Origin of the sequence: Colwellia sp. PAMC 21821 (assembly GCF_002077175.1) — a bacterium.
Lineage (GTDB): Bacteria > Pseudomonadota > Gammaproteobacteria > Enterobacterales > Alteromonadaceae > Cognaticolwellia.
The window spans coordinates 461,372-519,042 of the sequence record NZ_CP014943.1; the positions used below are offsets into that span (position 1 = coordinate 461,372).

Below are 57,671 nucleotides of genomic sequence, written 5' to 3' on the forward strand. Positions count from 1 at the left end.
TACACCATTTAATTCCATGGCCATTGGTACTGCAGGATACACGGCGATGCTTTGCGTTATGGCATTAGAAAAACACGGTATTACCCCAGAAAGTGGTAATATTTTAGTCACGGGTGCAACCGGTGGTGTTGGCAGTTTTGCCATTAGAATTTTGGCTGAATTAGGCTATACCATTACCGCGTCAACGGGCAGTGAACAACAAGCTGCTTATTTAAAGAAATTAGGTGCAAAAGAGATAATTGACCGTGCAGAATTATCAGCCCCAGGTAAACCTCTGATGAAAGAACGTTGGGCTGCGGCTATTGATTCTGTTGGTAGTACAACCCTTGCCAATGTTTGCGCTAGTATTAATTACGGCGGTTGTGTTGCCGCTTGTGGTTTAGCACAAGGAATGGATTTTCCATCAACGGTAGCACCTTTCATTTTAAGAGGCGTTTCGTTAATAGGTATTGATAGTGTTATGCGCTCTCAACAAGATAGGTTAGACGCATGGAGTCGACTTGAACAGACGCAATTAGCTGAGAAAATGTCACAAATCGCGACCACGGTTAGCCTACATGATGCTATAGCCGTTGCTGATAAGTTACTTAATGGTGAGGTTACCGGACGCGTTGTTGTTGATGTAAACGCTTAAATAGGTAATTACTTAAATAGGTAAAGACTTAAATAGCTAAACGCTAGGTATGGAGTTCCAATACTTCTGTATCTAGCGTTTTAACAAAAGCTGTGAGTCATCAATGTTACAACTCGCTGTTGTCTATTTTTAGACATGAAGAATAAACAGGTAATGAATCACTTGGGTTAATTACATATTGATGGTTCTGATAAGAAAGTATGCCGGCCAAATTTCACGTACTTGCCGCTCCCAATTTGGGTCCACTTTGCCATTAGGTAATTGCAACAACCAAAATTTAGCCCACTTTTGTACATTTTTACCCGACTTACTCAGCTTGAGTGGTGAAAATCGACGCTTATATTCATTACCTTTATATTCAAAAACCGCATTGCTCCTGGCTCTTTTATGCAAGCAATCTAATTCTGCCGTAATTATTTCAACCTCCGACAGCGGTAAATAACCTTGGTTTTTTAAGCAAGCTAGTATCGCTGCTTTTTTGATACTCACCTGCATATATTCATCTATATATGGGGTGTACACCATACCCGTTAAACCATAAATAGAAGCAAGTTCACGATCAGCCAAAGCTTTAAGTGGCTCTAACTCTTGGTTAATGTCAGTGAGATCACTCATAACATGAGGCGTTTTAACTAATTTTTTTGGCAATTATATTTCTCCTTTACCCTACATTCCATGAGCTTGCACTAACGCGGTGGATCAATATTATTAGCAATACTGGTATTTAAACGAAACCAACCCGCAATAGCATAACGATCGCGTAAAGCGGGTAATACTTCATGAGGGAACTCTTCGCTTAAAAAAACGACTATGGTGCCAAAGTTTGGTGTTACCGTTATTTTACCATTATCAATAATGCTTGATTGTGCTGATTTTGGAGGATAAATAATTAATTCTCCGCCATCCTCTGCAGACCAATTAGGATTAAGGTAAACCACCACAGATAACACACGGTTATCTTCACCTTTAAAAGCGTCTTTATGCTTCTTATAAAAATCGCCCTTGGCATAATGGGAAAAGTGACTTTCAAAAGAAAATAAGCCTAGAAACAGGCGCTTGTTTAGATAATTTTGCAGTAAGCCAGCCCAGTTTATCCACGCACCACCTGCCTCGGTATTCCCTGTTATCCAACAAATTTCATCGGTGCGAATAAAGTCATTAATAACATGATCTTTTGCTCGACCAATACCAGCGCGCTTAAAATTATCTTCAGGCAACTGAGTAATATGTTGTAACAATAGCGAAGTCAAATTTTCAGGTAAAGCGTAAGGGCAAATACTGAAACCCTTATCGACAATATCACTCGCGATTAATTCAAAAAGTGATTCAAATAATGTTGGGTCATCACCGAGAGGAATAGCTTGAGCTATATTCAACGAGAGAATGTCTTAGAGAGGAAAACTAACATGGTGGTGTTAATCTAATAAAATGAAATATGCTTCATAATAGCATTATGTGCCAACATAAGCGTGGGCTTTCGTTGGCAAAAGTTCATAAAACTATTTACAGAGTTAATTTACCTAAAACCGCTGATCCCAAAGATAGCCTTACCCCATGTTAAGGTTCGGTTAAGTGGTTAATTATTTTTTTATCTAGACTCTCCTGCCACGTTTCAGGCATTTGATTTAAAACTTGCCCCAACAACTTCTTTGCAACCATTCTTTCTGACCCTAGTTCAGATGAGGTTGAGGATATTTTTGCCCATAAGTAGCTTTTGGCTAACAGTTGTTCTTGATTATCTTTTGCATTAGTAAACGCCTGCCAATACAATAACGCTGTTGGCATATAAGCCTGTTGATATTTACCTAATGCCGCTATTTCATACCAACGCAGTGCCAGGATTTCATTTACATCCATGCCGATACCTTGATCATAGAACTGCGCTAATAGATAAGCTGAACTAGGCGATTTTTCATTAGCAACACGGTGTAACCAATTAAAAGCTAGTTGATAATCTTGCGGGAAATATTGCCCGTAGAAATACCATTTACCAAGTTTAATCTGTGCACTTAATGCCCCATTTTTAGCAGCTTCAAGGCAAAGTTGCCGCCCAGCAATTAAATCAACTTTTACACCATCACCACTAAGCAATAACTCACCCGCCTGGCATGCTCCATCAGCTATGCCATGCTCGAACGCCTTTACGAACCAATGATAAGCGAGCTTTTTGTTTTGCTCAACGCCCTCACCTTGCATAAAGCACTGCCCCAATGCTTGCATAGCACCTGGCATATTATTCTTTGCAGCTTTTTGATACCACTGACAGGCTATTGATCGGCTTGGCTGAATGCCCCAACCTAAATCATAAAATAACGCGACATTAAATTGCGCAAGACCATTTTCTAAAGAATCTTGCTCTTTAAAGGCTACTAATGCGGCTTCATATTGTTGCTTTGCGAGTAATGCCTGAGCATTGCGCAATGGGCCAGCCCAATCATCAGTGTCGTTAGCAAAAACAGGCAGGTTGAAGAATATTAGTAACATGAAATAAATAAGGCCGATAGTTAATCGACCTTGAATCTTGTGATATTTAAATTGTTTGTTCATGTTTAACAACGCCATTAACTGCGCGAAGGAAAAATCCCTTGTAAGGCTATTAGCCAAGTAAGTGAAAGGTAAGGTCCACGAATACTAAAAGCCTGACTACTACCGTTATTATTCACTACGGTACCTGACGTGGAATTTACATCGACACTTAAATTAAAAGCAATCGAATCCGCACTCATATCGACATTAGGAGCACCACTATTATAAATATTTTCACGATTAGGGCTATTGGCTAAAACAGCGTCAGTGGGAATATTGGTGCTGCTTCTGGCGGACAAAGCACGTAATGCTATCGTTGTAGCACTGGTGTCAACAACATTAGCCGTTGTTGTCGTTGCCGTATGATTATGAACCGGCATTTGTAAAACATTTAAGGTATGAGTTTCTGCACCGCCTCTTTGTCCTAAACGATAATCATTAAGTCCTGGTCCACGTCCCTGACCGATAGGCGAACGCCCACGCAAATCAGGTAAGCCGAAAGTTGTTCTACCATCGCCACCATAAGTTGTGCCTAGTAGTGAAAATAACGCCGTATTACTAGAAATCGCCAGTAATTGTCCTTCAGCTTTTGCCCAACTTCGAATGGCAAAATTGCCACCAAAAGCGCACATTCCGCCAAGAAAAGGTTGAGAAGAACAGGCTGATGCTTTCATTGGTATGGAGATAGCAGTGAATGTAAGTCCTAAAATACAACTTAACTTTATTAGTTTTAATGTTTTCATTTTCATTTTCCTTAAAGGGTAAATAATAAATTAACGACTAATTTTTTGCTCTACGTTTCACTTGCAATAGTAACATCGCTATAAAAAACAGTATGAAGGTACTAGGCTCTGGAACTGGTGAAGGGGGCTGGGGCGTATTAGTTAAATTATCAGCACTAACAACACTAATAAAGGCACTAGTACGAGCATTAAAAATAGACGTGTTATCAAAAGCACCACCATCCATTTTTAATAACGCAGAAAAACTATTGGAAGCACCCGCTAATAACGTAATATCAAAAAGGAATGTGCCACTATCAGATAAGGTAGCGCCACTGCTAGTCAAAGCAGTACCATTTTTTTGATCACCAAAAGCCGTATCTGAAGTTAAATCTGAAAAAAACAATTCATCGAGTAAACTATTAAATAGGTTAATTTCAGCATCAACAAAAGCATCGCTGCCATCTGCGTCAGAAAAATTTGAAAACGCTAATTCAAAAAATATTTGGTAGCTGTCAGTTGCCGAACTATTGCTCAATGAAAAACCTATATCGAAGATAAAGTCAGGAACTTCACTAGTGACGCCAGCCGTAGTGGACGCAATAGCACTAACGCCTACGCCATCACCATAATCAGTGAGTGTTCCACCTAAAGGATTGACGCCCGTAGGGGTAATATTAGCAATAGTGGTGAGAGACGTACCGCCACCGATAACAAGTGACATATCAGCATTTTGAGTGGCGTTGCCGGTTGTAAAAGTTGAATTCACCGTATCAAATTCAACATTACCTGTAATATTAAGATCTGAAGTAATTAAGCTGGCTGTAGCCGTCGGTGTAATAAAAACTAAAGCACATAGAATGGAACAAATTCTTATAATTTTACGCATCCGTGTAATCCTTTTAATAAGTTGTTAGTAGCAGGTATGCAAGCTTTAAGCCCATTCATAAATTGTACATAAAAGCAGCAACTTACTATTCTTAGTAAAATGTAATAAATAGAAAGTGTAAAATTTTATGACATATTTAAAAGGTATTTATCGGAGGGGTTTTTAATTCTTTCATACTGTTTTTATCAGTAAACTTTGCTAAAAAGTAGTGTTATTGAAGGTGTAAACATTACTTAAAATTAGGAGGATATATTATCAGTGACGCTAACTAGCTACTGAGCAGGAAGTGATAACTCTTATCGATAATTTTCATTGATACCAATTAGCTTGTTCGATAGCTTGATATTGGTGATAAACTGATAATTTCTTTGAAATCTATAATTTACGGGAAGAGAGAATGTGATTAAGACTGTAATTGAGTTTTGAATTGCTTATTTAAGAAGTTATATTTGCTGAATTGGTCAATACTGGAATTTTAGTAAGATACACTCCCTGTATCTTACTACTCTTAACTGGCGCTTAGATTAATATATTTATGAAGTACGTGAGTTGTATTCAAAAAACTAAGCGATTTTTTTCACTTGTTCTTGGTTATCAAGGTATTCATCTAACGAGCCTTGAAAATCAATTAACTTTTTATCTTTAATATCAATAATACGTGTTGCTAAGCTTGAAACAAACTCGCGGTCATGGCTAACAAAAATTAATGTACCTTCAAAGTCTTTTAACGCGTTATTAAGTGCATCAATCGCTTCGATGTCCATGTGGTTGGTTGGCTCATCCATGATCAAGACATTGATATCAGCCATCATTAACATGCCAAATAACAAGCGGTTCTTTTCACCACCTGAACAGTTACGCGCTTTTTTGTTCGCATCGTCATCAGTAAATAACATACGGCCTAGCATACCACGAACACTTAAATCGTTATGACAAGGTCGACGCCATTGTGACATCCACTCCATTAACGTTAAGTCATTGTCAAAAAATGAACCACTGTCTTGTGGACAATAACCCACTGAAGCATTTTCAGACCACTTAACAACACCTTCTAGGTGATCTAACTCGCTCATTAAACAACGTAACAAGGTAGTTTTACCCACGCCGTTTTCGCCAATTATTGCTAACTTGGCACCGGCTTCTAATAATAAGTCGCCTTTTTCAAACAATATTTTACCATCAAAGCCGTGACTTAAATTTTCAAGTTCTAAGGCTTGACGGTGCATTTTCTTACCTGGAGCAAAAGCAATTTTAGGCGTTATGCGACTCGATGATTTAACATCATCAAGTTTAATTTTATCCATTTTCTTTGCACGAGAACTCGCTTGTTTTGCTTTTGATGCATTAGCACCAAAACGGTTAACAAAGTCTTGTAGCTCGGCAATTTCTGCTACTTTTTTATCGTTACCGGCTAATAACTGCTCACGTAGTAAACCAGATTGTGCTAAGTAAAACTCGTAGTTACCTGGGTAAACACGTAGTTCACCGTAATCAATATCCGCCATATGTGTGCAAACAGAATTAAGGAAATGTCTATCATGCGAAATGATGATCATAGTACATTTACGTTTGTTCAACTCACCTTCTAACCAGCTAATGGTATGAATATCCAAGTTGTTGGTAGGCTCATCGAGTAGTAAAATATCTGGGTTTGCGAACAAGGCTTGTGCAAGTAAAACACGTAGTTTCCAACCCGGTGCTACTTGCTGCATTGAACCGTAATGAAACGACTCATCAATACCTGCTTCAAGCAATATTTCGCCAGCACGACTTTCTGCGGTGTAACCGTCCATTTCTGCAAATTCGCTTTCTAAGTCACCAACACGCATACCATCGGCTTCACTCATTTCAGCTTGTGCGTAAATAGCATCTCTTTCTTGCTTAACTTTCCATAGCGGCATATCACCCATGATCACAGTATCAATAACATTGTGTGCTTCAAAAGCAAACTGGTCTTGGCCCAAAGTACTGACTTTGTTGCCTGTACTTACCGATACATTGCCTGAGCTTGGCACTAAATCACCACTCAGTATTTTCATAAATGTAGACTTGCCACAGCCATTTGCGCCGATCAAACCGTAGCGGTGACCGTTGCCAAATTTAGCCGAAATGTTTTCAAATAACGGCTCTGCGCCAAATTGCATGGTAATGTTCGATGTAGTGATCAAAGAGGTATTCCTATTTTCCGTTAACTAAACTCACAAGTGCTAACGGATAGCTTTAAAGTGATAGTTAATGCTGTGATTGTTGTAACCAAGCCAGATGTATTGATATACAACTGCCTAGCCACCGTAATAAAGCCGCGCATTATACAGTAATAATGCTCTGACCCCCACCGAAACTTTGCTTTTAATTGATTATTTTATAAACAGTGCATTATTGTATGATTTAATGCTGGTGAGGCTTGTGTACTTAAATTAAAATTTGCCTTAAAAACATCCTGTAAGTTCAGTTCAACAGAAAGGTCTACTTATAATTTACTATCTTATTTTATTACATTTTCAAACAGCTACTCACTCCTAAGCTAGTCTATCGCTATAATTCAGCAACAATAACGCGCAATATGTCTTGTATCGCCTATAATTAAAGATTATAAGTGAATGATAAAAAGCACCTCGCCCTTTCTACAATTATTAAGGAACTCCTTTGAAAGTATTAAAATCACTACTTTTCATTATGGGATTATTTGTTATAACTCAAGCTAAAGCGGGCTTTATTACCACCAATGAACTTGCTCTAGATGCTATATTTTCACAATCGAGTTTTGGAAGTAGACCAATAGATATTCGTATAGGGGCATCAACAGAATTAATTTTCCCTGACCTTCTAGATATATCAAGTGACAGAGAGGTTTTTAAGCTATTTAATCTTCATGTAGGTGCATTTAATGTGGTAAATTTTTATTTTATAGACTCTATTAGCGCATGCGGAATAATAAACGTTAATATCGTCGGCTGTGGTGAGTTTCCAGGGAATGACTTTGTTGTAGAATCGTCGTTCGCCGCAGGTCGTTTTGGTGGTGAATTATTAGCTCACGAACTTGGCCATAACTTAGGATTACCTCACAAATCTGGTCAATTTCTAATGAATGGCTTGCTAAATAACAATACCACGTTGACCACAGATGAGGTTGCAAGAATACATAACAGTTTTTTAGTGCAAAATAATGGACAGACGAGCGATATAGAGTATTGGATTGATATTAATCCGGTGTTAATTGTTGCAATCGCTAGTACACCTGTTCCAGAGCCAAGCACATTAGTTTTATTACTGCTTTCTGTGGGATTTTTAGTTAGAAAAAACAGTCTTAAATCATATCAACAATTAAAATCTACCCTCAATTAGCGTAGTTTCTTTAGTTCATGGAGCTATCATGCTACCTAGTAAATCAGTTTTATTAATCTTTTTACTTGTTTTAATATTTATAAGTCCTGCAAATAGCCATGATCCAAAGTCACTCGATAATTGGCAGATTTTTTGTCCGAATAGCCAGCTGTGTTTTGATCGTCCTTTAAGTTTAAAAGCAGCTGATGTACAAATTATAGATTCAATCGCAGGTCAATTAGAGAACAAAAATTTACTGTTAAGTTATGACTTAGGCTTGTATGCTTCAACATTTCGCGAGCTAATGTCTGCGACTGCTGAGCCAATTATAGTTGACGGCCATCAAGGGCGAATATTAATACAGCAAAACAAAATGGCACTAACCATTCCTAATATTTCAGGTAATACGAGCTTTTCGATGTTAATCGAGTTTAAAAGTACAGTTAAGTTAGATCAGGGTAAACGGATTTTTAAATCGATTAAATTTACACTTACACAGTAACTATTGCGTCATGTTTAAGCCGCTATGCTTTAGGTATTCGTATAATATCTGAATGAAGCATGTGCAAAAGTTATCATTGCCTCAGACTTACTTTACGAAGTTAATAAAACTAAATAATTAATAAGTTGAATCGATAAAGTATGAGTTAAAAACCCATTACACTTTTAGCACAACGACTTCATTAAGCAGTTGAACAAAAGTATTAATTTCAACGGGAGGACTACACACATAGCCTTGATAATAACCACAGTTTAGTGATGCTAAGTAGTTCACTTGCTCACGCGTTTCAACACCTTCCGCCACTACACTTATTTTTAGCGTTTGAGCCATATTAACAATGGTTTCAATAAAGATTGCGCCCTCTTGGGTATCGTAATCATCCAAAAATGCCTTGTCTATTTTGAGTACATCGATAGGAAAGGTTTTTAAATAGGATAACGAAGAATAACCGGTACCAAAATCGTCGAGTGATATTTTAACACCTAGTGCTTTAATGGCCGAAAATGTTTTATGTACCGCTTTGCTGTCATTTAAAAATACAGATTCAGTAATCTCTAAAAAAACTTTGTTGGCGCTTACTTTATAGGTGTCTATTAAAGACTCGAGATGAGAAACAAATCCTCGTTGAAGAATTTGTTGAGCTGCAACATTAATCGACATTCTAAGCTGATAGTTATTATCTTCCCAAATTCTCAGTTGTTTAATCGCTGTTTCCAGTACCCAATCACCAAGCTCAATAATAAAGCCATTCTGTTCAGCAATAGGGATAAAAACATTAGGTGGAATAAAGACGTCGTTAGAATCTTTCCAGCGAATAAGTGCTTCAGCGCCAGTTATAATACCTGTTTTCACATCATTTTGTGGCTGGTAATAAAGCTCGTACTGATCGTTTTTCAGCGCTTCACGCATGGCATTTGTCAGCTCTATATATTCCTGAGTTTTGACATTAAGGCTTTCAGTAAAAAAGTGATACCCTCGCCGACCGCGTGCTTTCGTTTCATACATGGCAATATCGGCATTCTTCATTAATGTCACAAGATCACCACCATCTTTAGGGTAAACCGTGATCCCGATACTACTGGTAATTTGGATGGTAAAGGTATTAATTAACCATGCTTTCATGAGTTGAGTTTGGATACGGTCGATGATTTCATATAACTCAATATCGTCTTTATAATGCGTTAATACAATAACAAACTCATCACCACCGATACGTGCTACAACGTCATTAACACGTAGAATTTTTTGTATTGCTTGAGCAATACTTTTTAATAATTCATCGCCAACATCATGCCCTAAAGAGTCATTAACTGACTTAAAGTGATCTAGATCTAAAAATAATAGTGCAAATTCTTTTTGCTCTCTGTTACTCACCTCTATAATTTGTTCCACTCTTTCCTGCAAGTAATTTCGGTTGGCAAGTCCACTAAGTGAATCTGTTCTAGCTAAGTTATAAAGTTCCTTTTTTTCCTGGTCTAGTCGACTAAATGTTTGCACCATAGAAGCACGTATATATTCGATTTCCCGAATGCTAAACGGCTTGGGAATATTTGAATGATCGTACGCATATTGGCGTAAAGCTGCTAGCGGCAAAGCGACTAGTCGTCCAATAACCAACCAAATTATAGCCACAAAAATAATGGGGATAAGGATAAAAAACAGAATAAAATCGCGCTTCGCTTGCGTAAAGTTATGTTTGATATATTCATTATCAAAATAGAAAACCAGTGCGTAATTTTTAATTAACTTCCCCTGGTAATAGTAAATATTGCCCTGTAATGCACTTTTGTCATTCAGAAACACAAAATCACTTTTATGCGGAGCAAAATACAAGTCGCTTGCTGTTGGTATTTTTGAGTACTTATGTTCGGTTGTCATCACTAGTTCGTCATCTTTAAAGATCGCAATAGCACTCAAATATTTATTATTAGCTGCTCTTCTATCAAGCAATGGTCTAGCAGAAGAAATGGGCTCTTTTTTTATTTGCTTTGATAAAACATAGGACAGTTCAGAAAGGTCGTTTTTTATACTTGTTACAATAATTTTTGCGGTAATATCACGCTGAGAAAAGTAATAATATGCAAATATAATATACATACCGGTAAGTAAGAAAAAGATTAAACCAAAGGCGACTTTTTTAATCGTTAAATTCATATGAGCTCTTTAGTTGAAAAATCTGACTCTTGCATACGCAGCTTTAATGCATCTTCAAGTTCTTTATTAATCCATTCAATGTCGTGCAGCTCGGTTACAAAATCTTCATAGGTCAAGTCAGTAAAATAGGGTTTTATGGTTTCATAAAACTCTTTAGGATCCGAGTGTAATGAGGCAATGGCTTCATCAACCAGCTTTTTAAGGGCAATAAATTGTGCTTTGTGTGCAATAAACTCTTCTGTACGGGTAAAAAGCGCGTCTATTACAAGTAAATCAAGACCGTTCTTCGTTGATATAATCTCTTTAAAACCGTTATGCTTTAATTTAGAGTCGTAAGGCATATAGGTAACAATTAATATCTGCTTATTAGGTTCATTATTTGTCAGCGAGGAAATAGCACTTTGGTCTCTATCAATATAGTTAACCCTTTTCTCGTCGATGTTAAATTTGTAAATAAAGTCATTCAACACCGTGAAGTTTATAGAATCCATCTCTAAGTAAGCATCAATTTCATTGGTACTATTCTGCAACTCAGAAATTGAATGATTACTCATGACCATATCGCCACCATTTGAACGGTCAAATAACATGATGGGCACTACGTTTGGCAACTGAGATTTTAAAATTGAGAGTTCGTACTGAGTGCCACAAAAGGCATCAGAATTACCAGCTTTAAAGAGGTACATATTTTCACTTAAGGAGACAACATTAATAAGCTTAATATCGATTAGAGCAAGTGAACCTTTTTCTTTCGCATAGAATAGTGGAGTGTAGCCTAGCCAGTTAGTTGCCGATATTCTCAAGGTATGATCATGAGACTGTGGCTGACAAGAACACAGCAAAAACACGATAAAAATCAGTAAGAAAATTCTCATATACATTCCCATTTTCCTTGTAATTATAGTATAAATTAACGGATAAAAAAACACCGTTGTAGACGGTTACTATAAGGCACTTCACGGGTAAACTGTGTAATCCAAATTGCTAAGTAACATAGCGCTTCATAAATAGTCTAGCGAAATAGTTAAACAAAAAAGTGCTTTGCTTCAGGATACTTTTCTAAATACTTAACAATATACGAACACTTTGCAACGGCTTGTTTGTTATCTTTTTTTATCTGTTGAAGCACAGCTTCAAGAAGTGTTTTAGCTAATCCTTTGCCAGCAAGTGCTTCAGGAACGATAGTATGCGTTAAATGCATATGTCCATTTTGATCATCGTAAGTGATATAAGCAATGTGTCTTTCGATGTGATATTCATATTTAGATGCTGCTTCATTATGTATAAGTAGATACGACATATGTTTCCTTTTAGATCAATTTGATTAAATTTATTTCTACTGAAAATAGCACGAAATTTCAACCTGTACATGTCATAATTCACAAGAAGTGTCATATAGCTGACATTGGTTATTTTCCTCAGTATTTATACTGGGTAATATCAAATATATTTATCTAAAATTATTCGTCGGTGATTGTAACCTTATGTTAATCGTCATCGGCTTTATCTAGTAAAACTCAGTTTAAAATTTATCTGCAGAAAATGTGCAGGAGGTCAGTGTGAATTATAAAGATTATTATAAAATTATGGCCGTCGATAAAACCGCTACCCAAGATGAAATTAAAACATCTTATCGGAAATTAGCGCGAAAATTTCATCCCGACGTCAGTAAAATAAAAGATGCCGAAACTCGCTTTAAAGACATAAACGAAGCCTATGAAGTGCTACGTGATAAAGAAAAGCGCGCAGCCTATGATCAACTTGGTAGCAATTGGAAAGCAGGTCAATCAGGCTTTACACCACCACCAAGTTGGCAAGATCAATACCAACAAGGCAACGGTAACTTTAATGCGGGTGCTGGCGGTCAAGGCGACTTTAGTGATTTTTTCGAATCATTATTTGGCGGCGGCTTCGGTGGTGGTCAACATGCAGGACAAGGTCGTCGGTCTATGCAAGGACAAGACAGTAACGCAAAAATATTGATTGATTTGCAAGATGCTTATACCGGTGCAACCCGCAATTTCACACTACAAGACCAAGTGATTGATCAACAAGGAAGAACGCAAAATAAAGACCGAACATTAAAGGTGAGTATCCCAAAAGGTATTAAACCAGGTCAAAAAATACGTTTGAAAAAGCAAGGGCAAGCGGGTGTTGGGGGCGCACCAAATGGCGATTTGTATTTAGAAGTAGGTTTCAACCCGAATGCTTTATATATTGTTGAAGGTGCTGATATAACAACAGAGCTTAGTATTAGTCCATGGCAAGCAGCTTTAGGTGAAAAAGTAAAAGTACCAACACCTACAGGACATATTGATTTAAGTTTGCCTAAGTTAATCAGTAGCGGCAGTAAAATGCGCTTAAAAGGCCGAGGACTGCCTTGTAAAGTTGCCGGAGACTTTTTTGTAAAACTAAAAATTGTTTTTCCAAAAAGTTTGTCAACCGAAGAAGAAGCGCTTTATCAATCTTTAAAAGCCCTCTCGGATAATGAGAACAGCAATGTAGATGCTAGTGCAAAGAAAAAAGAAGATGCTTAATTAAGTTTATAACAAGGTGCCATACTGAGTTTTCAGTGTGGCACTATTTCATTGGGCCATTGAATCATTTGGCCCTGAACTGCACTAATACATTTTGTCATAGTTATTCGGTACAACCGGAAATAGTGATATCTGGTCGTTCGCCTTGATCTGCTCGGGTATAAATAAGCTTACAGACGCCAACACTTTCAATTTCACTGGTGGTCAAACCCTCAGTATCATTGGCAAGGGTAAATATTATCGCGGGATCTGTTCCGGTAAGTTTAAAGTCGTCTTCAGTAAAATTAAGTACCAACTTTAAGTTCTCTTGGGTTGCATAGGGATAGCCATATCTTATTCTAATACCTGATGACAGCGTTTCATCAAAGGAATTCCCTACCCCTTCAATAATCGCTTTAGTGTAAGTAAAAGTAGATGCTGTTTCTAACGATGACTTAAGTCCATTCATTACAGCTTGTCGCGCATCACCTTGCAAATTTATAAATTTGGGTAAAACCGTGGCGGCTAAAATACCCAAAATAATAATAACAATAACTAATTCTATTAACGTGAAACCCGACTGTTTCTTCATATGGTGAATTTACTCAAATGCAATATTTTAGCTTAATTTAACATTCTTATATTTTGAATAAAAGTGGGTACCTAGCGCTAAATAATACATTTAGCTTGTCTTTGTAACAAAAGCGTTACAGAGTTTATATTTAAGCAGACTCTCGACTACGATTTAACCAAGGGTGCATTAGCGAGTGTTTGCGTGTATTTTGCCGCTTCTTCTAAAGCTTCTAAATCTTTAACGATCAGTTGATTGCGTTTTTTATCAATGGTACCTGCTTTTTTCCAGTGCTGTAGTTGTTTATTAATCACTTGTCTTACTGAGCCGGTCATTCGTGCCAATGTTTCATCGTTTAAACCATTCACTAAATGATGCTGATGTTCTTCGGCTTTTGCACCGGTATAAAACTTAATTTTATTGATGTGCTCTAAAATAATACGGCTTAAACGTGTGGTGACATCGTGCAAAACTAAATCACTTGCCTGTTGCTCTTTTTCACGCATTTTTTTTGCCAAATAAGGCATAAACTGTTGATTAAATTCTGGATAGGTCCATAACCAGTGTCGCATGGTGGACAGTTTAACCGACAGCAATTTAACTGTAGTTAAAGGAGAAACAATCACGTCATGGGGTTGATCATCTAATAACACCATTAAATCAAAACAATCCCCGGCATAAAGCATATCTAAAGTCGCTTCTCTGCCCGTTTCTGGATTACTTTGTTTAATTTCTATGCTGCCATCAAGTACGACAAAAAAACGTTGAGTAAGTAGGTTTGAATTAAAGTAGTCACCTTTGCGCCATTCATCAAGCTGGAATTCTTGTTGAAAATCCTCAATTAATTTTGCCGGTAAATCTGCAAAAATATTCGCTTGTTTTACTAACACCGGACTGGCTTTTTGTGGCAAATGCGTAACATTTTTATTCATAAGTAAAAATTTAAACTGTAGTGGAGCGTGTGATTTTATTCTACTCCGTTGTCGCTATATAGCAAAAGCTAATCTTGGCTTTTATTTAGCTGGTGCCAACCAGTCACAACTAATAATCTATTGATTTATTTATCTAAAATATATTATCTAATATAAAAAATAGAAAGTTGTCACAACTGTCATATTTGTGACAGAAGCATTTACCCACCTTCCGTATTATAGCCCCACTAACCAAACAGCTTGCGTTAAACCATTAATACAAGTTTGTTTATACGGTCAAATTGCTTACTGGAATATAGCCATAAAGCATCAGACCTTTTTATGAAGTTTTAAAAGAATAGGTGATTATTATGTCTAAGACTATTGGTATTGATTTAGGTACAACAAACTCATGTGTAGCAGTGATGGAAGGCGGCGTTGCAAAAATTATTGAAAATGCGGAAGGTAGCCGTACCACGCCATCAATTGTTGCTTATGCCAACAATGAAACATTAGCGGGTCAACCAGCAAAAAGACAAGCGGTGACAAACTCTAAAAATACATTATTTGCGATTAAACGTTTAATTGGTCGTAAATTTGAAGATAAAGAAGTGCAAAAAGATATTAAACTTGCACCTTATAAAATCGTTAAATCAAGTAACGGTGACGCTTGGGTTGAAGTGAATGGCAAAGCTTTATCGCCACAAGAAGTATCAGCACAAGTGTTACGTAAACTAAAAAAAGATGCTGAAGCTTATTTAGGTGAAACAGTAACAGACGCGGTTATTACCGTACCTGCCTACTTTAATGATTCACAGCGCCAAGCAACAAAAGATGCAGGTAAAATTGCCGGGCTTAATGTCAAACGTATTATTAACGAGCCAACAGCGGCAGCATTAGCTTATGGTGTTGACAAAAATAGTAAAGCTGACCAAAAAGTGGCTGTATACGATTTAGGTGGCGGTACATTCGATGTGTCTATTATCGAAATAGCCAATGTTGACGGTGAAAAGCAATTTGAAGTATTAGCAACCAATGGTGATACCTTTTTAGGTGGTGAAGATTTTGATTTACGCTTAATAAATTACCTTGCTGATGAATTCAAAAAAGAAAGTGGTATTGATATCAAACAAGATCCTTTAGCCCTACAGCGTATTAAAGAAGCGGCTGAAAAAGCGAAAATAGAGTTGTCATCAGCATTACAAACCGACGTGAATTTACCTTATGTTACCGCTGACGCTAATGGCCCTAAACATTTAAAGATACAAGTTACTCGCGCCAAATTAGAGTCACTAGTTGATGACTTGGTAAAAAGCACCATCGCCCCATGTGAGCAAGCATTAAAAGATGCGGGTTTAAGCAAAAGCGATATTAACGAAGTTATTTTGGTTGGTGGTCAATCACGTATGCCAAAAGTGCAAGAAGCCGTTAAAGCTTTTTTTGGCAAAGAACCACGTAAAGATGTAAACCCAGATGAAGCGGTTGCCATGGGTGCAGCGATTCAAGCGGGTGTGTTGTCAGGAACAGTGGGTGATGTGCTATTACTTGATGTAACGCCATTATCACTGGGTATTGAAACCTTAGGCGGTGTAATGACCAAGCTTATTGATAAAAATACCACCATACCAACACGTGCTTCTGAAACGTTCTCAACAGCTGAAGATAATCAAGCTGCGGTTAATGTACATGTGCTACAAGGCCAGCGTGAAATGGCAACAGATAATAAATCGTTAGGTCAATTTAGCTTAACAGATATTAACCCTGGCCCACGCGGTTCAGTACAAGTTGAAGTCACCTTTGATATTGACGCTGATGGTATTTTAAATGTTACCGCCAAAGACAAAGCAACTGGTAAGGAGCAAAGCATTAAAATTACCGCATCAAGTGGCTTAACGGAAGATGAAGTTAATCGTATGGTGAACGATGCAGAAATGCACGCAACTGAAGATAAGAAAAAGCGTGAACTCGTTGAGCAACGTAACCAAGCGGATCAATTAATTCATACCGTACAAACTTCGATGAACACGTTAAGTGAAGATCAACAAGGCGAGCTTAACACCTTAATCGAGCAACTGAAAATGGCGGTTAATGGTGATGACAAAGGCGCAATTGAAATGCGACAAAAAGCATTACAAGAGGCTTACACTAACATGATGCAAGCTCAACAAGCGCAGTCACAGCAAGCAGAGCAACCTCAAGGAAATGCTGCCAATGATGAAGCTAGCAAGGAAGATGTTATTGATGCTGAGTTTGAAGATGTCAGTAATGGTTAAAAGCTTGAAGCTATAAGTTAATAGCTATCAGTTAAGAGCTGAAGACAAACCCCTAATATTTAATATTAGGGGTTTTTTATGGCATATAAAATCTCAGTAAATTCCATACAATTATAATTTTTTATTTTTGACTCGTTATGAGCTTTTAAAGATCCACAAGTAATACCTTAACGAGTAGTAATTAAGACCTGAAATCAAGCAATATCAATGATTAAGCTTGCAAAGCATAAAATAGTAGAAAATAATGGCCTATACTGTTTTTCAAAAAGTTGCTTATGTTGAATATATTTGAAGTTAAAAATTATTGTCATGCAAAATTAATGGTCGAGAGTTGGCCAATTAGCCATTCGAATACTTGGTGCATCCTAGGCACTAATGACTCAGGAAGACAAGAACTTGCTCAATTGCTATCGCGAGAAATAACGCCAATATCTGTAGACACAATGCACTTACCTGCGCCAAATGACATCGCTATTATTTCCTTTGAAGCACAACAAAAAGTATATGAGTACGAGTTAAAAATCGATAATAGCGACTTCATAGATCAGCAGGATCTTGGCACGTTAGTGAAAGAGTTTTTACCTCAAGATAAATTAAACGACCCGCTTATTAAACTCGTAGGATTAGCTGATTTATTAAACTCTGGTTACCGACAATTAAGCTCAGGTGAAAGCCGTAAACTACTGATACTTTCAGCACTTCTGCATGAAAAGAAAATGATTATTTGTGAAGACCCCTTTGACAGTTTAGATCAAGAAAGTAGCCAAACCTTATCGACACTTTTTAAACGTATTATTAAAGATAGCAATATCACGCTTATCCTTCTATTGGGTAACCGTATCGACATCCCAGATTGGTGTGAGCAATTAGCAGTAATTAAACAGGGAGATTTTAACGTTATTGGCACTCAACATTGTGCTAAAACACAAGCCAAACTCGATGATTTTTTTAAAGACGATGATGAACCTATTACGTTACCGGAACAGTTTTATGCGACTAAGTTAAATGCACCTGATTATTTGGTAAAATTAGTTAATGGCACTGTGCGTTATCAAAGTAAAACCGTTTTTCAGGGGCTGAATTTCAGTGTAAAGCCCCAGCAACATACCTTAATAACCGGCCGAAATGGGAGTGGTAAATCAACGTTATTACATTTAATAACGGGCGAGTGCACGCAATGCTACAGCAACGACTTAACATTATTTGGTCATAAACGAGGTAGTGGCGAAACTATTTGGCAATTAAAAAAAGATATGGGCATAGTTACGCCTGAATTGCATCGCCAATATCGCGTAAACTCAGATTTACTTACGGTAGTACTTTCAGGTTTTTTTGATTCTATCGGTCTGTATCAACAACCTGAAACATATCACATAACATACGCTCAGCAATGGTTAAAAAAGGTGGGGTTAATTCATAAAGAAAAAACATTATTTAACGATTTAAGTTTTGGTGAACAAAGGTTAGCACTTATCGTAAGAGCCTTAATTAAGGCACCATTGTTATTGATCCTTGATGAAATAACACAAGGTTTAGATGAGTTTAACCGTCATCGCATATTAAAAATCATTAAAATGATCATGAAAGAGAGTAATTCCACCATACTGTTTGTAACCCACAGAAAAGACGAACTGCTTGACGACTTTACTCAGCACATTAAACTCTGATCACCCCTTTATAAATAGAGGTTGTTAATACTTTCTACAACATTTGTAATTATTAAAGCACAGGAACCTAATATTTATTATTAGGTCCTCTATTTTTCTCTATTTTTTTGCCAATAAAAACAATCCACTTAGTCAAGTTATAAAGCATATAGACTCCGAACAGTTAACAATCCCTTTTATTCCCGAAAATTATGAGGCACTATGCCTTGGTATCAAGTGTAATATTTTGTAACTAACCTGTCGTTAATTGTAAAAATAAATATAGAAATAAACATAAAAAACTTAACTAAATGGTTATAAGTTACTAATAAATTAACGGTGGTCATGGTTTCCGTTTACAAAAAAACTATTAAAAAGAAGGAACATTCTTTGAAACTTAATAAAAAATTAATACTTACTCTTCTGAGTAGCTTTAGCTTTATGGCAAGTGCTGATGTACTTAATGGTAATTTCGAAGCTTGGTCAAATGCAAGTGCCGACAACTGGACTACTGTAGACACTGGCATCAACGTTAGCCAAAACACCAATACAATAAAAACTGGCACAAGCTCTGCCGCTATTACTGTTAATACCGCAACACAAGGCTCAACCGATTTTTTACAAAATATAGCCGTAACGGCGGGCCAAAATTATGATTTTTCGGTTTGGGTTTATCATACCGAAGGAGGTGTTAAAGCTAGACTTTTCGCTGACGGTTATCGAGGTTATTCAGATCCTAATTTAGTTAATCAATGGCAACAAGTTAGTTATACATATTCAGCAACCACCACAAAAGAAATAGCTGTTGGCTTGCGCTTTTATGACACCACTGGCTTCGACGGCTCTGAAACCGTTTATGTTGATGACTTTGAACCCACTACAAGTGCAGGCACTGGTGGTGGTACTGGCTGCTCAGACAATGAAATTACCTTCAGCTTAACCACAGATCAATATGGTTATGAAACCAGTTGGTCGATAAAAAATAGCAGTAACATAGAGCAAGCTATTGGCAGTAACTTAAGTAACTCAACCAGTTATAGCGAAAACATTTGTTTAACCGATGGCGATTATACTTTTACTATAAACGACAGCTATGGCGATGGTATTTGCTGTACTTATGGTAACGGTTCGTACGATATCTCGCTTGCAGGAACTTCACTTGTTTCAGGCGGTACGTTTACTCAAACAGAAAGTAAAACCTTCACCCTTGGTACTGCAGGTGGCGGCTCTGGCGGTAATCCAGGGACTTATTATCAAAGTATTACAACACAAACTGGCTATAGCCTTAAAACCGCTTTACACAATTTAATTAAAAACCACACCGCTCAAGGCTATGGCGCAATTTGGACCTTCTACGCTAACCATTCATTAGATACCTATTATGATAACGACGGTACAATTTTAGATATTTATGCTGAAAAACCTTTCGGTAGTGATAGCTATTCTTATACCAAAGTAACTAATCAATGTGGCTCTTATCGCGGTGAAGGTGATTGTTACAACCGTGAACATTCATTTCCAAAAAGCTGGTTTGGCGGCACAATAGAACCGATGAATTCTGATATTCATCATATTTTTGCTACCGATGGTTATGTTAACTCTAAGCGCAGCGGCTTCCCTTACGGTGAAGTAGCGAGTGCCACGTTTACTTCTACCAACAATAGTAAACTCGGCTCAGCCACTTCAGCATTAGGTTATAACGGTACCGTATTTGAACCTATTAATGAATTTAAAGGTGATTTAGCCCGCGCTCAACTTTATATGGCAACGCGCTATCAAAACGTTATCTCATCTTGGCAAACCAATAGCACTTATGGCAATGCGATATTAGATGGCAGTAGTAATAAAGTGTTCGAAACATGGCAGCTAAATATGTTATTACGCTGGCACGCTAACGACCCGGTTAGTCAAAAAGAAATTGACCGAAACGAAGCGGCTTATTCACATCAAGGTAACCGTAATCCATTTGTTGACCACCCTGAATACGTGGAAAAAATTTGGAGCGTAAACTAATAGTAAGTATACAAATGAAGTGGTGCTAGAAGCGCCATTTCATTTTTATTTACCTAACACAACTGCTCTCAAGCAAGATAAAATCCTCCCTAAGTGTTATATACAGCTTTTATAATTCCTTTAAAGTAATTAAACACTATCGCTAAAGGGCTTTTTAAATGCATAAATACATCATTGTTTTGCTCGCCTTTCTCACCTTATCTTGTGTTACGCAACAGGCTATTATTGAATCTGAAAACTTTTACCAAGGTACAAAAAAAATACATTTATTTGATAATAAAGGAGAAAAGTATTTTATCGGTACAGTCACTTTCTCAAATAATGCAGAGAAAATTCATTATAAAATTGACGTTGAACATCAAATATTTAAAGATTATTTTTTATCAATGAAAGAAATGAAATGCTTAGAAGGTCCCGAATTATGGTGCCATTTAGCTTACCCATATAGTAGCCCTCGAAATATCACCACAACAGATTTTAGTTGGCTTTCACATGACTTATTATTTATGTACAAAAAAGCCTCCCAATTTGGTGCCAACTTTTATCAAGGTATTTATTATCGTTTTGAGCTCAAGTCAGATAAATTAAGTGGTACAGCTATGGCAGTTGATCTAAACCTTTTGGCAGCGCCACCAAAAAACACAACATTACCACCCGTAACTGCGCACGATATTGATGAACTAGAGCCAACCAATCGATGGCTGCCGGTAATCGAAATTCAATAAAAATTTAAATAGTTCATTGTTAAGTTGTTGAGTACTTATGCAGTTTAGTAAAATTTAAAATAACACTCATCTTAAATACAACCTAACTACATAGCAGCGAAATTTAAATATATCATCCGTTGTCATATTTAAACGGCAAATTTTTAGCGAGTAGATACTAAATTACCTATTTATCCCCCAACCTGCACCAATACCTGCGGGGTCAGGTTCGTTGAAACATACCTGCGGGGTCAGGTTCGTTGAAATGTCTGGAATATATGAACATTAGTTTTAGTTATCAAAGCACTGAACGTCCGCAATGAGCTTTAACCGGCCTCACAAGTAAGCAGATAATCATGACTGTTCTGCCCCTAAAAACTATCACTCCTTCACATAATTTTAATGACTTAAAGCTCACCGTTGCTTATAAATACTTAAATCTTATAAGGTGGCAAACTTTAATATAATTGGTTGGCTGCTCTAAATATAAGTGGGCGGCAATGATGATAGATATTTTCCATTTAAATAAATTCATGAATATTTAATCATCAATTTCGCTATATTTTTCACTAGCCCCTCCCCCAAAAAATCCCCTACTATTGTTTATAAGAGCTTTTTTTTAGAGCCTCTCTTAATGAATAAAAATAACAACATTAGCTTCATTCCACACCAAAATAATTATTAGACCCCTAACCTTTAATGACCTTTTTAAAATTTAATTCATGGCGTTTAATACTCGTCTATAACGTATATAGAACACCAATAAGCATGATTTTAGGCACCTTCCGCTAAGTTCAGCTTTTAAAGCTGAGTTGATAATCCCATAAAAAACCATTAGAATAGAAACTAATTGAACGTTCAATTAATAAAAAAGAAGTCGTAATATGCCTAAAGTTGGAATGAAACCTCTGCGTAAACAACAGCTAATTGATGCAACATTAGAGTCGATTGGTCAACACGGATTACAAAGTACAACCATTATAACCATCAGTAAAATTGCGGGATTATCTTCTGGAATTATTAGTCATTATTTTGGTGGTAAACAAGGCCTAATAGAAGCAACCATTAAGCATCTTTTAGAGCAATTAAAGTTAGCATTACTTGAACGTGTATCGCCAAAAAAACTTAATGCACCCGAACGACTCAACATGATCATAGAGGCTAATTTCACCTCATTTCAGCGCTCTACCCCTACCATAAAAACGTGGCTTAGTTTCTGGGCAGAGTCAATGCATGATCCAAAGCTAAAAAGATTACAAAATATCAATAGTAGGCGTTTATATAGCAACCTGCTTTTTTCATATCGTCAATTATTAGCAGAAGATGTTGCCATAGTAGCGTCTCAAAAAACCGCAGCGATGATTGATGGCTTATGGCTACGCTGTGCCTTAAGTTCTTCGCCTGAAGAAGAATTCATCAAAGCTGAGCAATTATGTAAAAGCTTTATAGACGAACAAATTAACCAATACGGAGATGTTACTTGTCATTAATACGTTATAAAAATTATGTCGATGGTACTTATATAGATAATGCCAGTGGTGAAACATTTGATGTGATTAACCCCGCTACGGGAAAAGTTATCTATCAAGTTGAAGTTGCCGATGAACAAGTCCAAGAAAAAGCCATAGCCAGCGCGAAGCTTGGTTTTGATACATGGTCAGCAATGAGTGCTACCGAACGTAGCCGAATTTTACTTAAAGCTGTTGCGTTATTACATGAACGTAATGACGAGTTAGCCAAAATTGAAGTACTTGATACCGGCAAGCCATGGCAAGAAGCTTCAGTAGTTGATGTATTATCAGGCGCTGATTCAATCGAATTTTTTGCCGGGCTAGCGCCTGGTATTGAAGGTAATCAACAAGCCGTAGATGGCGACTTTTACTATACACGCCGTGAGCCCTTAGGTATTTGCGCAGGTATAGGTGCTTGGAACTATCCATTACAAATTGCTTGTTGGAAAGCAGCGCCAGCATTAGCTTGCGGTAATGTGATGATTTTTAAACCTTCTGAAGAAACACCGCTTGGCGCATTAAAATTAGCAGAAATATTTACCGAAGCAGGGTTACCTAACGGCGTATTTAACGTTGTTCAAGGCGCGGGTGAAGTCGGTGCTTGGTTAACTCATCATCCAGAAATTGCAAAAGTTTCATTTACTGGCGAAGTGGGCACCGGTAAAAAAGTCATGGCCGCTGCTGCCAGTTCACTTAAAGATGTCACCATGGAACTTGGCGGTAAGTCACCCCTGATTATTTTTGATGATGCGGATATCGATAATGCCGTTTCTGCCGCCATGTTAGGTAATTTTTATACCCAAGGCGAAGTTTGTACAAACGGTACACGCGTATTCGTACAAAAATCACTATACCCAGCCTTTATTGAGAAACTGCTCGATCGCACTAAAAATAATATTGTTGCGGGCGATCCTATGGATCCTAACACTAACTTTGGTGCACTAATTTCAGCTAAACATATGGCATTAGTACAAAGCTATATCGATATTGGCATTAAAGAAGGCGCAACACTTCTTCATGGTGGTAAAGCGTTACAACTAGAAAGTTCGCCAAACGGTTATTTTGTTGCGCCTACTATTTTTGGTGACTGTACTGACCAAATGACCATTTGCCGTGAAGAAATTTTCGGTCCGGTAATGAGCGTATTAACATTTACCGATGAAGATGAAGTGATCAGCCGAGCCAATGCAACAGAATTTGGTTTAGCCGCCGGTGTATTTACCCAAGATATTACCCGAGCACACCGTGTAGTTCATCAAATGCAAGCCGGTATTTGTTGGATAAATAGCTATGGTGCATCACCAGCCCAAATGCCTGTTGGTGGTTATAAACAGTCAGGTATTGGTAGAGAAAACGGTCTTGCTACCCTAAATCATTACACTCAAATAAAAGCAGTTTATGTAGGGCTACAGCCTCTCGATAGTCCTTTTTAACGAACAGAGTAACTCAATTTTTGTTCGTTAATTAGGCTTTAAAAAGTCTTCATACTCTAAATTAATTTAAAGGTTTTAAATGAAAAGTGAAAAATTTGATTACATTATTGTCGGTGCTGGTTCTGCGGGTTGCGTCTTAGCAAATCGTCTTAGTGAAGACAGTAATAACAACGTGTTACTGATTGAAACAGGCGGCAGCGATAAAAGTATTTTTATTCAAATGCCAACGGCATTGTCTATTCCGATGAATTCAAAAAAATACGCTTGGCAATTTGAAAGCCAACCAGAGCCGTTTCTTGATAATCGACGTATGCACTGCCCTAGAGGTAAAGTATTAGGCGGTTCATCTTCAATTAACGGCATGGTTTATGTACGTGGACATGCAAAAGATTTTGATGAATGGCAGCAACATGGCGCCCAAGAGTGGGATTACGATCACTGTTTACCCTATTTTAAAAAGTCTGAAGACTGGGCATTTAGTGCCAATGAGTATCGCGCAAAAGACGGACCTTTAGGCGTAAACAACGGCAATGAAATGAAAAATCCGCTTTACAAAGCATTTATCAATGCGGGAGTTGAAGCCGGTTACTTTGAAACGCAAGATTATAATGCGGCTCAACAAGAAGGTTTTGGCCCAATGCACATGACCGTTAAAAACGGTGTGCGCGCCTCTACAGCAAATGCTTATTTACGACCAGCAATGTCGCGCAATAACTTAACGGTTATTACGCATGCGTTGGTACATAAAGTTATACTTGAAGGTAAAAAAGCCGTTGGTGTTAAGTACGAGCATAAAGGCAAAATAATTGATGTTGGGGCAAATAAAGAAGTTATTTTATCCGCCGGCTCTATAGGCTCACCACATATATTACAGTTATCAGGTATCGGCCCTAAAGCTGTGCTTGAAGCCGCAAATATTGAAGTAAAACACGATTTACCTGGTGTAGGTGAAAACTTGCAAGATCATCTAGAGTTTTATTTTCAATTTAAGTGCAAGCAGCCAATTACACTCAATGGCAAGTTAGATTGGTGGAGTAAATTGCTAATAGGCACTCGCTGGATATTAAGCAAAAAAGGTTTAGGTTCAACCAACCATTTTGAATCTTGTGGTTTTATTCGCTCAAAAGCCAGTGTTGAATGGCCAGATCTTCAATATCACTTTTTACCGGCAGCAATGCGATATGACGGTAAAGAAGCTTTTGCAGGTCACGGATTTCAAGTACATGTTGGCCATAATAAACCTAAGAGTCGTGGGCAGATCAAAGCTATTTCAAACGATCCTAAAGCGCATCCAGAAATTCAATTTAATTACCTTGAACACGAAGAAGACCGTGAAGGGTTTCGTGCCTGTGTTCGTCTAACGCGTGAAATTATTAACCAGCAAGCTCTTGATGCATTTCGTGGGGAAGAAATTCAGCCGGGCATTCAAGTACAAACAGATGAAGAAATTGACACTTTCGTACGTCAATCTGTTGAAAGTGCTTACCACCCTTCTTGCTCATGTAAAATGGGTACAGATGCAATGTCAGTGGTAGACCCTCAAACACGAGTACATGGCATTGAAGGACTAAGAGTGGTTGATTCGTCAATATTCCCAACAATTCCTAATGGTAATCTCAATTCACCCACCATTATGGTTGCTGAACGCGCCGCCGATATTATTCGCGGACGAACGCTATTAGCGCCAGTTAATGCAGAAGTTACGCTAGCGACAAACTGGCAAGAGCAACAGCGTTCAAATGTGCCAAAACGCACAACACAATAATGTTTAATCGTGAGTGTTCTTGTAAACAGTAATTATCATCGTCATGGTTCTACCTCGGTATATGCCATGGCGACGACAATTAATGTTTTAAGCCGAGTACCAAGTTGATTTATTGCCCGCTTATTTTTAAGGGTAAAAATGAAAAAATACAGCGTTATAACGTTTATCAGTAGCATAATTACTGACTAAATTTATAGTCTGAACTTATCCATTTTTCTCATAAAAAAGTAGCATACACAATTCATCAAATTGGCTAACAAGCTGAAACTGAACACTCGGTCTGTAAGAAAAAATAGGAGTTAATTTATCTTTAAATTGATTGAAAACGTAATAAGGAAACTATCATGACCGCATGGTTATCTGCAGGAATGTTATTTACTTTTAGCGCAATCGCATTTGTACTATATCGATGGGGCAATATTCGCTGTGTTGGTGTAACACCCGTTAAAACGTTTACCTTTATTGCTATATTGTTTACTTCGGGGCTTGATGTCGGACTTATTATGTTCCCATTAACTGAGTTTGCAAGTTACGCCGATTTAGCAACTAGCCCTGAGTACGGTTTTACTAACCCCTTAGCTATAGAGTTTGGTTTTTGGGCCTTCCTTATTTGGAGCTTTTACTTTCTCACCTGCTTTTACTTTTGTGTTATTGAGCCACGTGTACGATTCTTTGAAATTCCGCTGGTTAGGTTCATTAATAACGTTGTTATTATAGGCACCTGTGCATTTACGGCTTATTTATTACTGTCTAACTTACCTTGGTATATGCCAGACCTTGGCGATGGTGAGTCTATTATTGGTAGTTTCTACTTAATTGTATTATTAGTCATTGCCTTTGCCGTGTATTCAAGTACCAACATACGTTATGTACGCATTTTAAGCCTAGCAACCACTTGGCTTTTTATCGCGTTAATTGCGGTCATGTGGGGCGGTGCATTTTTTGGTGAAAACTCAAGCATCGGCCAATTTGCCAATACCTTTTCAATGTTAGGTGGCTACTTCGGTAACATTCACGAGTTTGTTCTACCAATGAATGCTTATCATGAATTCTATCTTTACTGGTGGTTTGCATGGAGCATTATGATTGGCCAATTTACTTCACGTTTTGTCAGTGGTTTACGTACTTACCAAGTACTATTGGCTATGTTGGTATTTCCGTCTATTCCGATCGCAATATGGTTCAGCGTTTTGTATTACTACAGCATGAACGGTATAGAAACGGCTGGTTTCTATAATATTGCCATGGCATTTGTTGGCATTACATTTGTGGTTAACTCTCTCGACTCACTGATCCGTTTATACACCGACAATTTGAATATAGGGGTAACCCGTATAGGTAAAGTTAAATATTTCTTAGGCAATATTATTGCCTTAAGTTTACTTACCTTGTTATTCAAATTAGATTTCTTAGCAATCCAATGGGTTGGCGCATTAGTTATCGGGCTATTCTTCTCTTGCTTTGGTTATATTCTGCTCAGAAAATTTAAAGAAGTAGCCGCAATAGAAAGCTCACCAAAAGAAAATAAAATCGACTTTACCAAACTAGAACGAGTGACCTAATTAAATGAGTATACAATTAATGAAAAGCAGTCTTATTGCCCTAGCAACAAGTTTTCTACTAACAACCTCTTTAGCGGTATTCGCTGAAGTAACTTCAACGGTTAATTTAACCTCTGATTATACTTTTAATGGCGTAAGCTTGACTGGAAATGATCCAGCGTTACAAGCAAGTTTAGATTATTCAGGAACCGATGGTTTTTATGCTGGTACCTGGGCATCAACAGTTGATTTTGGTAACAATAAGGTAGAATTAGATGTTTACGCAGGCAAATACTTTCAGTTAGATGAAAAAATAGGTCTTGATACCGGTATTGCTTACTATACCTACCACGGCGACTCAACTTCCGATACTTACAATTATCCAGAGACTTATGCCAAGTTTAGCTACAACTCATCGGTCGGTAAGACCGAACTAAACTTCTGGTACACCTGGGACTATTTTGGCCTTGAATCGGGGCATTATATTACAATGATTGCTCATACCTTTGAAGTAGCATCAGGTCATCACCTGAAAGCGACTTTCGATCGTTCGACGTCAAATGATACAAATAAATGGTTGTGGGATGGTAAAAAATCATTCAATCATATGCGCCTTGAATATATGACCCACTATGAAGGGTTTGATTTTAATCTAGCGATTGAAGATACCACTATGAATATTGACAGTGCAGATTCACGCATTGTTTTATCCGTGTCACGTACCTTTGGTTTATAGCACCTAAGTTTATAGCGTTAGCAGCAGGTATTGATTTTTTAATACCTCAATACTAATTTAAGCGCCCTTACAGCTTTTATGTAAGGGCGCTTTTTATTGCCCTTTACAGTTCATAATTAAGCCTAGCCTTATTCACTCGTTAACATGATATGAAAAATCTAAGCTGATAACTTTATCTGAAGCTTTTCCTGAAGCTTTTTCTGAAGCAATGTCTGAAGCAATGTCTAAAGCAATCACTAAAGCTTGCAGGAAAACTCCACCTCAGTTTTCACTTCAAGTTTTTACCCAAACCTTTACATCAAACGACTAACATTCACCATTAAATACCGAAAAGTATAACTAGCACTTCCTGACGTCTTACTATCCCTGTATTATCCCCAGCATTAAATTTACCGTCCAAATGTTTAAAATAAATCAGTTAGATTGGAACATATTATGACCAAAACACACAAACCCAACAGTGCTAAAATGCTCAAAAGAGCACACACTAATATGCCTTTAGGCGTTGCCGATAGTTACCGTTATTGGGGTGAAGAAAACACCGTATTTTTGAGTAGCATGCAAGGCTGCACTATTACTGATTGCGACGAACAAACATTCGTTGATTTTCGTTTAGCTTATGGTCCTATTATTTTAGGCTACCGTGACGAACGTGTTGATAACGAAGTCATCAAGGCAATTACCAGCGTTGGCACTATTTCTGGTTTTTCTACTGGTCTCGACTCTGACGTGGTTGAATTGGTTAAGTCACTTTGTCCTAACATTGAAAAAATGCGCTTTGCTAATTCAGGCACTGAAGCAGTTATTGGCGCTGTGCGTACTGCTAGGGGCTATACCAAACGCAATAAAATTGTTGTGGTTGAAGGTGGGTTTCATGGTTTGCATGACGAAGTTATGTGGAAATCTGACGTAGATAACTGGGATGCAGACGATAAAAACTCACCAGAAATCATTCCTTTTGGCGCGGGCATTCCGCAAAGTACACGCGAACATCAAGTCAGTGTGCCACTTAACAATATTTCAGCTATTGACGCTGTTTTTGCAGAACATGGCCATGACATAGCAGCCATTTTGATTGAGCCTATTATGGGTAATTGTGGCTCTATTGCATCGACACAAACCTACATGCAGAAACTACGCGACATGTGTAACAGCAATGGCTCTGTACTTATTATGGACGAAGTAAAAACAGGTTTCCGTGTGGCTAAAGGTGGCGCCCAAGCTTTATATAATATACACGCCGATATCACCACTTACGCTAAAGCTATGGGTAATGGTTACCCTGTTGCTGCTTTTGGTGGCAAAGCTGAAGTAATGGACACCATTTCTTTTGATAAAGGTGGCGTTACTCATGGCGGCACTTATACCGCAAACATGGTGGCATTAAGTGCGGCAAAAGCAACTTTAACATTACTTAAAGAAACTGATGCACTTGAAACCATTGACCTTGTAGGCCAAAAAATCCAAGCATTGCTTTCTCGTGTATTTACCAAGTTTGGTGTTGAACATTGTTTTGCAGGGCCTAATGCTATGTTTGGGGTGCATTTTGGCGCAAACGTACCGCAAAACTATCGTGACTGGAAAAGAACAAACAGCGACTTATACACGCAATTCGCCCTTAACTTAATAAACAATGGCGTAATGTTAGAACCCGATTCGCGTGAACCTTGGTTTATTTGTGAAGCGCATCAAACCATGGACTTAAATTGGTTAGAGCAAGTGGCTGAAAAATCTATGGCAGCAGCAGTAAGTACTCAGTAAGTACTCAGTAAGTACTCAGATAACGCCCAGCAAACATCATTTCATTTTTAAGTTAACAAGTCCTTATTTAATATGAATACTTAACAATACTTTGTTGTTAAGTATTCATAACGTCATTCAGCGCTATTTTTCTACCGCAGGCATCAAATGAGCAGGAAGGTTTTTACGACGACCTGTTTCAGTTGGGCTGTAATGTTTAGCTAAATAATCAAGTATGACTTTTTCACTCTCGCCCAATGGCCATAAACCTTGTGATTTTTGCATCCAGCGAATAGTTTCCAACCAAGTATCACGGTTCATTCTGTTTTGTGTTACTAACGCAGCAGAATGACAGGCGGTACAATTAGCCTTAACCAACTCAAAACCTGTATCGACAACAAAGCCGCTATCTTTATCGAGTTTCTCTTCGCTAACTGCATAACTGCAAGGTAAGACTATCAAGCCTAAGATCAATATCGATTTTTTGAAAGTAATCATCTTAAACCACCTGAATTGCAATTCTATGACAAGCGTTATTTAAATAACCTTTAGGATTCCAGCCCGGTAAAATCATCGGTTGAGAAACACCATCACTATCGGTAGCTTTAGCCCATAACTCATAATAGCCCGCTTGTGGGAATTTAACTTTGGCTTGCCAATGTTGCCATGCATTGCGGTTTACAGGCTTTGATATTTTAACTTCCTGCCAGGTTTTACCAAAATCAATTGAGACATGCATTTTCTCCACGGTTTTATCACCAACCCACGCATGTCCATTAGCTGAAAACTCTTCTTTTAATGCATGCTTAACGCCTGATTTTGGAAAGGTAACCATTGACTTAATCGGCATACTTTCAATAATGCACATATCTTCAGCCGCTACTTTAGTACCCGGTGCTACTGGCTCACAGGGGATACGATAAGCTGGCGCACTCATTTTAGCCCCGTCATGAACAATATTACGTATGGATATACCCGTTAACCATTTTCCTGAAGTGGAAGCAGGCCAGCCACCAAAAACTAAGCGTAGCGGGTGGCCGTTCATTGCGGGTATTTCTTCATCGTTTAATGACCAGGCAATTAACGACTCATCTTCCAAAGCCTTATGCATTGGCACACCACGAGAAATAGCTTCTTTATCTGGGTTTCTCGTTAAATGTTCATCAGCTGCATGATAGCCAATATAAACCGCATCATCTTTGATACCACAATCTTTGAGTACATCTCTTAAACGTACACCGGTCCATTTAGCACAACCAACAGCACCTAAGCCCCATTGATTACCTTTCGCTGGTGGGTCAAATTCAACACGGCCATTGCCGCCACACTCTAAGGTTAATTGATAAGTATGGTGGGTAAATTTCTTTTTCAGTTCAGCTAAAGTATATGTTTTACTGGTCTTAACTGATTCACCACCTATCGTTAATGTCCAATTATTAACGTCAACATTTTCAGGAGGAAGACCATTATTGCGCACAAATAATTTATCGGCTGGTGTGACTAAGTCATTTAATAAATGAGCAGGTACTTCAGCATTCACCGGGCGATCATTTAATATAATGAGGCCAGCATGCTTACCCGCTATTCGAAATTTTTCAGTAGTTTCAGCAAATGCTGCTGGGATCAAGCCGCCTGGCATAAATCGTCCAAAAACAACCTCGGCACCTAACACCGCACCCAAGGTAGACAACCCGGTTAGAAAACCTCGGCGAGAAACCGGATCAGTGGTGCGGCCAAATATGGCTTTATCTGCTTGTTCTGGGTTTTCTCGATAAAGTTCATGAATGCCTTTTTCTAATATTTGTTTTTTTGATGGTTTTTTCATAATTAACCTTCCGTGAGTAAAATTACAACTTAAAAATGCGTACTGTTTTGTCACGCATTCATACCAATTTCAGCGCCTGCAAATCAAATTTTAAAGACTTAGTAATGTAAATATTTAAAAATAGAAAAAGACATTGTAGTCCAAATGAATTTATCGATAATTTACGAGTTAGTTCATATTATCTACACCTTATGTTCTGGTCAAGCAGTTAAAGTATTGTTCTTATTACAATGTTCTCTGCTATTAAACTAATAGCTTTATTTTAACTTTACACTGAAGCACACATATAATATCTGTCTTTTATCAACACCCAATAGAAGACACATGCTTTAGTATTTATTTGATAAATTCGTGAATAAAAATCAGCTGTTTATTTGCACTGTCTTCGTATAGAATCACCAAGTAATTTTACTCATTGAAACGCTTGAAAATAAGCCTACGGTAGTAAAAGCAACTTGCACCGCCTTCTTATTCCTTTCTAAAATGACCCAATATAAATGACTCAAATAAACGATATAACGATAGTAACTCACAACGGTAATTTTCATGCTGACGATGTTTTCAGCATTGCGGCACTTAAGCACATTTTCCCAACTTTTAACCTTGTACGTACCCGTGATTTAGAAGTGATAGGTAAGGCTGATATTGTGATTGATGTCGGTGGAGAATATGACGCTGATACCGGTCGGTTTGATCACCATCAACGCGGAGGTGCAGGTGCACGCGACAATGGTATTCCTTTTTCATCATTTGGTTTAATTTGGCAAAAATACGGTGTAGAAATATGCCAAGGTAACCAAGAAGTTGCCCAAGCAGTAGATGCAGGTTTAGTGTCAACTATTGACGCCATCGACTGTGGTCATGTTGAAGGTGTTGCTCAAGGTATTAGCTTAAGCCAAACTATTTCTATGTTTAACCCTACTTGGCAAGAAGACAGTCACTTTGATACTTGTTTTGATGAAGCTGTTGCGTTTGCATCGCGCGTATTAACACGTTTTATTGCCTCAGCTGACGGCGGCATTAGCGCGAAATCCATTGTCGCTAAAGCGATTGATAATGCTGAAGATCCACGTGTCATTGTGCTAGAAAAATACACGCCTTGGAAAACAACCGTTCACAAACTGTCTGAACAAGCGTTATATATGGTTTACCCATCAGGCTCTGGCCCATGGCGCATTCAAACCGTCCCGGTTGAACCTGGTTCATTCGAAGATAGAAAGTCACTACCTGCTCCATGGGCTGGCTTGTCGAACGAAGCACTGCAAGAAGTTACCGGTATTGACGATGCAATGTTCTGTCACAATGGTTTATTTATCGCTGGTGCAGAATCATTTGAGAGCACAATGAAAATGGCGGCTATTGCGCTGGAAACAGAATAAATTTTTGCACTATAGCCAAAATAGATAAAGTCATTTAATGATTTATGTCCTGCCGTTATGCACCCTATAACTTAGGTATAGCTTCGCCTCGAAAAATGAAGCTCTGCCTAAGTCATTATTATTTTTACAAATATCAGTCTACGACTTCAAGTTAATAGTATTAATAAATAGTCTTGGATCATCTATTTTATCCAACATAGCATTATCCGGCAAACAGTCATCATCAACATAGTCTGCAAAATCACCGGCTGAATCGAACACTAAAATATCTAACGCTAATCGGTCTAAACCATACAAACCACGATGAATCATATCGGCTGAAAACACTAATAAGTCGCCTGTGGATAAGCTTATTTTTTTACCGGTAGATAAGTCATCACTACTGACTTTGCCCTTTTCTTCTTGTCGGACATTAAATTCTTCTTCGTTATCCCAACGCTTATGGCTTTCTGGCACAAGTTCCATACCCAATTCATCGAATAAAGGTACTCGCAGATGCAAGACTTGTGTTTCTTGTATAGCGATTTTTTGTCCTTCAATGTCATGGTCATACTGGCAATCACGATGCCAAAAATCTTTCTGTGTAGGATTAACCGGGTTAAAAAATAGCTGAGTATTCATAAAGGCAGGATTGTTGACGATTACCGACTCAACAACATTCATGACTTTTTTCGAGCTGATAAAATTAAACAACTTCACTCGATCATCGCTCGATAAATATTCACTGCCGGTAATTAAAGAAGAGTTAAAGGCTTCCTCTTGATAAAACGTTGCATTGTCTCGTTGCCATAATTGATGGAACTTCAATACTACGGCTCTAAGTTGGGCTATTTCAGCGTCGTTGAAATAATTCCTAATAACAAAGTAACCTTGCTCGTCATAATTACGCTGCAATTGACACTTGTCTTCTAACATTAACTACCTTGCCTCTACGTTTCTTTTCAACTTGCTATTATAACCTTTTGAAAAAGCTATTGCCTAGACAGTACGGTTGTTTTGGTATTAACATGCTTCAATTGCCTAATATGTTTAACACGACTTTTTTAACACACACTTTTTAACACCTCATTTTAATCAAATAATGATTTAAAGATTGTCATCAAAGTAAAATTTAGCCATGGTATTGTACTCATATTATATTGCTCAAATTCAGATATCGTTTTAGCTTAGGAATTTTTTCATGACTTCGTCACACCCACTTGTTAAGCAAGTAATCACTTTTTTCAATTACCGAAAGTTTCTCACCACCTGCGCATTTATTCCACTTTTTGCTAACGCAACAATTGCTGATGAAAATTTTAATCAGTGTAAAGTTAATTTAGCTGAACGCGCTAAAACCGCAGGATTTTCTAGCTATATCACCGAAACCGTTATTAATAATATTTCCCCTATTGAGCGCGTGATCGCTTTAGATAAAAAACAGCCCGAATTCACCCAGACCTTTGAGCAATATATTAAGGCCAGAGTTAGTACTTACCATGAGCGAGTTGGCAAGCAGAAGCTAGTAGAAAATAAAGTTCTATTTGATAAATTAGAACAAAAATACGGTGTTCCACGCCAATACCTAGTATCGTTTTGGGGTTTAGAAACAGTGTTTGGTAAGCACAAAGGTAAAATGTCAGTCCTAAATTCGCTCGCAACACTGGCATGTGACCAACGTCGTAGCGAGTTTTTCACTCTAGAACTATTAAACTTGTTTACCTTAATTGAATCAGAAAAGGTATCTGTTGAACAACTGCAAGGCTCTTGGGCGGGTGCCATGGGACATATGCAATTTATGCCAACCGCGTTCTTAAAGTATGCAGTTGATGGCGACAATGACGGTAAAGTAGATATTTGGCAAAGTGAAGCTGACGCATTAACTACAGCGGCCAATTACCTGAATCAAATAGGTTGGCAAGCAAAAGAACGCTGGGGCAGAGAAGTTAAATTACCAGAAAATTTTGCCTTTGAGAAAGTCGCTTTTGACCAATATTACCCACTGAGTTATTTTCAGCAATTAGGGGTGAAACAAACGAACAACCAAGTATTATCGACTTATGATATTCAGGCAGAGCTTTATTTACCATCTGGACATAAAGGGCCAGCATTTTTACTGTACCCTAATTTCAATGTCATTATGACGTGGAATCTTTCAAAAAGTTATGCACTGTCCGTCGGTTTATTAGCGAATAAATTAGTTGGCGCGAACGGACTTGAATTTTTACAAACAGAACAAGCTAATGCGAACCGATATAGCTTTGTAGAGATGAAAAACCTACAAAGCCAACTCAATACATTAGGTTTTGAAACGGGTAAACCCGATGGTATATGGGGGCCAAAAAGCCGAGATGCTATTCGCTCATTTCAGCTCAAACATGAACTTATTGCGGATGGATATCCAAATAAGGAACTGTTTACAAAAATTAACTTAGTCATGAGTGAAACTGATTCAGTAATGCCAAAGGTCGATAAACAGAGTTAGATAAAGTTAAATAAATATTTAGTTTGATGGACTAAAGTCCAACCTACATGGGACTTTCAGGGGATAACATAACGTTGGACTATTGTTTTTTTGTAGGTCGGACTTTAGTCCGTCAATTATTAAAACTGCGATAAACCTGCGATAAACCTGAAAACCCTAAAACATATAAAGTGGTTATTATTTTTAATCGGTATTTATGCCAACAGGTACTTATGCCAACAGGTACTATATTTTATTTGACTTGATGGACTAAAGTCCAACCTACACGGGGCTTGCGGGGGATAACTTAACGTTGGACTATTGTTTTTTGTAGGTCGGACTTCAGTCCGTCAATTATTAAACCTGCGATTAACCTAGAATAAATAACATAGTTTATTCTAGGTTAATACCAACTCAACTCTTCAATTAATTCATAAAGCACTTTCAGTTCAAGGGTGTATTTTGCTTCGTTATAAGCGTCCGTTTCAATAACCCCTGCAGCTAATAAAGCTTCAGTTGAATTGGATAAATCTTTTAACCTGTTAACTTTAATGGCTTCTGGGCCAGTATAAAAACAAAGCGGGTTGCTATCAAACATTTGCTTTTCGAACTCTAACCCTGTCCATAATTGCAATTCTGTTGTTGTTACACGGAAGTTTTTAAGTTTAATACGCTGCTTAGCTTTAGTCGTTCTTAACGTGTCAGTGTCTTGAAAGAATATATATGCTGAGGTAACGAGTTTATCGTTATGGTCAACATAGGTCAGGGTTTTCCAAAATCCTGAAGGGATACGAACGGGCTCAAAGCCAACACCTTTGGTTAAAAAGCGATCGCAAGTCGTAAAAATTGGCCCTGTCATTACAATTAATTTATTGTCTTTTGATAAACTGAACTTAGAAACCGCCGTTTCTGGTACACGCCATTCGTCTTCATTAAAACGCTTATGTTGCATAGAAGCATTAGTATAAGCACAACTGTCATTGCTGGCAGATAATGCCGTATTGTAATCACCCCAAGTAACCGCGGTGCGTCGAGTTAAATGTCCTCTATCCCAGGGTGTTCCTATATAAGCACTATTGGTTATTTGATTATCTCTGCCGACACGCGCATCAATAAACCACTTACGACCTTTATAACCTGATACCGTCTGCGCAATGGCATTATCAACATTGGCAGCGGAAAATAGCGCCTGCTTGGTAGATTTACTCATAATGAGCGAGTAATGGATATATGGAATGACTACATTGCCATCCAATAACCCCGGTGGTTGCAATACATCGCCTGAAAGAGACAAGCTAGGCTTAGGTAACTCAATATTGAATGAAGGTAAAAAATCTTTTTGATAGCCATCGCGCATAAGGTAATGCCACCGTCCTTGTAAATGTATAATTAAGTCTAGACAAGTTATAAAAATACACAATATGTAGAAAACGTCTGAAAAGCTAGCAGTCATAACGTTACAGTGATTTGATAAAGATCAAAATCACTCGCCATTTATTACTGGTAAAAAAACACCTGAAAACTGTTTTAAAAAAAAGCAGCCGAAAAAGGCTGCTTTATTATCTAAATACTGCTTTTGATTAAAGGCTAACCCGTATTACGCATCCCCGTTGCTATACCAGTCATACTTACCATCAACAGCTGCTCACAAACCGGATGTTCAGGTTGTTTTCGTAAACGTTTTAATGCTTCTATCTGCAACAAGTGCAAAGGCAGTAAATACGGTCGACGTAAATTAAACGACGTAAGATTCCAAGGATCACTTTCCAATGATTCTGTTTGTCCAAGTAGCTTAAGCACCGTTTCTCTATCCGCCGTTAACTGTGAACGCAGTGCCTCACCCATGGGCAGTAAGTTCTTTTCAACCAAACTTTCATCATATAATTTAGATATATTAATATCTGACTTTAAATACACCATTTCAGTCAGTGAGATACGGGCTCTAAAATATGGCCAGTTATCTAACATGTCTTTAATGGCATCTTTGTGTGTTGTGCCTGCATCAGAAATCGCCTGACCAAAGCCTAGCCAGCTTGGCACCACTAATCGGTTTTGGCTCCAGGCAAATATCCATGGAATAGCACGTAACGACTCAATGCCGCCGTCAGATTTACGCTTGCTAGGTCGAGAGCCTAACGGTAAAGACGACAACTCTTGCTCAGGGGTTGCTTGTCGAAAATAAGTGACAAAATCGTCTTGTTCACAGACATAGTCACGATAAATAGCGCAGCTGCTTTTCGCCATGTCTTCCATCGCATTACGCCACGTATCTTTCGGTGCAGGTTGCGGCTTCACTAAGCTAGCTAAGATGGCACTGGCGTATAAATGTAAACTACGCACGGCTAAATTAGGTAAACCAAATTTAAAACGAATGGTTTCGCCCTGTTCGGTAACTCTTAAACCACCCTCTAAAGTACCAGGAGGTTGTGATGCAATAGCCGCGTGAGCTGGCCCGCCGCCACGGCCGATAGTGCCACCACGACCATGAAATAGTTTCAGAATAATATTGTGACTTTTCGCTGCAGCTACTAAGGCTTCTTGCGCCTGATACTGCGCCCATGCTGCGGCAAGTACGCCAGCATCTTTCGCTGAATCACTGTAACCTATCATGACATGTTGCGCGCCATGGGTACGTTTTGTGTAATCCTGGTCAGTTAGTAACTTATCAATAACACCTGCCGCACTATTTAAATCGTCTAGTGTTTCAAACAATGGTGCAATCGGCATATCCCAAGTAATACCGGTCGCCTTCATTAATAAATTAACTGTGAGTACATCACTTTGTTCACTTGCCATTGAAATAATATAAATGCCTAAAACTTCTTTAGGTTGCTCAGCAATAAATTTGAATGTATCGAGCACTTCTTGGGTTTGTTCACTCCATTTAACCTTAGGCAGTAATGGCCTTGGGTTATTAAGCTCTTGTTGAAGAAATTCACAACGTTTTTGCTCGTTCCACGTTAAATAATCCCCTAAACCTAAGCTTTGAGTAATCTCTGAAATTGCTTGATCATGAAACTCACTGTGTTGGCGAACATCAAGCTTAACCAGTGAAATACCAAAGCAATGTATTTTCCGAATAACATCCAATAACATTGAGTTGGCAGCACGGTTTAATCCCGCAGCTAATAAACTCTCACGACAAATAACTAAAGGCTTGAGTAACTCGTCAGGACTGGCAATAACCCCTTCGGTTTTGTTATCTTTCAATAGCGAAACACTACGCTCTAACTGTGCAATGGTTTGCTTTAAAATATGGCGATATGGACCAATATTATCGGTATCAGCAGCGGTTAATTCATCGCTGGCTTTGTTCATCGACAATTCAAGATACAGGTTTTGAAAATCAAGTAAATACAGTTCAGCCGCCAGCAATCTGGCATTAATAATAGCCTGCTTACTCAGCTCTGCGGTAACAAATGGATTACCATCGCGATCTCCCGCCATCCAACTTGCCATCGTAATCGGCGTAGCGTCTAAAGGTAATGTTTGCCCCGTTACAGCCTGACAAAGTTCGTCTAACTCACGCACAAAAGTTGGCACTGCAAACCATAAACTATCGCGAATAGCATCTAAACCCCAACGTGACTCATCTAATGGTGTAGGACGTTGTGAGCGTATTTCACTGGTATGCCACGCTTGTTCAATCAACTCTTCAATTCGACCATTTAAATCTGCACCCGACTGCCCTAATTCTTCAGCAACCTCATGGTATTTATGAATAAACGTACGACGATTAACTTCTGTTGGATGCGCTGTTAACACCAATTCAATATGAAGTTTATTAATAGCTGACAAAAACGCTTCTGGCGTACAACCACTAACTTGCTCTTTTAAAGACGCTAACGGATGCGGCAAATCAAGCTCAGCCAAGCCTTGCTCGCTGGTGGTATGTTGCTGCTCGGCAATATTAGCCAAATTCAAAAATTGGCTAAACGCACGGCCATAAATTAATAAGTCTTGTTCATCGCACGATTCAAATAAGGATTGTAGCTCATCAATAGCAAGCGCATCTTGTGCAACACCGTCTTTGGCGAGTAAACGCACACGTTCAACATTTTCTAACCAACGTTGGCCTTTATCATTGGCAATGGTTTTACCCAGTACAGAACCAAGTGAGCGAATATTTTGTGATATGGTTTCTAACATGCTTTGTTCTCTTATTAAGCTAAGTAACATAAGCGTAGAATTAATTTGAAATAGAGTCTAATATATAAAATTAATCTTTAGCATAGACAAAATTCTATATGCCATTAAATTTGCAGTCAAACCGACAACCAACTATGAGGCAATTACAACTTATTCAAGCATTGGCGCGTTACCAAAATTTGTCGGTTGTCGCCGAAAACTTGCATATATCTCAACCCTCGGTTTCTATTCAATTAAAAAATTTAAGTGAATTAATCGGTTTACCCGTCTACCAAATGCAAGGTCGAAAACTTACGCTTACCGATGCCGGTAAAGCAGTATTACGCAGTGCAAATACCATATTTCAAAGCCTCGACAACCTAAAAACTGATATAGATAATTTACAAGGTGTGATCACAGGCACCTTATTAATCTCAGTGGTAACCACCGCGCAATACTTTTTACCTTTGCTACTCGCTGCCTTTGCCAAACAACACCCAAAAGTAGAGATTAAGTTAGAAATAGGTAATCGAGAGAAAATACAAAGCCGACTACTTGAGAATAGCGACGACTTTTATATATTTAGTAACATTCCACAAAATGTACAAGTGATTGAAACACCATTTTTAGAGAATGAAGTGGTGGTAGTTGTTCCTGACAATCATGAGTTAGCCCAATTTCCAAAAGTGAGTTTAGCGCGCTTAAGCCACTACCCTTTTATTCTACGTGAAGCGGGCTCTGGCACACGTGAATATACCGTCGAATTATTTAAACAACATGGCCTAACCTTAAATGAGAAAATGACGATTGCCAGTAGTGAAGCAATAAAACAAGCCGTTGCAGCAGGCTTGGGAATATCTGTGCTAAGTAAACACACCCTAGACTTTGGTATTATGCCAGGAGTTAAAATCATTAATGTTGAACACTTCCCCATCCGAAGCAAATGGCGATTAGTGCAAAACGCATCAAGACAACCGACCTTACTCGCAGACGCCTTTCACAAATTCATGGTAGAGAATGGCGTAGGTATATTAGCGTCAGCAGTTCAAAATAATCAGCAATAATTAGCGAAAAGTTATAATCAAATATCTCCACCTAGTGATATAGTTTATGATAGTTGGTATATAGTAAAAAATAATTGCATTATCATGCAGAGTATAAGGAGGTATTCAAATGCTAACGAACATTTCAACAAGCTTTTATGACGTAATGTTTGGTGATATAAATTCTAATATACCTATGGGTAAGCTCGAAACCAAAGTATTACAAAAAGTCAGGGATATATTAAATAACCCCGACAGACTTAGTCAGCATATTCCTGCATTACCCGCGATGATAGTTCGCCTGTTAAATACAATTGACGATCCAGACTCAAGCGTCATCAGTTTTGTTGAAATTATTGAGCAAGACCCTTCATTCGCTATCGCGGTATTAAAAACAGCTAATTCTGCAATTTATCATCGAGGCGAAAAGGAAATCGTATCGTTGAATCGTGCAATAACGGTTTTAGGATTGTCGGGCCTGTTACGTATTGCTACAACGCTGTTAATGGCTAACGTTATTCCATGTAAGCCAATTTATTACAAAATGTTCGGTAAACAAATTTGGGTTCACTCCGTACAGTGTGCCACGCTTTGCGAACTATTAGCCACTAGACAAGATGAAAACGGATTTGACGCTTACTTCTTGGGTTTAATTCATGATTTAGGGAAAATCATCGTATTTGATTGCCTGTCACAAGCACTCGCGGAAGAATTATCAAGCTTACCTGGCACTAAAGTTTTCAAAGAATTGATGACTGAAATGTCAATCGACATCAGCTACTTTATAGCGTTAGAGTGGAAGCTACCAAAAATATATGCCGAAGCGTTAAGCCAGCAACGCACTACCACACGTTCAGCTTTGGCAGAAGTGCTATATAAAGCCAATCAATTAAGCGAAGTATATTTAATGATGGTAAAAGGCATAATTTCTAACGATGAATGTGAAAATCTACTAAATGAACATGCCGTCGATAAAGATATTTGGCTTAAGTTTACTAATATAGCGCCTGAAATTGAAAACAGCATAAGTTAAGGGAATTTGCTGAGCTTATGCTGAGCTAGTGTCATCTAGTTCAGCTGTAAAATTAATAGCCGCTTTAAAGTCGCCTAAACATCCAAAACTTAAATTGGCTTAAATAGGCTTAAATAGGCTTAAAACCATCAATATTAATCCCCCCCAAAAACACTGTTAAGCAGCTAATTTCATTGAAAATAAATTATTTTATAGCACTTATTTATAACACTTACTTATAACACTTACTTATAACACTTACTTATAACACTTACTTATAACACTTACTTATAACACTTACTTATAACACTTACTTATAACACTTACTTATAGCTAAACTGTAAGATTTTTAGTGTTTACAATGCTTAGCACAACCGTTGAATCATCGTGACTATTTTTTAAGTATTTCAAGTTTAAGTCTAATTTTTTCTACGCGTTCTCTATTAACATTAAAGTCTGCATAACCAAGCCTAGAAGCTGAGCGCACATGTATCGTGGTTTCATTAGACGTTGTCTCTGGGAAATAAAACTCTACATCGTCAACAAAATCAAAAAAATCTGAAGTAAACTCAGCCCGAATATAACTAATTTCAACTTCCGTCACTTTTGAGTTCTCAAAGTCATTCACGACGTTCAAAATAGCATTTTTGACTGCTATTTTCGTACCCATCATCATTATAGGCTCAATATATCGTGCTTCATCTTTTGAAAAACTATTAACGCAATTGGGTTTATTTGGGCATGATGTCAGTTGCCCATTCTCAAGACCTAAAATAGGAGCCGTTGATGTACAGCCGGTTAAAACTATCAAACTTGTGAAAACTATAATGGTAAAAATAACTTGTCTGACTTTGTTCATCGTATGAGTCCAAAAAAAGAATACATCTATAAAGTCATAGTAATTGAATCTGGCCATACTTTCTGATTATTTTAGGTAATTAAGCAATCTATTATAGATAATTTCCTGCAAGTTAATGTTATCAACCGTTAAACTAAATTCACTAAACTATTTATAAACATTAATTTGATCTTCGCAAGATAAAACAGCACAATCCTCCGCTGCGCTAAACCACAGTTTTAAACTCAGCAATGTACGTTTAGTAAAAAATCAGCACATATTTATATCGAGCAGCAAAGTAATTAGAGTAGAAATAATGCCTTCAAAAATACAACTCAGTAAAGAAGAACTTAGAGAAAACAAACTAACGCGAGACGAATACTTAACTAAACCAAAAATTCCGTTAGTGGTGGTACTAGACAATGTTACTAACAGCTACAACATTGGTGCTTTTATTCGCTTAGCCGATGCTTTTGCTATCGAAAAAGTCATTGTTTGCGGGACTGGCGCACTGAGTATTTCAGATAAAAAAATGAAAAAAGCGTCAAGAAATGAAGCAAAATGGGTAACAGTAGAATACAACGAGAGCACAACCAATAGCTTACAAACTTTATTAGATAATGGTTACTCCGTATACAGTGTTGAGCTATGTCAACAATCGGTCGATTACACCGATGTTGCTTACCCTGCTAAAAGCGTATTAGTTTTAGGCAACGAGCGCAAAGGCGTTAGTGAAGCCGCATTAACATTAAGCCACCAACATATACACATATCGATGTTTGGCATGGGCAACTCGCTAAATGTATCAACCGCTGGCGCTATTGTCTTAGCTGAATGTGCTAACCAAATTAGAAGACTGCTTTAAATAGCCCCCACCCGATTAATTCATTGCTTTGATCACGGTTCATAATATATAACATTGATACAGTTTATAGTGCAGGGCTGCTAGAAAAATTAACATGGCAGCCTGTTGAATAACCACCAAGGAATATCCCATGTTGAATGGCGCTCGCTTTTATATTTTCATTTCTATTTTATTTTTTTCAACCTTCGCTTCTTATGCTAACGCTGAGGGTAAAGTTAACTCAAAAGTTTCACAAGCAGCTGTCGCTATACCAGACAAATATGCGGCTAAAGTTGCTGAAGACATACTGCTCGCTGGCGGTAATGCGGTCGACGCAGCTATTGCAACGGGTTTTGCATTAGCCGTTACCTATATTGACGCGGGGAATATTGGTGGTGGTGGATTTATGCTGATCTACATTGACGGCGAAGCCTTGTTTTTAGACTACCGTGAAACAGCGCCCTTAACCGCGCATCGCGATATGTATCTTAATGACGAAAAAGCCGTCATCCAAAACTTAAGTTTAATTGGTGCTAAAGCGCCTGGTGTACCTGGCACAGTTGCCGGCTTTTGGGAAGCACATCAACGCTTTGGCAAACTGCCTTGGAATAAATTATTAGCACCTGCGATTAAGCTCGCTGAAGAAGGCTTTATTCCAGCAAACATCCTCGTTGATGACATACAAGATAATTACCAACGCTTTGCTGGATTAACTAATTTCAAAACCTACTTTGGCAGCGTTGAACATGGCCAAAAATTTAAACAGCCAGAGCTGGCTGCAACCTTGAAACGTATAGCAAAAAATGGCCGTAAAGAATTTTACCACGGCGAAACAGCAAAGTTACTTGTTAAGCAAATGCAGAAAAGCGGCGGTATTATCAGTGCAGAAGATCTGGCGCAATATAAGGCAGTTTGGCGCGAGCCTTTAAAAGCTAACTGGCGCGATTATCAAATTTTGTCATCGCCACCGCCAAGTTCTGGTGGCTTTGGTGTGATCCAATTACTGAAAATGAAAGACTATTTAAATGACGAATTTAAAGGTGTCGCTCATAATTCAGAGCAATATGTTCATTTAGTAGCAGAAATGGAAAAGCGCGTATTTGCTGATCGCGCAGAATATTTAGGCGACCCAGCATTTGTTGATATTGACATGACTCACTTAATTAGTGACGAATATATCAAACGACGTGCCATGGAAGTAAAACCAAATGAAATATCGCGTTTAGCGTCGGTCAATCCAGGACTTCAGTCTCCTAATACCACACATTACTCAATTGTTGATGCCGACGGAAACGCCGTTTCAAATACCTACACGATTAACTGGGCATATGGCTCTGGTGTGGTGGTTGAAGGTGCAGGTTTCTTATTAAACAACGAAATGGATGACTTTAGCGTTAAACCTGGAGTCGCTAATATATTCGGTGTTGTCGGTAATACCGCTAATGAAATACAGCCGGGCAAGCGCATGTTATCTTCAATGTCGCCAACCATACTGTTGCAAGACAACAAAGCCGTTATGGTTATCGGCACACCGGGTGGCTCAACCATTTTTACTTCGGTATTCCAAGCAATAGTCAATATAATAGATTTTAAAATGACACCGCTTCAAGCCGCTAGCGCAAGCCGTTTTCATCACCAATTACTACCACCCGATCTAATCACTCAGAGCCCTTCGCTTCCATTGCCTGAAAGTACGATTGAAGCCTTAACTAAACGCGGTTATAGAGTTGAACCTCACAGCTGGGAGTTTGGCGATATTCAAGTTATTTGGAAAGACGGTGAACAACTTATTCCAGCTTCTGATTCGCGCGATCGCGGCGTTTCAAAAGTTATTGATATAAAGTAACAGTCTTGAAAAAGTACCATTACGAGTAAGTTGTTAACATTATTTAAAAATATAAAAAGAGCTGACCAAGTAAATTGGACAGCTCTTTTCTTTTACATTACCCATATTAGCTTAATAGAAGCTATCGATATAACAGTTAACCCATAGCATAATCAGTAACATAATCAGTAATGCCAACTATCGACTTTCATCGGTAAGCCTAGCTAAAAACTATTCGTCATTCTTATGAATGTGAACATCCATTTGTGGGAAAGGAATATTTAACCCTTCTTTGGCAAATGTTTTATATACCTTCTCATTCATTTGAAAGTAAACGCCCCAATAATCAGGCGCAATCACCCATGCTCTGACGACAAAATTAACGGAGCTGTCTGCCAAAGCTGACACGGCTATAAATACATCGGGATCTTTCAAAATACGCTCATCCTCATCGCATAAGCGTTTAATCACTTCTTTGGCTTTATCTAAATCATCACCGTAGCCAACACCAATAGTCCAATCAACACGTCTTTTCGGCTCAGTTGAGTAATTAATCATTGATGAGGTCGACAATCCCCCGTTAGGAATAATGATAGTTTTATTGTCGCCACTTTTCAAAATGGTATTAAAGATCTGAATTTGATTTACCGAGCCACTATAGCCCTGCGCTTCTATAAAATCCCCCACCTTGAATGGTTTAAAAATAAGGATCATCACGCCGCCAGCAAAATTCTGTAACGTTCCCGACATAGCTAAGCCAATAGCTAAACCAAGCGCACCAATGATAGCGATAAACGAAGTCATTTCGATGCCCAACATGCCAAGCACCGTAATAACTAGCATAACTTTGAGCAGCCCACTGACAATACCAGTGAGGAAAGGTTTTAAAGATGGGTCAGTTCCACTTTTGTTTAAAGTACTTTTAACCACACGACCGATGATTTTTATAACCCAACCACCAATGATCCAAACTAAGATCGCACCAATCAATTTAGGACCGTAGAGTATTGCCATACTCGTGATTTGATTACCAATTTCTTCTGTATTCATATTATATCCCTGATTTATTTGTAAAAAATTTAACAAGCGCTTTAAAGCATCGATTGTTTGCCCTATTTTATTTTTGCTTCTTTGTCATGGTGAAAACTTCACTTGAACAGGTGCCACAAGTTAATAGTTACCTTATGAATATAGGAGATAAATTATGATTAGTCTTAAAATATATAATAATTGGGAAGATTAGTTAAGAAATCTAGTTTTAAGACGGCAATATGACTAAACGTTGTAACAATTAAAAATATTGAAAGCATTGTAAAATTGAAAATTAAAGCTTTATTTCAGCTTTAGACTTAAAGCGATAGAGCAACGAGACGGTGAGTTCTGAAACTTAGTTGAGCAATGTTCAAGCGCCTTATTTATATTCATGGCGGCATGCTTCACTGCTTAATAAAGCCTAATGTAATTAACAAGCTAAGAGCTAGCTGCCGTTCAAATTTATTGGATGGGCCTATTTTTTAAGTGCTGTAATACCAAATGTAATAAGTTATTGACCAATTTTAAGCGAGGATAAATTGTTCAAGAATACATGTTTATTGTTCCAGACTAAACATAAGTACCTGCATATCCCTGCAGGCAAGGCGTTTGATTGATTAGGGCATGGATGCCCGTAAGTAGAACAATGCAGGAGCAATTGTCGAGTAATAGCGGGCGTGTGTGATTGAAAACAACGCAGTTATTGACGATTTAACCGCCTTAAAATGATCGATTATTTATTTCAATTGGTATAATACGTCATTTATCCATTAGCTAACAATAGTGCAATAAAAAAAGGCTCAACAACGCGGTCGAACCTTTTATATAAGTAATTAAGCGAGAAAATGCAGCTTAAAGAGAGTAACGAATGCCAATGGCAACGCCGTCATCTTCAGATAATTCCATTCTGGCTTGTTGCGCTTTATCTGCACTAGTGAAATCACTGTTATCACGACGCGCTTCAAGATATATCACGGTATCAGTGTCAAATATATAATGGAGGCCCACTACAAAAAATTGACGTTTAAAGTTATCTTTTGGGTCAGCATTAAAGTTAGGTTGAATGACGTAGTTAGTGCCGGCATCTAAAATATTGTACGAGAACATAGTACGTATATCGTTATCGAATCTATATGAAAATAATGACTCCATACCAACAGCTTCGTCAATCAAGCGGCCGATATTATCGGTATCATGATTTTTGTTTTTGTTTACGTTTACTGAAGCATAAAGCCCTTTGTGCTTAAAGTTACCCCAGGTGATGCCTATACCGTAAATAAGATCAACAGCTGTAGATGTTCTCCCACTACCAAAGGTCACATCAAACTCACCGCGGTTTACACCCGCTGTTAATACTAGCTTATCGGTTGCTTGATAAGTTACCGCGCCACCATAGGTGTAGTTATAGTCAACTTTCTGTGCAGCATCTGAACCTGTTGCCAATAACTCTTCACAGGCATCTTGGGTAATATTTTCATTATCACAGGTGTAAAAAGTGCTGTTTTTAAGCTGGGTTTGCACAGTAATACTTACGTCGCCAAAGCTGTTGCGGTATTGTAAGGTTTTGTCACCACGCCCGGAGCCATTTACAGCACCGTCGTCTTTGTTGTATGTATAAACACCTGCGGTGTTGCCATCCCAGACAAAACCATAGTTTGTGTGATATACCACGTCATACCAAGCGCCCCATTGCTTGCCAATGGTGATACTGCCATATTTGTCGTGAGATAAGCCGATATAGCCAAGGCGATTATAGAAAAACTCGTCTTGAATTGATTCAAAGCGATTGTTATATACAATATCGGTACTACCTACTGGATTTACACCCCATTCAAGCAAGGCATTAGCTTGCCAATCATTCTTTAACTGACGACTAAAAGCAAAATTGATGCGAGAACCACCATTAACAAGTTCGGTTTCATCTTGAGTATTAATGACACGGGCATCGATAAAGCCACCAATTTTAACGGCATTAGTTTCATCTTTATAAATTTCGATTGCAGAAATGCTAGGGGCAACAACTATTGTCGAAAGCCATGCTGCAACTAATGTTTTATTCATTTAAATCTCTGTCTTGTTATTGGAAAAAGCTTAACTTAGCTAAGTCACTGAGAAAATATTTAGGGCTGTTATTCTAACAAATAAATAAGTAGGACATCCAACCTAATAGGCAAATAGAAAGGTCATCTATCTAAAATAAAAACAGCCAGTAAACATTTAGTAAATAAGGCGTAAACAAAGCGTAAACAATTAATAAACAAGTAATAAATCAAACCTAAAAGTGGAAATATGAATACAAGTTGTAAGCGCTTATAAAGTATTGAACTGCGATGTTGAAATAATTTCGATGAAAAAAAGAGGTTGATATTTATTCAATAAAAATTAACTCTGGGGTCGAGTTAATTCACTAAAAAAGCGAATCATTGCTGATTCGCCTTTTAATAGTTGTGCTTATGAGTGCCTTTTTGAAATTACTGAGTGATCCTTACTGTACCACCCACTACTTCAAAATTATTTTGACCAAATTCAGGTAAAGATGGGCAGTTATTTATGACTCCCTTCATCACAATAAAGCTACCTGGCTCAATACCAGCATAAATACCAGTACCTGCAACGAAGTTTAATGTTTCCTCAACTTCAAAAGGTACTGTACCAGTGCCGTTATCACAAGTTGGATCGCCAGCATAAATCGCAGTAATTGCATCATTTTCTGTATATAAAGCACCTGTACGATCTTTGTTAATAAAGATGTGATTCGCGGTAAAGTCAGGATTCAAAAGCCCTCTGGCAATACCTACAGCAATTAAATTTCCAGCTTTAAACTCCGAACCTTTAATTGGTTTTAATACGATTCTATATCTACCTAATTGCTCAGCCTGGGATACAGCAAGTGTTTCTGCGAAGCCAAGTTTAGCCTCATACACTACGGTGTTTTCCGTCGTTTCTGCAGCAAAAGTAGAAACACTAGACAAAGATAATAAAGCAGCACTTACTAATAATTTTTTCATAATAATATCCATTTACTTTTCAAAGTAATATCCATCTGTTATTTATTGACTTAAAGAGGTAAAATTTCAATCAAATTTCAATCAAGTTTTAATCAAATATCAATCACTATTTTCCTATTGATATTTGCCTACTAACAATTAATAGAAGGGGTGAAGTTTTACAATTCACTTTATACGCTTTATTTGCTTGTAATTGAAGTAGAATCGTTCAAAATTTCACACTGAATTTCTAATATTTGTAGGCACCAAAATACAGCTTTTTTTTTGATTATCTTCATTCTGGATTTAGAGGGTATTTAAAGTGTAACTGCCCCATTGATAAACAAATCCCTTCATCAATTTAATACCTTAAGTCGATAATTATAAACATTTGCTTTTTTTGCGTTTTTACCTACTGTTTAGATATATGGAAATATAATAAGCGTGAAGGGAATCTACCTTTCAATAACGTTTACAAAGCTAAATTGGTTTAGTATTTTTCTCATTTGTGACACTTTCACAATTTCTAAAACATCAGAGATCTTAATTAGTTTAGATCTAACTTTGATAGCAACCTTCAGAATGTAAAATGGACGGTTGTTGATAGCCGTAAATTTAAATAACAAATACAGTATTATACTTCCGTTCAGGGTAAGTCCTTTGTTTTATATAAGAAAGTAGATAATATGCCGATTAAACTTCAACAACTTATGCCATTATTATGTCTCATCCTTAGCTCTTGCGCAGTCACTTATCAGGATAATGACGGTAATCAGAGAATTGTTGGATTCGTTAGTCTGACACTTGAAAAACCTGTCGATAATAGTTTAGTCGCCGGTGATAAAGTAAAAATTACCAACCTTGGCGCTATGTACTCAGATAGCCCAATACACAATGGGATTTCTATTGGCTATTACAGTGAAACAACCACTGTTTTGAAAAATGATGTGGCTGTAATGATTAAAGATGACAATTAAAATGGAGATGTAAGATGAACTTACGGGATAAATTTGTTTTTTTTACCTTATGCTTAAGCTTTGTGCTATCTGGTTGCAGCACAACAGACAGTGCTGTTTTTGTCACGAAAAGCACTATAGGTGTGGTTGATGTCGACAGCACACCTGGCACGGTGTCTTTTGCATACGATCGTGTTGAGGGATACTTTGGTCCTAATTATGAAAATGGAGCGGTACCTCCCGTAGTAGGTTCGATGAGAACAAGCGGAGAAATCATAAATCCGACCATAAAGCAGCTTTATGCTACCGGTGAAGCTGCAACATTAGTTATCGATGATAAGGCAACAACCTACACGAAAAGTGATGATGATAAACTAACAGGCGAACGCCAAGCCTTAATTTTTGGCACTAGTACCTCTCTGGGATTTAAAATTGGCGTATCAAACTCCAACCCTACCTTTACGTTAGGTTATAAAAGAAAAGAAGCATCCTATATCCCTATACATAAAGGAGCTAATGGGGCTGAAGACAAATACTCCTCTGTACTGGCAAGTATCGATACCACAGTAAAAACAGATGTTAATGGTAATGCATTTGAAAACGGACAATATTTTGCCACAGGTGAAGCGGCTAAGTTACTAGCTGTGCAACCCTATATAAAAGATGCATTTAAAAGTAGTGCAAAAAGTGCACTAGGGTCTTACGATGAAAACTTTTCAAAACAAGTTCAAAACCATTCGGGCATCACACGATGTGCCTTTAACTTAAAGAGCGAGCAGTGGCAAAGTGTCATTGATAATGGCATAGCTGCCAATTTATTTTCTGAATTAGATGATTCATTAGCCTCATCTTTAAAGCAATTTTCTTTAACTAAATCGGCCGATGATTTGGTCATATTACTTAAACTATATTCAGAAGCTATTGCAGGAGGTATAAACCCTACTAATGAGCACAGTTTATTGTTGAAAACCCATGAAGATTTAGTTTGTAATTTAGCGAGGAGTTAAAAAATGCCCGACAAAGTCATTCCGTGTGAAAGATGCGAACATATGAAGGAACATCAAGAAAAGTCCGGATTTTGGATTGTAGTTTCCTGTAAACCTATAAAATATAAAAGTAATAAATGTAGAATGATTTATAAACAAAAAAAGTGAAGTTTTCACCTCAATCACCTCAGTGATGGCTATTCATTCCTGCAACAACCTGTTTGATGGTTACATGAGTGAGTAGCTTCGTAATAATAACTTAATCCATTTACATCTTTTTACAGCTAACGTCACCGCAGTACAAAGACGTTACGTACGTTATTTTGTATCCGATTGCTGAGTAATATCGCTGGTTTGGTCTACCCACTGAATATTTTTATAGTTAAAGCCAGTTTTGAGGGTCGGCTTTACAACTTCAAAATATGGCGATAAATCAAAATCTCTTGGAATAAAGTGGCTGTAATGCTTTTTTTCTAAACGGTTTTTAACAAAAAATCGGGGCTTTAGCCGTGAAAAACCTCGAGCAGGTGCTTCTCTTACATCTGGGTTAGTGTTCTCGGGAATTTTTAACGGCAAAATGGGGTAACGAATCGACTGAAAAGCTTGAGCAACTAAGGTTGAACAAATCGCTTTAGTTGGATCTCCACTACCAAATTCTAGCAACCTGCGACGAAAACGTAGCGGCACCGGTGGCGTTGGCAACAAATAACGCATTAAATCAATGATATTCTTGGTGTCGTATTGTAGGCCAATGCGTGCAGTAACAAAATCCAATAAGGCGTCAGTATCTTCTGCAGTAAGGCTCACTGGTCGGCAAATACGCATATTAAATCCGGCGTATTTTTCTAACGGCACGGTTATAACACCTTCCACTAAGTCGGCTTCCAACAACGGTAATAAATTAGGTTTATCGCCAATATACATACAAACATGAGACCAAGTAGATTGGGTTAAATATTTAATGGCTGTACTGATACGACTATCGCCCTCTATAAGCAGTATATCACCGGGCATAAGGCTCTCTTTTAACTGCTCGGTAGAAAGCGTGCTGAAGGTCGTGTAAGAAGCGCCTGGTTTATTCAAAAACGCCGCTAACTTGTCGCCCAGCGCATTGCCAATACGAGAGAGAATACTCTGTTTTTTCTCTTGGTTTTTTACCGACATAACCAATATTTAGCCCTTGTTAACTATACTGCTTTTGCCAACATGAAACACTAATCGGCAGCTATTTATTATTGTAAACAGCATAAACCTAGCCACTTTTTCATGCAACTCTATAAAGGCTCATTTTCTGAAATACATGTTTTGTTGTAACGCCCTTCACACAAAGTTTTGATACAAAAAGGTATACCGATTACGTATTATATCGCTGAGCAAGGTCTACTTAATATGAGATAAAATTAAACGGGGGAAGTCTTACGATAGTAATCACGCATCTATGTAAACTTAGTTAACGTTAAAGCCAATTTACTGTCTGCCCATTTTCAATAACTATCAGCCCATTAATTTTTAAATAGCTTAGTGATAAATAGCTTAGTGTTTAATAGGCTATTTTGGTTTTTTTTATCTGTAATAGCGTTTCGATTAATTTTACTTATCAATAATATATTCAATTTAAACCACGCAAAATCATGTTTTATATAAGATTAAAATTATTTTAATTTATTTAAAAATAAATGTTGCACAAATTTAAAACACACATTATTATCTCGCCGCTTCTTGATGATAGCCAATCCGAGTACATTACAAACCCTGTTTGTAGCAAGGCAAATGAGCAACTATCCAAGAGTGAATTTGACTGTGCATTAGCACTATTAATATCACTCAACTGACTCGTAGATAAACCTTATCCGAGCGGTTGCTTAGGACGGAATAAAAACGTCCTTATACTCGGAGAATACCATGGCTTTATCGACTCAATTAAAAGATTACACAATCAAACTACCTGCAGCAGCGGTTGCCGCTAATCAAAGCGAATGCTTTGCCTATGCGCAACCAACCAATCAAGAAATTGAACAACTAGCAGCACAGTTTGGTGCGCCTTTAATGGTGCTTGACTGCGAAGCTATTCGTCGCCAATACCATGCACTTAAAAATGCACTTCCAGGCGTTACATTACACTTTGCATTAAAGCCTTTGCCACATGCAGCGGTTGTACGTACATTATTAGCAGAAGGCGCGAGCTTTGATTTAGCCACCAGCGGTGAAATTGATTTAGTGGCGAGTGAAGGCGTTCCGAGCGAGCTGACTATTCACTCACATCCTATCAAGCGTGATAGCGACATTCGTGATGCATTAGCTTATGGCTGTACTGTGTTTGTGGTAGATAACATCAACGAACTAGAAAAATTTATTGCTTACAAAGATCAAGCAGAAATTTTAGTGCGTTTAAGCTTTCGCAACAAAGATGCTTTTGCTGATTTATCTAAAAAGTTTGGTTGTAGCCCTGAAATGGCAATCGAAATTATTACCTATGCTCAACAGTTAGGTATTCGTATTAAAGGCTTGTCATTCCATGTGGGTTCGCAAACAGCTAGCCCAACTAAATACGTAGACGCGATAAACACTTGTGCAAAAGTTATTGCACAAGTCAGTGAGCTTGGTTTACCAGCATTAAGCACGTTAGACATTGGTGGTGGTTTTCCAGTGCCTTACAGTGCTGATGTACTGCCGATTGATGTATTTTGCGCGCCAATTAACGTTGCCCTTGCACAATTACCAGAAACCATGCAAATACTGGCTGAACCTGGTCGCTTTATTGTTGCAAGCTGCGTAACCAGCGTGGCATCTGTAATGGGTCAAGCCGAGCGTGAAGGCAAAACATGGTACTACTTAGATGACGGTATTTACGGCTCGTTCAGCGGATTAATGTTTGACGAAGCGGCGTACCCAATTGACAGTGCGAAACAAGACGGCATGCGTTTTGACTCAGTACTAGCAGGCCCAACATGCGACAGCATTGACGTGGTAAGCGAGTCAATTATGTTACCTAAGCTAAACAATGGTGATTTAATTATTAGCCGTATGATGGGTGCGTACACACTAGCAACGGCTACTGATTTTAACTTCTTCAAACGTGCAGAAGTTGTAGTATTAAATGAGCAAGTACACAGCCAAGAATTAACCGGCTAATAGCTCAAGCAAAGTTCCCTCCGCGACAGATACGCAGGCTTGTATCCGTACAAACATAAAACGCAGTTTACTACTGCGTTTTTTCTTTTAAACAATATTGGCTTTATTGATAGACTATAAAAAAATTCAAATTAACCATAATGCCCTAGCTAATTGTTGTATGCCGGAAAGTGGATGTATTGTTATTTCGCTTTATTCAATAACGGTTAACTATGCTAGAATCTAACTATATTATTATTTAAAAATTATTAGGCGTATTTCATGTCTGAACATTCAACTTACGAAATTTGTGTTGAACCTATAGAACTTTATAAATTACTTAAAATTGCCAATATGGTTGGCGGTGGCGGCGAAGCTAAAACCATGATCAGTGAAGGTGGTGTTAAAGTAAATAAAGAAGTTACCGTGCAAAAGCGTAAAAAAATTCGCCACGGCGATATTGTCGAACTTAACGGTAAAGCGATTAAAATAGCTTATAACCCAGCCCAAAAATCTGCAGAGTTCATTAACACCGTTGTCTCAGCGACTAAAAATGCAAAAAAGAAAAAAAGAGCTAACAGTAAAGCGCCAGTTGCTTCATCTGAAGCTGCTAAAAAACCATTAGCTGATAAGCCGAAAAGAAAGCCTACTTCAGTTTAATTGGGCAGAGTTTTATTCTTAGTAGATTTAAAAATAGTAGCTTTTTAAGAAATGTCATCAAAAACCGAAAAATTTATTAATAAAGCTTTTCGGTTTTTTTGTTTTTATTTAACGAAAATAAAACACCCATATCAAAAACACTAACTCCAGGTTTAGTTTGGGTTGAATTGGTTAGCTTTGCTTAGTGAAATAAATAACTGCTAAAATACCTCAGTTTTTCGTCTATCGCACTATATCCAAGCCACTTGAAGGTGTAGGATTCAGCAAGCCGAGCAAGGTTTAGCACCAAGGCATTGATTGAAGACGAAACCATGGATGGTAAAGGTAGAGCGAAGCAGGATGCCAGAGCCGAGAATGGTTGCTCCATTGTCGAAATCAATAACGCCGGAGATGACCCTTTATCGCCTTGTCCGCAGGGAGCTAAGCTCTAAAACTGCATCTTCAAGTGGTTTGGGTATATATATAAAGGTAATCACGTGATCAGAATTTTATTAGTTTTTCTTAGCATATTTATGTCGTTTCATGTGTTTTCTACAAATACGCAAGGACAATATATTCAACCGAGTAACTTGTCCCCGAAAGTGCGTATAGAAACCAATATGGGTAATATCATTATTGAACTTGACCGCTACCGTTCGAGAATTGCCGCTAATAACTTTTTAGGTTATATAACGCGCGGACAATACGATAAAACCCTGATCCACCGTGTAGAAGAAGGCTATCTTATACAGGCCGGTGGCTTTATGACTAAATACACTGAAATTGAGTCCGACGAGCCAATTTTTAATGAATCAGGTAATGGCTTAACCAACAGCGAAGGCACAATAGCGATGGCAAAACAGCTAAACGACGCCCATTCAGCAACTAGCCAATTTTTTATTAACCTTAATGACAATACTAATTTAGATCCCGGTCGTTCGTGGGGCTATGCTGTTTTTGGCGAAGTGATTGAAGGTTATGAAGTTCTAGAAGCGATCGCACAAGTGGAAGTGGGTTACAGTGAGCAATTAGGCTACACAACTGTGCCGAAAGAAATGATCACAATCATTAGGGTAGTTATTCTTGATGAAGAACTATCTGATGAATAGTTAGCTGAAATATCAATGGGGTCACACATATCAATGGTATCAATAGGGTCAGAGTCTGAGCGATCCTCACAAAATATCAGAGTCTCTCAATGATATAGAAGGGAAGAGTTGAGTTTACGCCAACAGCCATTAGTTAAATAAAACTGACTCTTTATTTTTTTTCGTTACGCTTTCATTTGGTCGATTAGACATAATACTATGCGAGTCTTCAGACAAAATATAAGGCGTCAAAACAATAATAAGTTCGCGCCGCTGAATTTCATCATCCATTGAAGTGAATAATTTTCCTAGTACCGGAATATCGCCTAGTAAGGGAACCTTTCCTTCGCGTTCTTCCGTGCTTTTACTGACTAAACCACCAATAATGATCGGGGTTCGGTCAGGAATACGTGCAAATGTTCGTACTTTCTTGCTTGATGAACCTTGTTTTTCAGCCAGAAGTACACGCCCTCCATCTTCCGTTGGGGCATAAACTTCACCATTATTTTCGTCATCTTCCGACTCAACGGTAATATCAAGCTCTAAAGTTAACCATCTTCTGTCAGCTGAAACTCTAGGTTTTAAATTTAAGGTTATACCGATCAACAACGGGCTAAATTCATAAGAACTAACTTGCAATCCTCCTGTTTGACTAAGCGTACTGCGCAATTCGGGCGACTGAATAACATCAACAATTTGAATAAAAGCTTGCCTGTTACTTACGGCTAGTACACTGGGACGCGACAGCACTTCAGCCTTACCCTCTTCAATCATAGCTTTTAAATACACCCGTTCTTGATGGCCAGGCGAATAGTCATTTTCACCATTAAGCGGATCGATAATAGAGTTTTTTAAATAATTAAAGGTGTCTAATCCTGGCATCAAACTACCAATAGAAATTGATTTATCACCATCAACTTTATCGTATTGAATACCAAACTCTTGACTGTCTTCTTCTCTAATTTCTAACACCATAGTTTCGATATAAACCTGTGGTGCTGGCACATCAAGCTTTTCATAAACTAACCATTTAAGTTTTTCAAATTTATTGGCTTTCGATGGATGGTAATACACCAGTAAACGATCAAGCTCTGCGACATTTGACGTGCCAAGCGGGCTAATTTTAGTGCCACCCGCATCTGATATGTTATATCCCTCGCTATTATTTTCACCAAAAGCTACTTTAAGATTATTCACTTGAGAAGGTAAAACAATAACCGGAAGTTCATCACAATTAAACTGACTTGCTGATTCGACGCTAACGTCTAGCACTTTATATCCCATAAGGTTTAAGGTCATTGCCATGCTCGACAAGTCATGATTAGACAAGCGAATTTCTTCCAACATTAAGTCTTTTAAAGCGAAGGATTTTTGTTTTTTGGTTGTGGCATCTATACCGCAATTGTCAATATCAGCATAAAAGG

General features: G+C 38.0%; 47 protein-coding genes (2 of these 47 running past the window's edge). 25 read left to right on the plus strand and 22 right to left on the minus strand.

All coding sequences use genetic code 11. From position 1 onward, the window contains the following. Positions 1-634: the 3' portion of an acrylyl-CoA reductase (NADPH) gene (gene acuI, locus A3Q33_RS01845; RefSeq protein ID WP_081178324.1), read on the plus strand. 353 nt of this gene lie to the left of the window's left edge; 634 of the gene's 987 nt are visible here — the last part of the coding sequence; its start codon lies off the left edge, out of view; it ends in the stop codon at positions 632-634. Positions 635-805: 171 nt separating this feature from the next. Here acuI and A3Q33_RS01850 read toward each other — a convergent pair whose 3' ends face one another. From A3Q33_RS01850 to A3Q33_RS01875, 6 genes are all read right to left on the minus strand, one after another. Further along, entirely contained in the window at positions 806-1,282 is a 477-nt protein-coding gene (locus A3Q33_RS01850) for a hypothetical protein (protein ID WP_231295763.1), read from the minus strand. 38 nt (positions 1,283-1,320) lie between these two features. Further along, positions 1,321-2,010, minus strand: a complete 690-nt coding sequence (locus A3Q33_RS01855) for a 2OG-Fe(II) oxygenase (protein WP_231295764.1) — start codon at positions 2,008-2,010, stop codon at positions 1,321-1,323. A 181-nt stretch (positions 2,011-2,191) separates the two neighbouring features. Continuing rightward, on the minus strand, positions 2,192-3,181 hold the full coding sequence (locus A3Q33_RS01860; RefSeq protein ID WP_196798032.1) for a tetratricopeptide repeat protein: 990 nt from the start codon (positions 3,179-3,181) through the stop codon (positions 2,192-2,194). Positions 3,182-3,195: 14 nt separating this feature from the next. Next, a complete protein-coding gene (locus tag A3Q33_RS01865) occupies positions 3,196-3,903 on the minus strand; it encodes a phage tail protein (RefSeq protein ID WP_231295765.1) in 708 nt (235 codons plus the stop codon). Positions 3,904-3,940: 37 nt separating this feature from the next. Next, positions 3,941-4,771 carry a PEP-CTERM sorting domain-containing protein gene (locus A3Q33_RS01870; RefSeq protein ID WP_081178336.1) on the minus strand — a complete coding sequence of 277 codons (831 nt, stop codon included), beginning with the start codon at positions 4,769-4,771 and terminating at the stop codon, positions 3,941-3,943. Positions 4,772-5,334: 563 nt separating this feature from the next. Next, a complete protein-coding gene (locus A3Q33_RS01875) occupies positions 5,335-6,939 on the minus strand; it encodes an ABC-F family ATPase (protein ID WP_081178339.1) in 1,605 nt (534 codons plus the stop codon). Positions 6,940-7,417: 478 nt separating this feature from the next. Here A3Q33_RS01875 and A3Q33_RS01880 point away from each other — a divergent pair, with 478 nt between their 5' ends. Both A3Q33_RS01880 and A3Q33_RS01885 read left to right on the plus strand, forming a co-directional pair. After that, complete coding sequence (locus A3Q33_RS01880) at positions 7,418-8,116, plus strand: PEP-CTERM sorting domain-containing protein (protein WP_081178342.1); 699 nt, start codon at positions 7,418-7,420, stop codon at positions 8,114-8,116. A 28-nt stretch (positions 8,117-8,144) separates the two neighbouring features. Continuing rightward, positions 8,145-8,597 carry a hypothetical protein gene (locus A3Q33_RS01885; RefSeq protein ID WP_081178344.1) on the plus strand — a complete coding sequence of 151 codons (453 nt, stop codon included), beginning with the start codon at positions 8,145-8,147 and terminating at the stop codon, positions 8,595-8,597. Between the two features lie 156 nt (positions 8,598-8,753). Here the strand turns inward: A3Q33_RS01885 and A3Q33_RS01890 are convergent, their stop codons facing one another. From A3Q33_RS01890 to A3Q33_RS01900, 3 genes are all read right to left on the minus strand, one after another. Continuing rightward, positions 8,754-10,751, minus strand: coding sequence for a putative bifunctional diguanylate cyclase/phosphodiesterase (locus A3Q33_RS01890; protein ID WP_081178346.1), 1,998 nt, complete (start codon positions 10,749-10,751; stop codon positions 8,754-8,756). Further along, positions 10,748-11,632 carry a type 2 periplasmic-binding domain-containing protein gene (locus A3Q33_RS01895; protein ID WP_081178348.1) on the minus strand — a complete coding sequence of 295 codons (885 nt, stop codon included), beginning with the start codon at positions 11,630-11,632 and terminating at the stop codon, positions 10,748-10,750. Before A3Q33_RS01895 ends, A3Q33_RS01890 begins: the two co-directional genes overlap by 4 nt. 143 nt (positions 11,633-11,775) lie before the next feature. Beyond that, positions 11,776-12,051: a GNAT family N-acetyltransferase gene (locus A3Q33_RS01900; RefSeq protein WP_081178350.1), complete on the minus strand. Its 276-nt coding sequence runs from the start codon at positions 12,049-12,051 to the stop codon at positions 11,776-11,778. Positions 12,052-12,310: 259 nt separating this feature from the next. Here A3Q33_RS01900 and A3Q33_RS01905 point away from each other — a divergent pair, with 259 nt between their 5' ends. Next, complete coding sequence (locus tag A3Q33_RS01905; RefSeq protein ID WP_081178352.1) at positions 12,311-13,288, plus strand: DnaJ C-terminal domain-containing protein; 978 nt, start codon at positions 12,311-12,313, stop codon at positions 13,286-13,288. 103 nt (positions 13,289-13,391) lie between these two features. Here the strand turns inward: A3Q33_RS01905 and A3Q33_RS20920 are convergent, their stop codons facing one another. After that, complete coding sequence (locus A3Q33_RS20920; protein WP_081178354.1) at positions 13,392-13,859, minus strand: prepilin-type N-terminal cleavage/methylation domain-containing protein; 468 nt, start codon at positions 13,857-13,859, stop codon at positions 13,392-13,394. A 146-nt stretch (positions 13,860-14,005) separates the two neighbouring features. Next, positions 14,006-14,770 carry a Crp/Fnr family transcriptional regulator gene (locus tag A3Q33_RS01915; protein ID WP_081178356.1) on the minus strand — a complete coding sequence of 255 codons (765 nt, stop codon included), beginning with the start codon at positions 14,768-14,770 and terminating at the stop codon, positions 14,006-14,008. Between the two features lie 350 nt (positions 14,771-15,120). Here A3Q33_RS01915 and dnaK point away from each other — a divergent pair, with 350 nt between their 5' ends. The 10 genes from dnaK to A3Q33_RS01965 all read left to right on the plus strand — a co-directional run bounded on the left by dnaK (position 15,121) and on the right by A3Q33_RS01965 (position 30,132). Then, a complete protein-coding gene (dnaK, locus tag A3Q33_RS01920; RefSeq protein WP_081178358.1) occupies positions 15,121-17,022 on the plus strand; it encodes a molecular chaperone DnaK in 1,902 nt (633 codons plus the stop codon). A 275-nt stretch (positions 17,023-17,297) separates the two neighbouring features. Next, positions 17,298-18,689, plus strand: a complete 1,392-nt coding sequence (locus tag A3Q33_RS01925) for an ATP-binding cassette domain-containing protein (protein WP_081178359.1) — start codon at positions 17,298-17,300, stop codon at positions 18,687-18,689. Between the two features lie 324 nt (positions 18,690-19,013). After that, positions 19,014-20,681 carry an endonuclease gene (locus tag A3Q33_RS01930; RefSeq protein WP_081178361.1) on the plus strand — a complete coding sequence of 556 codons (1,668 nt, stop codon included), beginning with the start codon at positions 19,014-19,016 and terminating at the stop codon, positions 20,679-20,681. A 158-nt stretch (positions 20,682-20,839) separates the two neighbouring features. Next, positions 20,840-21,406, plus strand: coding sequence for a hypothetical protein (locus A3Q33_RS01935; RefSeq protein WP_081178363.1), 567 nt, complete (start codon positions 20,840-20,842; stop codon positions 21,404-21,406). Between the two features lie 863 nt (positions 21,407-22,269). After that, the gene (betI, locus tag A3Q33_RS01940) at positions 22,270-22,875 is read left to right on the plus strand and encodes a transcriptional regulator BetI (RefSeq protein ID WP_081178365.1); all 606 of its coding nucleotides are present in this window, start codon (positions 22,270-22,272) and stop codon (positions 22,873-22,875) included. After that, positions 22,866-24,329, plus strand: coding sequence for a betaine-aldehyde dehydrogenase (gene betB, locus A3Q33_RS01945; RefSeq protein WP_081178367.1), 1,464 nt, complete (start codon positions 22,866-22,868; stop codon positions 24,327-24,329). The genes betI and betB overlap by 10 nt, the downstream gene beginning before the upstream one ends. 79 nt (positions 24,330-24,408) lie before the next feature. Continuing rightward, positions 24,409-26,094, plus strand: coding sequence for a choline dehydrogenase (gene betA, locus A3Q33_RS01950; protein WP_081178369.1), 1,686 nt, complete (start codon positions 24,409-24,411; stop codon positions 26,092-26,094). Positions 26,095-26,438: 344 nt separating this feature from the next. After that, positions 26,439-27,656, plus strand: a complete 1,218-nt coding sequence (locus tag A3Q33_RS01955) for a BCCT family transporter (protein WP_081178371.1) — start codon at positions 26,439-26,441, stop codon at positions 27,654-27,656. Positions 27,657-27,675: 19 nt separating this feature from the next. Next, on the plus strand, positions 27,676-28,371 hold the full coding sequence (locus A3Q33_RS01960) for a TorF family putative porin (protein WP_081182195.1): 696 nt from the start codon (positions 27,676-27,678) through the stop codon (positions 28,369-28,371). Positions 28,372-28,806: 435 nt separating this feature from the next. After that, positions 28,807-30,132 carry an aspartate aminotransferase family protein gene (locus A3Q33_RS01965; protein WP_081178373.1) on the plus strand — a complete coding sequence of 442 codons (1,326 nt, stop codon included), beginning with the start codon at positions 28,807-28,809 and terminating at the stop codon, positions 30,130-30,132. A 123-nt stretch (positions 30,133-30,255) separates the two neighbouring features. On the opposite strand, the gene A3Q33_RS01970 is transcribed toward A3Q33_RS01965, so the two are convergent. Together A3Q33_RS01970 and A3Q33_RS01975 are read right to left on the minus strand one after the other, a co-directional pair. Then, positions 30,256-30,609, minus strand: a complete 354-nt coding sequence (locus A3Q33_RS01970) for a hypothetical protein (protein WP_081178375.1) — start codon at positions 30,607-30,609, stop codon at positions 30,256-30,258. A gap of 1 nt (position 30,610) precedes the next feature. Next, positions 30,611-31,936, minus strand: coding sequence for a sulfite oxidase (locus tag A3Q33_RS01975; protein WP_081178377.1), 1,326 nt, complete (start codon positions 31,934-31,936; stop codon positions 30,611-30,613). A gap of 506 nt (positions 31,937-32,442) precedes the next feature. Between A3Q33_RS01975 and A3Q33_RS01980 the strand changes: the two genes are divergently transcribed. Beyond that, positions 32,443-33,315, plus strand: a complete 873-nt coding sequence (locus tag A3Q33_RS01980) for an MYG1 family protein (protein WP_081182198.1) — start codon at positions 32,443-32,445, stop codon at positions 33,313-33,315. 138 nt (positions 33,316-33,453) lie between these two features. Here A3Q33_RS01980 and A3Q33_RS01985 read toward each other — a convergent pair whose 3' ends face one another. Next, positions 33,454-34,230, minus strand: coding sequence for a phytanoyl-CoA dioxygenase family protein (locus A3Q33_RS01985; protein ID WP_081178379.1), 777 nt, complete (start codon positions 34,228-34,230; stop codon positions 33,454-33,456). Between the two features lie 265 nt (positions 34,231-34,495). Here A3Q33_RS01985 and A3Q33_RS01990 point away from each other — a divergent pair, with 265 nt between their 5' ends. Beyond that, positions 34,496-35,779 (plus strand): lytic murein transglycosylase, encoded by a 1,284-nt coding sequence (locus A3Q33_RS01990; protein ID WP_081178381.1) that lies wholly within the window; start codon positions 34,496-34,498, stop codon positions 35,777-35,779. 382 nt (positions 35,780-36,161) lie between these two features. Here A3Q33_RS01990 and A3Q33_RS01995 read toward each other — a convergent pair whose 3' ends face one another. Together A3Q33_RS01995 and ppc are read right to left on the minus strand one after the other, a co-directional pair. After that, the gene (locus tag A3Q33_RS01995) at positions 36,162-37,115 is read right to left on the minus strand and encodes a DNA/RNA non-specific endonuclease (protein WP_196798033.1); all 954 of its coding nucleotides are present in this window, start codon (positions 37,113-37,115) and stop codon (positions 36,162-36,164) included. Positions 37,116-37,345: 230 nt separating this feature from the next. Further along, positions 37,346-39,907, minus strand: a complete 2,562-nt coding sequence (gene ppc / locus A3Q33_RS02000; RefSeq protein WP_081178385.1) for a phosphoenolpyruvate carboxylase — start codon at positions 39,905-39,907, stop codon at positions 37,346-37,348. Positions 39,908-40,041: 134 nt separating this feature from the next. Here ppc and A3Q33_RS02005 point away from each other — a divergent pair, with 134 nt between their 5' ends. Together A3Q33_RS02005 and A3Q33_RS02010 are read left to right on the plus strand one after the other, a co-directional pair. After that, complete coding sequence (locus tag A3Q33_RS02005; protein ID WP_196798034.1) at positions 40,042-40,950, plus strand: LysR family transcriptional regulator; 909 nt, start codon at positions 40,042-40,044, stop codon at positions 40,948-40,950. A gap of 109 nt (positions 40,951-41,059) precedes the next feature. After that, a complete protein-coding gene (locus A3Q33_RS02010) occupies positions 41,060-41,962 on the plus strand; it encodes an HDOD domain-containing protein (RefSeq protein WP_081178389.1) in 903 nt (300 codons plus the stop codon). A gap of 370 nt (positions 41,963-42,332) precedes the next feature. Here the strand turns inward: A3Q33_RS02010 and A3Q33_RS02015 are convergent, their stop codons facing one another. After that, positions 42,333-42,800: a DUF1499 domain-containing protein gene (locus A3Q33_RS02015; RefSeq protein WP_081178391.1), complete on the minus strand. Its 468-nt coding sequence runs from the start codon at positions 42,798-42,800 to the stop codon at positions 42,333-42,335. A 295-nt stretch (positions 42,801-43,095) separates the two neighbouring features. On the opposite strand from A3Q33_RS02015, the gene A3Q33_RS02020 reads away from it, so the two are divergent. Further along, positions 43,096-43,644 carry a TrmH family RNA methyltransferase gene (locus A3Q33_RS02020; protein WP_081178393.1) on the plus strand — a complete coding sequence of 183 codons (549 nt, stop codon included), beginning with the start codon at positions 43,096-43,098 and terminating at the stop codon, positions 43,642-43,644. A 130-nt stretch (positions 43,645-43,774) separates the two neighbouring features. Beyond that, positions 43,775-45,469, plus strand: a complete 1,695-nt coding sequence (ggt, locus tag A3Q33_RS02025) for a gamma-glutamyltransferase (protein WP_081178395.1) — start codon at positions 43,775-43,777, stop codon at positions 45,467-45,469. A 210-nt stretch (positions 45,470-45,679) separates the two neighbouring features. On the opposite strand, the gene A3Q33_RS02030 is transcribed toward ggt, so the two are convergent. From A3Q33_RS02030 to A3Q33_RS02040, 3 genes are all read right to left on the minus strand, one after another. After that, positions 45,680-46,498 carry a mechanosensitive ion channel family protein gene (locus A3Q33_RS02030; RefSeq protein ID WP_081178397.1) on the minus strand — a complete coding sequence of 273 codons (819 nt, stop codon included), beginning with the start codon at positions 46,496-46,498 and terminating at the stop codon, positions 45,680-45,682. 834 nt (positions 46,499-47,332) lie between these two features. After that, positions 47,333-48,541, minus strand: coding sequence for a porin (locus A3Q33_RS02035; protein WP_081178399.1), 1,209 nt, complete (start codon positions 48,539-48,541; stop codon positions 47,333-47,335). Positions 48,542-48,951: 410 nt separating this feature from the next. Continuing rightward, positions 48,952-49,488, minus strand: a complete 537-nt coding sequence (locus A3Q33_RS02040; RefSeq protein WP_081178400.1) for a hypothetical protein — start codon at positions 49,486-49,488, stop codon at positions 48,952-48,954. Between the two features lie 665 nt (positions 49,489-50,153). On the opposite strand from A3Q33_RS02040, the gene A3Q33_RS02045 reads away from it, so the two are divergent. Together A3Q33_RS02045 and A3Q33_RS02050 are read left to right on the plus strand one after the other, a co-directional pair. Further along, on the plus strand, positions 50,154-50,444 hold the full coding sequence (locus tag A3Q33_RS02045) for a hypothetical protein (protein ID WP_081178402.1): 291 nt from the start codon (positions 50,154-50,156) through the stop codon (positions 50,442-50,444). Between the two features lie 14 nt (positions 50,445-50,458). After that, complete coding sequence (locus A3Q33_RS02050) at positions 50,459-51,430, plus strand: hypothetical protein (RefSeq protein ID WP_081178404.1); 972 nt, start codon at positions 50,459-50,461, stop codon at positions 51,428-51,430. Positions 51,431-51,727: 297 nt separating this feature from the next. Here the strand turns inward: A3Q33_RS02050 and A3Q33_RS02055 are convergent, their stop codons facing one another. After that, positions 51,728-52,573: a YiiX/YebB-like N1pC/P60 family cysteine hydrolase gene (locus A3Q33_RS02055; RefSeq protein WP_081178406.1), complete on the minus strand. Its 846-nt coding sequence runs from the start codon at positions 52,571-52,573 to the stop codon at positions 51,728-51,730. Positions 52,574-53,311: 738 nt separating this feature from the next. On the opposite strand from A3Q33_RS02055, the gene A3Q33_RS02060 reads away from it, so the two are divergent. From A3Q33_RS02060 to A3Q33_RS02070, 3 genes are all read left to right on the plus strand, one after another. Beyond that, on the plus strand, positions 53,312-54,541 hold the full coding sequence (locus A3Q33_RS02060) for a type III PLP-dependent enzyme (protein ID WP_081178408.1): 1,230 nt from the start codon (positions 53,312-53,314) through the stop codon (positions 54,539-54,541). A 261-nt stretch (positions 54,542-54,802) separates the two neighbouring features. After that, on the plus strand, positions 54,803-55,180 hold the full coding sequence (locus A3Q33_RS02065) for an RNA-binding S4 domain-containing protein (RefSeq protein WP_081178410.1): 378 nt from the start codon (positions 54,803-54,805) through the stop codon (positions 55,178-55,180). A gap of 476 nt (positions 55,181-55,656) precedes the next feature. Then, positions 55,657-56,268, plus strand: a complete 612-nt coding sequence (locus tag A3Q33_RS02070) for a peptidylprolyl isomerase (RefSeq protein WP_231295766.1) — start codon at positions 55,657-55,659, stop codon at positions 56,266-56,268. 129 nt (positions 56,269-56,397) lie between these two features. Here the strand turns inward: A3Q33_RS02070 and A3Q33_RS02075 are convergent, their stop codons facing one another. Beyond that, positions 56,398-57,671, minus strand: the 3' portion of a protein-coding gene (locus A3Q33_RS02075; protein ID WP_081178413.1) for a type II secretion system protein GspD. 244 nt of this gene lie beyond the right edge of the window; the window shows 1,274 of its 1,518 coding nt (coding positions 245-1,518); its start codon lies beyond the right edge, outside the window; it ends in the stop codon at positions 56,398-56,400.

Coding starts and splice junctions, on each gene's coding strand:
- A3Q33_RS02050 (WP_081178404.1), top strand. CDS start 50,459: ATGAACTTACGGGATAAATTTGTTTTTTTTACCTTATGCTTAAGCTTT.
- A3Q33_RS02020 (WP_081178393.1), top strand. CDS start 43,096: ATGCCTTCAAAAATACAACTCAGTAAAGAAGAACTTAGAGAAAACAAA.
- ppc (WP_081178385.1), bottom strand. CDS start 39,907: ATGTTAGAAACCATATCACAAAATATTCGCTCACTTGGTTCTGTACTG.
- A3Q33_RS01860 (WP_196798032.1), bottom strand. CDS start 3,181: ATGAACAAACAATTTAAATATCACAAGATTCAAGGTCGATTAACTATC.
- A3Q33_RS01990 (WP_081178381.1), top strand. CDS start 34,496: ATGACTTCGTCACACCCACTTGTTAAGCAAGTAATCACTTTTTTCAAT.
- A3Q33_RS02040 (WP_081178400.1), bottom strand. CDS start 49,488: ATGAAAAAATTATTAGTAAGTGCTGCTTTATTATCTTTGTCTAGTGTT.
- A3Q33_RS01960 (WP_081182195.1), top strand. CDS start 27,676: ATGAAAAGCAGTCTTATTGCCCTAGCAACAAGTTTTCTACTAACAACC.
- A3Q33_RS01865 (WP_231295765.1), bottom strand. CDS start 3,903: ATGAAAACATTAAAACTAATAAAGTTAAGTTGTATTTTAGGACTTACA.
- A3Q33_RS02010 (WP_081178389.1), top strand. CDS start 41,060: ATGCTAACGAACATTTCAACAAGCTTTTATGACGTAATGTTTGGTGAT.
- A3Q33_RS01965 (WP_081178373.1), top strand. CDS start 28,807: ATGACCAAAACACACAAACCCAACAGTGCTAAAATGCTCAAAAGAGCA.
- A3Q33_RS01915 (WP_081178356.1), bottom strand. CDS start 14,770: ATGAATAAAAATGTTACGCATTTGCCACAAAAAGCCAGTCCGGTGTTA.
- ggt (WP_081178395.1), top strand. CDS start 43,775: ATGTTGAATGGCGCTCGCTTTTATATTTTCATTTCTATTTTATTTTTT.
- A3Q33_RS02045 (WP_081178402.1), top strand. CDS start 50,154: ATGCCGATTAAACTTCAACAACTTATGCCATTATTATGTCTCATCCTT.
- A3Q33_RS01890 (WP_081178346.1), bottom strand. CDS start 10,751: ATGAATTTAACGATTAAAAAAGTCGCCTTTGGTTTAATCTTTTTCTTA.
- betI (WP_081178365.1), top strand. CDS start 22,270: ATGCCTAAAGTTGGAATGAAACCTCTGCGTAAACAACAGCTAATTGAT.
- A3Q33_RS02005 (WP_196798034.1), top strand. CDS start 40,042: ATGAGGCAATTACAACTTATTCAAGCATTGGCGCGTTACCAAAATTTG.
- A3Q33_RS01935 (WP_081178363.1), top strand. CDS start 20,840: ATGCATAAATACATCATTGTTTTGCTCGCCTTTCTCACCTTATCTTGT.
- A3Q33_RS01925 (WP_081178359.1), top strand. CDS start 17,298: ATGTTGAATATATTTGAAGTTAAAAATTATTGTCATGCAAAATTAATG.
- dnaK (WP_081178358.1), top strand. CDS start 15,121: ATGTCTAAGACTATTGGTATTGATTTAGGTACAACAAACTCATGTGTA.
- A3Q33_RS02015 (WP_081178391.1), bottom strand. CDS start 42,800: ATGAACAAAGTCAGACAAGTTATTTTTACCATTATAGTTTTCACAAGT.
- A3Q33_RS01970 (WP_081178375.1), bottom strand. CDS start 30,609: ATGATTACTTTCAAAAAATCGATATTGATCTTAGGCTTGATAGTCTTA.
- A3Q33_RS01870 (WP_081178336.1), bottom strand. CDS start 4,771: ATGCGTAAAATTATAAGAATTTGTTCCATTCTATGTGCTTTAGTTTTT.
- A3Q33_RS02030 (WP_081178397.1), bottom strand. CDS start 46,498: ATGAATACAGAAGAAATTGGTAATCAAATCACGAGTATGGCAATACTC.
- A3Q33_RS01975 (WP_081178377.1), bottom strand. CDS start 31,936: ATGAAAAAACCATCAAAAAAACAAATATTAGAAAAAGGCATTCATGAA.
- A3Q33_RS01885 (WP_081178344.1), top strand. CDS start 8,145: ATGCTACCTAGTAAATCAGTTTTATTAATCTTTTTACTTGTTTTAATA.
- A3Q33_RS02060 (WP_081178408.1), top strand. CDS start 53,312: ATGGCTTTATCGACTCAATTAAAAGATTACACAATCAAACTACCTGCA.
- betA (WP_081178369.1), top strand. CDS start 24,409: ATGAAAAGTGAAAAATTTGATTACATTATTGTCGGTGCTGGTTCTGCG.
- A3Q33_RS20920 (WP_081178354.1), bottom strand. CDS start 13,859: ATGAAGAAACAGTCGGGTTTCACGTTAATAGAATTAGTTATTGTTATT.
- A3Q33_RS01900 (WP_081178350.1), bottom strand. CDS start 12,051: ATGTCGTATCTACTTATACATAATGAAGCAGCATCTAAATATGAATAT.
- A3Q33_RS02065 (WP_081178410.1), top strand. CDS start 54,803: ATGTCTGAACATTCAACTTACGAAATTTGTGTTGAACCTATAGAACTT.
- A3Q33_RS01895 (WP_081178348.1), bottom strand. CDS start 11,632: ATGTATATGAGAATTTTCTTACTGATTTTTATCGTGTTTTTGCTGTGT.
- A3Q33_RS01985 (WP_081178379.1), bottom strand. CDS start 34,230: ATGTTAGAAGACAAGTGTCAATTGCAGCGTAATTATGACGAGCAAGGT.
- A3Q33_RS01955 (WP_081178371.1), top strand. CDS start 26,439: ATGACCGCATGGTTATCTGCAGGAATGTTATTTACTTTTAGCGCAATC.
- A3Q33_RS02055 (WP_081178406.1), bottom strand. CDS start 52,573: ATGTCGGTAAAAAACCAAGAGAAAAAACAGAGTATTCTCTCTCGTATT.
- A3Q33_RS01930 (WP_081178361.1), top strand. CDS start 19,014: ATGGTTTCCGTTTACAAAAAAACTATTAAAAAGAAGGAACATTCTTTG.
- A3Q33_RS02035 (WP_081178399.1), bottom strand. CDS start 48,541: ATGAATAAAACATTAGTTGCAGCATGGCTTTCGACAATAGTTGTTGCC.
- A3Q33_RS01995 (WP_196798033.1), bottom strand. CDS start 37,115: ATGCGCGATGGCTATCAAAAAGATTTTTTACCTTCATTCAATATTGAG.